This window comes from Streptomyces sp. SAI-127 (assembly GCF_029894425.1).
Taxonomy (GTDB): domain Bacteria; phylum Actinomycetota; class Actinomycetes; order Streptomycetales; family Streptomycetaceae; genus Streptomyces.
The window spans coordinates 9,538,221-9,595,891 of sequence record NZ_JARXYJ010000001.1 but is presented as its reverse complement, the minus strand read 5'-3'; the positions used below and the strand labels follow the sequence as shown (position 1 = coordinate 9,595,891).

Genomic DNA, 57,671 nt, shown 5'->3' with positions numbered 1-57,671 from the left:
GAGGCCGACGTCGTGGGACATCCAGCCCGCGAGGACGGCCAGGTTGGCGGCGACGCCCCACAGGCGCCGCTGGAGATGGTCGGGCTGCCGGTAGGCGAGCATGCCGCCCACCTCGTTGAGCTGGCCCACGACCGCCTTGCGTTGCAGCCCGCCGCCGCGGGCCGCGTCCCAGGCCCGGAACACCTCGACCGAGCGCTCCAGTTCCTCGATCTCCTGCGACCCGATGGGGGCGGCCTCGTAACGGTCGAACCCAGCGGGGTCGGCGTGCAGGGGGTCGTCGAACTGGGGGGCATCGGCGGTGAGGGCCGGATCGGTGTGCAGCCAGTCGTGCATGGCACTGCTGAGTACGGATCCCGCGGTGAGCGCGGCACCCGCGCCCACCAAGCCGCGTCGGTTGAGCATGAGGTCCATTCCCGTGAATTCGGTGAGGACCGCGGCGGTTCGGTCGGGCGCCCATGGCATGCCGTCGGGATGTTCCACGCTCCCGTCGCCCTGCCGTTTCCCCGTACGCCCGTGCCGGACCAGACCGAGGTCTTCAATGGTCACGACACGGCCGAGACGCTCGGTGAACAGAGCCGCCAGCACCCGCGGCACCGGATCGCGCGGGATCTCTCCCATGTCGATCCACCGCCGCACCCGCGAGGTGTCGGTCGAGAGCTGCGGATGGCCCATGGCCGCCGCCTGCCGGTTGACCAGCCTCGCGAGTTCACCCTTGGACCAGCCGGCGAGGCCGAACAGGTCCGAAAGCCGGGTGTTGGATTGTCCGCTCACATCAAGCCCCCAGGTACTCGGCTGAGTTGACAGTAGCCCCGTGTCAGTTGCTCCGGGACTATTCGCCAGGGTTCGCCAGGGTGCGCCAGATGGTGTGCCAGTGCGCATCTGCGGTGAGGTAGGAACGCGCCACCCCGACCCGGACCGCACAGGGACATTCCCCAGGGTGCACCCGGTGTTCCGGGTCGGGCAGCGCACTGCTTCTCCAGGCACAGCAGGCACACGAAGGGATCTGTCTCGCCCATGTACGCAGCATCGTCCTCCGTGTCCGCCCCGCCCCGGTCGCCGCAACTCCGCCCGGCGGGCGGTGGCCCCTACCTCGACCCCGCGCGGCCGACGGCCCCCGTACCGGGTACGGGCAGGACGCGGCGCGTTCCGGGGCTCGGCACCCAACCGCTCAGCGGGAGACTCGACTTGTCCGGCCCTCAGGGCGCCCAGCTGCGCACGGCGATCGCGTCGGTGCACCGGATCTGCCCGGAGTTCGCTCCGGTGCAGGTGCTGCGCCGCAGCGGACGCTCCGTGCTCCTGGTCGGTACGACGGGACGCAGCACGGCTGTCGCCAAGTGCTTACTCGACCACTCCCCGGTATGGGCCGAGCGGATCCGGCACGAAATAGCCGCGTACCGTTCGTTCGTCCGGCACCGGCCCCCGGTGCGCGTACCACGGCTGATCGCGGCGGACCCGGACAACTGCACCCTGGTCATCGAGCGGATGCCCGGCCGGGTGGCGGCTCTGCACCGGCATCCGGCGGAGGCCCCGCCGCGCGCGGACATCAGGGCGGCGCTCGGCGCGGTGTGCCGGCTCAACGCCTGGCGTCCGCCCGCGGGCACCTTCGACGCCCCGCTCGACTACGCGGCCCGTATCTCCCGCTACCACGAGCTGGGGCTGCTGACCGACCGGGACATGGGCGATCTGCAGAAACTCCTGCACGGCATCGCCCACTCGGCGGGCCGACAGGGCATGGGCCAGTTCTGTCACGGCGACGCCCTGCTCTCGAACATCCTGCTCTCACCGGCCGGTCCAGTGCTGGTGGACTGGGAGCACGCGGGCTGGTATCTGCCGGGCTACGACCTGGCGACACTGTGGTCGGTCCTCGGCGACGCCCCGGTGGCCCGCCGTCAGATCAGCCAGATCGCCCAGACGGCGGGCCCCGCCTCGCGGGACGCCTTCCTGGTGAACCTGATGCTCGTACTGACCCGTGAGATCCGTACCTACGAGACGGCCCTGCAGCGTTCGATGCACGACTCGACCCCGGCAGCACCGGCCGTGGCCCACCCCGGTGCCGCGCCGTCAGGCGAGGAACAGCGGCTGCTGCTGAGGCGGCTGCACGACGACTGCCAGCTGGCCCGTCGGGCCGTGCGCGCGGCGGTCGGCACTCGCTGACGGGGACGAGGGTCCGCGGTGCGCCCTGAAGTACGGGGCGCACCGCGGACCCTCGTATGTGCGGCTCCCCGCCAGGGGACATTGGTGTACACCACTGACGCCCCGCAGGCCTGGATGCATCCGCCACGAAACTCCCGACACCCCTCATTGACATGGGAAATCGTGTGCCCCTGGGCATGATTGACGGATCGTCGGCAAGCCGGTACCACTGACGCACGCCCGGCCCCGCACGGCTCATCGCGCCCGACCGTCCCAGGAGGCTGCATTGCGAGGATCCACGACCGACCCCAACAGAGCCACCCGGAGGGTGGTCGGCACGCTGGCCGGTACTGCCCTGCTGCTGCCCCTGCTCGGCGCGGCCCCGTCGCCGGCCGAAGACTCTTCGGCCGGCCTCCAGCAGGCCTTCGCCTCGGCGGCCGCCGAGTACCACGTCCCGCAGAGCGTCCTCCTCGGTGTCTCCTATCTCCAGTCCCGCTGGGACGACCACGCCGGAGCACCGAGTGTGACCGGTGGCTACGGCCCGATGCACCTCACCGACGCCCGTACCGCACTCGCCTCGGCACCGCACCACAGCGAGGGCACGGAGGACGCCCGCGGCGACAGCGCCCGCCCGGCGCTGCTCCCGGAGACGAAGGTGCCGACGCCCACCGAGCTCCCGGCCCGGCTGGAGACCCTGCCGAAGGCGGCCGAGCTGAGCGGCCTGAGCGCCGAGGGCCTGCGCACCGACCCCGCGGCGAACGTCGCCGGCGGCGCCGCGTTGCTGGCCGCCGCCCAGAAGGATCTGGGCGAGCCGCTGAGCCAGGACCCGGCGGACTGGTACGGCGCGGTGGCCCGCTTCTCCGGCGCCGACGACAGCGCGACGGCGGCGGCGTACGCGAACGACGTCTTCGACGTGCTGCGCACCGGCGAGGAGCGCACCACGGACGCCGGTCAGCGGATCGCCCTGACCGGCCGGCCGACGCTCGCCCCCGACACCGCGCAGCTCGCCCGGACGGGCCTGCGCACGCTCGGCAGCGGCACCACCGAGTGCCCGAAGACGGTGTCCTGCGAGTGGATCCCGGCACCCTACGAGGAGTTCGGGGACAACGACTACGGCAACCACGACCTGGGGGACCGTCCGGCCTCGCAGAGCATCAAGTACATCGTCATCCACGACACGGAGGGCGCCTGGGAGGGTGTCCTCAACCTGGTGCGGGACCCGACCTATGTGTCGTGGAACTACACCCTGCGCTCGACCGACGGTCACATCGCCCAGCATGTGAAGGCGAAGGACGTGGCCTGGCACGCGGGCAACTGGTACGTCAACGCCAAGTCGATCGGTCTGGAGCACGAGGGCTTCCTGGCGAATCCGGACGCCTGGTACACGGAGGCGATGTACCGGTCCTCGGCGCGGCTGGTGAAGTACCTCTCCGCGAAGTACGGCATCCCGCTGGACCGGCAGCACATCCTCGGCCACGACAACGTGCCGGGCCCGACCACCTCGACCGTCTCGGGCATGCACACGGACCCCGGCCCGTACTGGGACTGGCGGCACTACTTCGAGCTGCTGGGCCACCCGTTCAAGGCGACCTCCACCAAGCGGGGCGGGCTGGTGACGATCCGGCCCGACTACGCGACCAACCGGCCGCAGTACACGGGCTGCGCCGCCAAGGGCGAGCCCTGCACGTCCCACGGCTCCAGCGAGGTACGGCTCCACTCGGCCCCCGACGAGAACTCCGCTCTCGTCACGGACATCGGTATGGGTGGCAGGGCTCCGACGATCGACGTGAACGACCTCTCTTCACGGGTCTCCACCGGCCAGCAGTACGCGGTCGCGGACCGGGACGGCGACTGGACGGCGATCTGGTACCTGGGCCAGAAGGCCTGGTTCAAGAACCCCGGGAGCAACCCGACCGCGGTGAGCGCCTCCGGTCTCGTCGTGACCCCCAAGGAGGGCCTCGACAGCGTCCCGGTGTACGGCCGCGCCTACCCCGAGGCCTCCGCATATCCGACGGGGGTCCCCGCGCAGGCGGTGTCGCCGCTGCCGTACAAGGTGCTCAAGGGCCAGACGTATGTGATCGGTGACAAGGTGCCCGGCGAGTACTACTACGCGGTCACCTTCACGCCGGACTCGCACAAGGTCGTGGTCGGCCAGGACCTGTACTACGAGATCCAGTACGGCCACCGCGTGGAGTTCGTGCGGGCGGCGGACGTCGATGTGAAGCCCTCGGGCCGACGCCGGTAGGGAATGTCCGGCAGGTGGAAGCTCCACTCCTCTGGGGTGGGGCCGCCACCTGCCGGACGCTCACCAAACCTTCAGCCCTGCTGGAAGAGCTCCGCCGGCAGTGGCTTGAGAAGGGCGTACAGGTCGTCCGTGATCGGGCGGTCCCAGGCGGCGATGGTCACCAGGACGTTGTCGCTGCGGTCGAACTGAACGCAGGAGATCCGGCTTTCGGAGAGCTTGAGGCGGCGCACGATCAGGAGGTTGTCGCCCTGCATCACCGGCATTTCCTCGGTGTCGGTGACGGTCACCTCCTCGTCGTTCTCCAGCGCGATCAGCAGCTGCGCCACCTCGAAGGGGACCTGGCCGTCGGGGACCTCGCGGGCCGGGGAGCCCTCGGGGAGGTTGCCGATGATCATCGCGGGGCCGCGGCCGCCGAAGAGGTCGTAGCGCAGGAAAACGCCCTGGCAGGTGCCGTCGGGGGCGGGCAGGAGCCCCGCGCCGAGGTTGCCGGGCCAGTCGCCCGGGTCCATGGCCAGGACATCGAAGTCTGGACCGGCGGGGGTGGCGCTACGGCGGCGGAGAAACGACATGCGCCAATGGTAATGGGCAGTCACGTGGTCGTGCGGGTGCAGGTGCGTGGGGGCCGGGCGCGCGGCGCCCCGCACCCCTACGTGGGACCACTCACCGTCCGCAGGCCGGTACTGTCCGTTCCCAGCTTGCGACAGACGGCCGACAGCAACCGTGTCGTCGTCTGCTCGTCGGCGTTCAACTCCTTCGCGATCTCCTCCTCGGTGTGCCCCTGCGCCGCCAGGTTCGCCACCGTACGTTCGCGTGCCGTGAGCGTGTCCGTCTCCGTGCTGTGCAGGCGGCGGGGGCGGAGGCCCGCGGCGGTCAGTTCGTCGCGGGCGGTCTCGATCAGACCGTCGGCGCCGCAGTGGACGGCTGTGTCGAGGCCTCGGTAGAGGTGGTCCGCCGCCTCCCGGGTGCGACCCGTGCGACGGAGTTCCGTGCCCAGCGCCACCAGCGCGCAGGCGAGCTCGTACGCGGCCGGTGAACGTTCCAGGTGGGCGACCGACTCCTCCAGGAGCTTGACTCGGGCCGAGGCCGGTGAGACCTCGGCAGCCAGCCGGAGTGCCTGGCCCACCGCCGACGGGGTCCCGAACTGGCGGGCGCGCGCCACCGCTTCGAGGGCCGTCGTGACCGCCTGCTCCGGGGCGTCGTGGCTCTCGGCGCGGGCCAGGTGGAGCTGCCAGGGGCACCACGCGGGGTTGCGCATGCCCCGCGGTTCCAGTCGGCGTCCGGCGGCGGCCAGCTCGGCGGCCGCGTCCTTGGTGAGGCCGCGCGCCAGCAGCAGCTCGCCGTACACGGTCTGGGCGTCGGGGAAGACCACCACGGCCGGGAAGGGGGCGCAGAAGGAGTGGTCCTCGGCGGTCTGCGCGGCCTCGTGGACCCGGCCACGGGCGAGCAGGACCTCGATGAGGATGCCCACGGCGTACCACTGGGCCGGGGTGCCCGGCCCGACGCGCTCGGCGAGGCGCAGTCCCGCGCGGACGAAGTCCTCGGCCTCGGCCAGGCGGCCGCGGCGGAAACGGACGTAGGCGAGCAGGGTGTAGGCGAAGGAGAGGTGGGCGCCGCGCCAGCCCTGCCGTTCGAAGTCGGCGATCCCGGCGGCGAAGAGCTCCTCCGTGCGCCCTGGGCGGTCGGCGTAGGTGAAGGCGAGGGCGACCAGGACGGGCACCTCGAAGCCGCGGTCGGGATCGGCCCAGCCGAGGCCGCCGGCGAGGGCGCGCTCGGCGTGGTGGAGGGCGATGTGGGCGGGCTCGCCGCGCAGGACGGCGTCCCAGGTGCGCAGGCCGATGATGTACCGCTCGGTGAGGTCGCGGCCGGTGAGACGGTCCGCGAGCCTCGCCATGCGGCGGGAGCGGGAGGGGTGGTCGGGTTCGTCGGCGCCGAAGGCGTCCCACATGAACTGTTCGGCGACCATGCGCAGCTTGACGCGGGCGTCGCCGGTGACCTTGATCTCGCGGGCGAGGGTGTCGGAGGCCTCGGCGAGGCGGTCGCTGTGGGCGAGGACCTGGGAGAGCCGGTAGACGATGCGGTGCCGCAGAGCGGAGTCGGCGATGGGCTCTTCGAGGGCGGCGCGCAGGTGGTTGACCGTGGTGGCCGGTTCGGTGAGCAGGGAGGCGCTGCCCAGTTCGTACAGGACGGCGGCCCGGTCCTCGCAGGGCGGAGGTTCGCGCAGGGCGCGGGCGAGATAGCTGCGGGCCGCGTCGGGGGCACCGGAGCGCAGGGTCTCGGCCGCGGCGGCGCGCAGTTGCTGGACGACCCACGGGTCGCCGTCGGGATGCGTCTCCAGGAGGTGGCGGGCGGCGGCGGCCGGGCCCCGCCCGTCGTCGACCACGCACCAGGCGGCCTGGCCGTGCAGCGCGACGCGGAATCCGGCCGGGATGGCCCGGTAGACGGCGGTGGCGATGAGCGGGTGGACGAACTCCAGGGAGTCGCCACCGGTGAGGATGCGGGCGCCGCGCAGGGCGTCGGCCGCGTCGGCGGCCTCTTCGTGGCCGAGTCCGGCGACGGCGGCGGCGAGTTGGGGATGGATCTCGGTGCCGAGGACCGCGCAGGCCCAGGCGAAGCGGACGGTCGAGGTGCCGAGGCGTTCGAGGCGGGCGACCAGGCCGCTGCCCTTGACGGCGGCCGCGAGGTCACGCAGGAGATGCGCCGCGTCCTCGGTCGGGGTGACCCCGCGGTCGTGCACCTTGGCGGTCAACTCGACCGTCTCGAAGGGGTTGCCCGCGGTGACGGCCCAGCATTCCCGGCAGAACGCGTCGTCGGCGTGCGCGCCGAGCGTCTCCCGTACGAGACGGGCGACGGCGACGGCGCTCAGCGGTTCCAGGTCGAGCGGTCGTCCGCCGGCCCGGCCGGGCAGTGCCCTGAACGACTCGGCGTGATCGGGGAGTTCGTCGGCCCGGTAGGCGACGACGACCAGCAGCGGGAGTTCCTCCGCGCGGGGTGCGAACGCGGCCAGCCAGCGCAGCGATTCGGGGTCGGCCCAGTGGGCGTCGTCGAGCACCAGCACCATCGGGGCGCGCAGGACGGCGAGATGGGTGAGCACCCAGTCGAGTCCGTCCCGCAGGCCCTGCGGGTCGGGCGGCGCCCCGTCGGTCGGGGCGCACAGACCGAGTGCGGGGCCGACGATGTCGAACCAACTGCCCAGCTGGGCACGGAGATCGGCTTCGCCCGCGCCGGCGAACTGCGGCTGCAGCAGCTGCCGGGCGACATGGAAGGCGACCCGCTGCTCCTGGTCGCCGCCGCGGGCGGCCAGCACGGTGCAGCCCCGGGCGGCGGCACGGCGGCGGACCTCGGTGAGCAGGGTCGTCTTGCCGATGCCGGCCCGGCCGGCGACGGCGAGCACGGCTCCGCGGGGGCGACCGCGCGGTTCGGCACCGTCCGTACGCAGGCCGGTGAGCTCTCCCAACGCCTCGTCGACGGCGGCGAGTTCACTCTCCCGCTCCAGGAGAGTCCTTCTGCTGCGCACACTGCGCTGCACCATGGCGCACCCCCCGTCACGGAGGCACACCCGCGCGGGGAGCGAGCGCACACCGTGACCTACAGGCACCTCAGCGTACGCCTGCGGGGTGCCTGGCGGGCCCGTGTCGACATACCTGGGGCGTGGCTAGAAGACGTGTTCGTACAGCACGGCGAGGAAGTAGATCAGCCCCCCGGCGCCGACGGCCACGGCCAGCGTGGCGCCGTAGCGCGACCCGGCTGTCGCGGCGGCGTCCCAGCCGCACAGTGTGAGCGCCGGGACGATTCCGAAGGCGAGGACGAAGAGCCCCGTCACCGTCAGGGTCGCCCAGCCGACGATCGCCCTGAAGCCGAGCGTTTCGAGCCCGGTCAGTGGCTGGTCGCGTACCGCGATGGTGGAACCGATGCGGGCGTCGGCCTCGATGACCGCGTCGGTGTCGATCAACCGACCGCCGGCCGACAGCAGTTGGCCATGACATTCGGTGGTCGGCTTGTTGTTGTACGTCCGCACCACCGCGCACGAGTCGACGTGCAGTCTCTCCGCGGTTCCGGAGAGTCCGACGGCACCCGCGAGCATCAGTCCGCAGTAGCCGGTCAGCACCACGCCGAACACGAGGCCGACGAGAGCGGCCACGGCCGAACGGAACCGCTCACCCCGCTGTTCTCCCCGCTTCTTCCACTGCGTCTGCCGGAACGTCCGCAGGCGTTCGGCCTTCTTGAACCGCCGTCTGGCCGCCTTCGACGTCACGGCCCCTCCCCTGCTCCCGGTGACGCTCATGGTGCCGGGCCACCCGCGCCCGGTTGCCGCAGGAAGGCTTGCACCACTCCTGCCGCGGGTGATCCTTCAGGAAGTAGCGCACGCAACGCGGGGCGTGGCAAGCGCGCAGCCGCCGACGGTCGGCTCCGGCGAGAAAGGCGATCGCGGCCTGCGCGAGTACGGCCGTGAGGTCGGTCCCCGGCGGCACCGGCTGCGGGTGTACGACGGGTTCGGCGTCGTCGGTCCAGTGCAGCACGGGGACGGTCGGGGTGCGGGCGGCCGCCGTGTTGAGGCGGGCGACGGCCTCGGGCACGGGCAGCAGGCGTGCCGCGTCGGCGGGGCTGGGCTCGTCGGGACGCACGGCGCGGGCGAAGAGGGCCCGGACAGCGGCCCGCAGGTCACGGACCGCCACGAGGGTCCCCTCGTCGGCGACGAAGCCCGAGGCGTCCGGCAATGTCTCGGCGTGCTCCCGGACCCAGGCGGTGAGGCCCGCGAGGTCGGCCAGGTCGTCGGCGACGCCGCCGTGTCCGTCGTGCCGGACGGTGAGGGCCAGGTCCAGGGTGAGACGGGCGTCCCTGTTGATCGTGTCCTGCATGCGGCTAATGATAGGTTCCGCCGCATCCATTAACACGTCGGCCTGGGCCCTCTTGCGCTCACCCTCAGGTGAGGTCGAACTCTCCTTCCCGCGCCCCTGACACGAACGCGCCCCATTCCGCGGGGGTGAAGATCAGGGAAGGGCTCTCAGGGCGGCCGCTGTTGCGCATCGCGATGAACCCCTCGACGAAAGCGATCTGCACATCCCCCAGACCGCGGCTGCTCGAGTGCCAATCGGCGTTGCTCAGGTCCAGCTCCGGCTTCTCCCAGCCCATGAGCGGCTGCTGCTGGATGGTGGTCTCGGCCACGTCCGTGCTCCTCCCGATTGCGTCGTCCGCGGCCAGCCTAGCGATCGTCCCCGACCGCCGACAGGCCACGTGAGGGGGACCTTTCAGGAGTCAATTCACGCATCAGGCGGCTCAGACCCCACGAGCCACATCGAGAAGAACTGGGATCCGCCGCCATAGGCGTGCCCCAGCACCCTGCGGGCGCCCTCCACCTGGTGTTCTCCGGCCTGTCCGCGCGCCTGGAGAGCGGCCTCCGCGAAGCGGATCATGCCGGAGGCGCCGATCGGATTGGTGGACAGCACACCACCCGACATGTTCACGGGCAGATCCCCGTCCAGCTCGGTGACGCCGGCCTCGGTGAGCTTCCAGCCCTCGCCCTCGTCGGCGAAGCCGAGGTTCTCCAGCCACATGGGCTCGTACCACGAGAACGGCACGTACATCTCGACGGCGTCGATGTCCCGGCGCGGGTCGGCGATCCCGGCCTGCCGGTACACGTCGGCCGCGCAGTCCTTGCCCGCCTGGGGCGACACGGCGTCCTTACCCGCGAAGAGCGTCGGCTCGCTGCGCATGGCGCCGCCCAGCATCCAGGCCGGCGGCAGGGGCGCCCGCGCGGCGCCCGCCCGGTCGGTGAGCACCATCGCGCAGGCGCCGTCCGAGGACGGGCAGGTCTCGGAGTAGCGGATCGGGTCCCAGAGCATGGGCGAGGACTGGACCTTCTCCAGGGTGATGTCGTGCTCGTGCAGATGCGCGTACGGGTTCTTGAGCGCGTTACGACGGTCCTTGTACGCCACCAGCGAGCCGACCGTGTCGGGCGCGCCGGTGCGCCGCATGTACGCGCGCACGTGCGGTGCGAAGAAGCCGCCGGCTCCGGCGAGCAGGGGTTGCTGGAAGGGGATCGGCAGGGACAGGCCCCACATGGCGTTGGACTCGGACTGCTTCTCGAAGGCGAGGGTGAGGACGGTGGAGTGCACCCTGGCCGCCACCAGGTTCGCGGCGACCAGCGCCGTGGAGCCGCCGACGCTGCCCGCCGTGTGCACCCGCAGCATCGGCTTGCCCACCGCGCCGAGCGCGTCGGCCAGGTACAGCTCCGGCATCATGACGCCCTCGAAGAAGTCGGGCGCCTTGCCGATCACCACGGCGTCGATGTCGGCCCAGGTCAACTCGGCGTCGTCGAGCGCCCTTCGGGCGGCCTCGCGGACGAGCCCGGCGATCGACACGTCCCGGCGGGCCGCGACATGCTTGGTCTGGCCGATCCCTACGACGGCCACGGGCTCCTTGCTCATCGCGGATCCCCTTCGAGTACGGCGACCAGGTTCTGTTGCAGACAGGGCCCGGAGGTGGCGTGGGCGAGGGCCCGGTCGGACTCGCCCCGGTGGATCCGGGCGGCGGCTTCACCGATACGGGCGAGCCCGGCGGCCATCATCGGGTTGGCGGCGAGGGCCCCGCCGGACGGGTTGACCCGTGTGGAGTCGTCGAGCCGCAGCGCCTTGCGCAGGACGACCTCCTGCGAGGTGAACGGCGCGTGCAACTCGGCGGTGTCCACGGGCCGTTCGAAGGCACCGGCCCGCTCGGCCGCCAGGCGGGTGGAGGGCGAGTCGGTGAGGTCGCGGACGCCGAGCGAGTGCGCCTCGATGCGGTGGTCGATCCCACGGATCCAGGCGGGGCGCTCGCACAGCTCCCTGGCCCGCTCCCCCGCCGCGAGGACCACGGCGGCGGCCCCGTCGCCGATGGGCGGGCAGTCTCCGGTGCGGAGTGGTCGTACGAGGTAATCCCCTTGCGGTACAGGGCCCTTGAGCTGTGCGCGCGGGTTGTCGGTCGCGCGGCTCCGGGCGCCGATCGCCGCCAGCTCACGCTCGTCCGTGTCGCCCGCGTCGATCAGCGCCTGGGCCTGGAGGGCGGCGAGGGCGACGGAGTCGGGCCACAGGGGGGCGACGTAGTACGGGTCCAGCTGCCGGGTGAGCACGTCGCGCAGGGAGCCGGGCGAGGACTTGCCGTACGCGTACACCAGCGCGGTGTCGGCGTCCCCGGACAGCAGCTTGGTCCACGCCTCGTACAGGGCCCAGGCCCCGTCCATCTCGACGTGCGACTCGGAGATGGGCGGCCAGGCGCCCACGCCGTCCAGGGCCAGGGTGAAGGAGAAGGCCCGCCCTGCGAGGTAGTCACAGGAACCGGAGCAGGTGAAGCCGATGTCGGCGGTCTTCAGACCGGTCTGCGCGATGACGTCGTGCAGGACCGGCATGAGCATCTCCACCTCGGAGACTTCCGCGGTGAAGCGCAGGGTGTCGGACTGGGCGAAGGCCACGACGGCGATGTCGCGGGGCTCCGGGGCTGCGTCGCTGGTCAAAGGAGCTCCTTGTACGTCTCGTAGTCCGCGTCGGGTTCGCCGGTCGGCCGGTAGTGGTCCGGGTAACGGCCGCCCTCGCTCCACACCGGCTCGACCCTGAGGCCCATGCGCACCTGGTCGTACGGGATGCCGCCGATCCGGCCGTGCAGCGCGAGGTCGGCGCCGTCGAGGGCGATGTGGGCGTAGACGTACGGCACTTCGATGTCGAGGTTCTTCGCCTTGATGTTGACGATGCAGAAGGTGGTCACTGTGCCGGCGGGACCCACTTCCACCTGTTCCGATGTGGCCACGCCACATGTGGGGCAGGCGCCCCTGGGCGGGACGTACACCTTGCGGCAGGCCGGGCAGCGCTCGCCGACGGCCCGGTGTTCGGCGAGGGCGTTGATGTAGGCGGTCTGGGCGCGGCCCGGTGAGTAGGTGTAGTCGAGGCGGGCCTGGGCGACGATGCCGTGGACGGGGTCCTCGAACTCGCCCGCGTGGACGGTGACCGTGGAATCGTCTCCGTCGTACGGCTCGAAGCAGGCGATGTCGGTGATGGCGCCGCAGCGTTCCCCGGCCCAGCGGATCCGGACGCGCATGCCGGTGCGGACGGCGTCGGGCCCGGGGGCGTCGAGGGCGTGCAGCAGGGCGGTGTCGGCGCCGTCGAGCTTCACCAGGACCCAGGCGAAGGGCGTGTCCAGTGGCTGACCGCGACGGGGTTCGTGGTTCCAGGCCCAGGTGGTGACGGTTCCGGTGCTGCCCACGTGGACGAGGTCGCGGATCTCCTCGGCGGTGACGGGGTCGTATTCGACGGGCGGGACCAGGGTGCGGCCGTCGCGGGTCTTCACGCCGAGGACGACACGCTCGCGCAGGCCGGTCAGGAAGGCGCTCTGGACGGGGCCGAGGGAGCGGGTGAAGGGGAATTCGACGACCAGGGGGGCTTTGAGTACTTCGGGCATCGAGGGCGTGCCTCCTTCGAAATCGGCGTGCACGGGGGCGCCCCTCCAGGGGCGCGGGGCGCTGACAATTGCGGCTCCGCCGCGTGGGCGCGCTCGGTCACCGACGACCCGCAGCTGCCGTACCGGTCCGAGCCGGCGCGGCGCTACGCACGTTTGTACTCGGGCGGTCGCTTCTCCGCGAAGGCGCGGGCACCCTCCTTCGCGTCGGCGGTGTCGAAGATCGGCCAGCCGCGCTCGAGTTCGGCGGCCAGGCCCTCGGTCTCGGTCATGTCGGCGGTCTCGTAGACCGAGGCCTTCACCGCCTCCACCGCCAACGGGCCGCAGGCGTTGATCAGTTCGGCGATCTCCAGGGCCTTGGTGAGTGCCGTGCCGTCCGGGACGACGTGACCGATCAGGCCGATGCCGGCGGCCTCGCGTGCGGTGTACGGGCGGCCGGTGAGCAGCATCTCCAGCGCGTGGGTGCGCGGGATCTGGCGCTGCAGCCGGACCGTGGAGCCGCCGATCGGGAACAGGCCGCGCCTGACCTCGAAGAGGCCGAAGGTCGCGGACTCGCCGGCGACCCGGATGTCGGTGCCCTGGAGCATCTCCGTGCCGCCCGCGACGCAGTAGCCCTCGACCGCCGCGATCACCGGCTTGCGGGGGCGGTGGTGGCGCAGCATCGCCTTCCAGTGCAGGTCCGGGTCGGCGGTCAGCCGGTCCCGGTACTGCTCGCCGCCGGTGCCCCGGCCCGCGAGGGCCTTGAGGTCCATGCCGGCGCAGAACGAGTCGCCCGCGCCGGTGAAGACGACCGAGCGGATCGAGTCGTCCGCGTCCGCTTCCAGCCAGCCGTCGTAGAGGCCGACCAGCATCGGCAACGAGAGCGCGTTCTTCGCCTCCGGCCTGTTGAGCGTGAGCACCAGTGTGGCGCCCTCGCGCTGGATGTTGAGATGTTCCGTCCCACCCATCGCCCGTCTCCCCTCTGCCAGAACGAGAACAGGTTGCAGGAGGCGCCGACGCACTTCAAGAGTTTTCTGACAGTCAGTCAGATTTATTCGCGCGAACCCTTCACAGTCACGCCGCCCTTTGCTCTGATGACCGGCGAACCGTCGGAGAAGCAGGCCGTGTTGGGTCAGGAGGAGCGGTGGAGTACAACCTTGCCGACCTGTTCGAGTCCGTCGTCGACGTGGTGCCGGACCGTGAGGCGCTCGCGTACATCGACATTCCCGGTACGGGCGCGGAGCGCCGGCTGACGTACGCGGAACTGGACGCCGCGGCCAATCGCATCGGCCACCATCTGCTCTACAGCGGAGTACGGCCCGGTGAGCACGTCGGGCTGCACCTCTACAACGGGGTGGAGTACGTGCAGACGCTGCTGGGCTGCCTGAAGGCACGGATCGTGCCGGTCAACGTCAACTACCGCTATGTGGAGGAAGAGCTCGTCTATCTCTACCGGGACGCCGATCTGGTGGGGCTGGTCTTCGATGCCGAGTTCACGGACCGGGTGGCGGCCGCGCTGCCGCACGCGGAACGGCTGCGGCACCTGGTGCGGGTCGGGACTGCGGAGCCGGCCGAGCTGTCGGCGGCGGAGTTCACGGACGCCGAGGCTTCCGCGTCACCCGAGCGTGGATTCCCGGCGCGTTCGGCCGACGACCAGTTCATCATCTACACGGGCGGCACCACCGGGATGCCCAAGGGTGTGATGTGGCGTCAGGAGGACTTGTTCTTCTCGGGGCTGGGCGGTGGCGCGCCGACCGGTGAGCCGGTCAAGCGGCCCGAGGAACTCGCCGAGCGGGTCGCCGCGGGCGGGGCGGGGATCACCTTCTTCCCCACGCCGCCGCTGATGCACGGCACCTCCACGCTGACCACCCTCATCGGCTTCAACTTCGGCCAACGGGTCGTACTGCACCGCAAGTTCGTGCCCGAGGAAGTGCTGCGGACCGTGGAGCGGGAGAAGGTCAGCGCCATGTCACTGGTGGGCGACGCGATGCTGCGGCCGCTCATCGACGCGCTGGAGGGCCCGATGAAGGGCATCGACATGTCGTCGGTGTTCAGCGTGTCCTCGTCCGGCGCGATCATGTCGGACACGGTGAGCCGGCAGTTCCGGGCACTCGTCCCGAACGCGATGCTGCTCGACAACTTCGGCTCCTCCGAGTCCGGCTTCAACGGGACGGCGACCGAGGACTCCGGGCCTGAGCGCGGCTTCCGTGTCCGGGTCAACTCCCGCACCCAGGTGGTCGATCCCGCGACCCACGAACCCGTCGCCGTGGGCGAGGTGGGCCGGGTCGCCCAGTGCGGCCATGTGCCGCTCGGCTACTACAACGACCCGCGGAAAACCGCCGACACCTTCTTCGAGAAGGACGGCGAGCGCTGGGTGCTGCTCGGCGACATGGCCACCGTCGACGAGGAGGGGGTCGTCACCGTCCTCGGGCGGGGCTCGCAGTGCATCAACACGGGCGGCGAGAAGGTGTACCCGGAGGAGGTCGAGCAGGCGCTCAAGGCGCACCCCGACGTGTACGACGCGCTCGTGGCCGGAGTGCCGGACGTGAAGTGGGGGCACCATGTGGCGGCCGTCGTGCAGTTGCGCGAGGGTGCGGTGCGGATGTCCCTGGACGACCTCCAGAGCCACTGCCGGGCGCGGCTCGCGGGGTACAAGGTGCCGCGCCAGCTGGTGATCGCTCAGTCCATCCGCCGGTCCCCGAGCGGCAAGGCGGACTATCGGTGGGCACAGAAGGTGGCGGTGGCGGCTGACGGGTGACGGTCGAATCCCGGCCCCGTGCGATTGAACCGAACGTGACGTGCGAACGTACTGGTGGTGGCAGGCCCGTCCAGCGGGCCCTGTTCGTCATGCCGTCGCCGCAGGACCGCACGTCACAGCAAGACCGCACGGAAGGACCACCGGGTGTCGCTCTTCACTCGTTCTCGCCAACTGCCGGATACCACTGGGGGCGAGGCGGAAGCGGATGGTGGGGGTGCGACGGGGGAAGGCGTGACGGAGGAGGTCGCAGGGGAGGCTGGGGCGGCTGAGACCGCCCAAACCGCCGAGGCGACTCAAGCGGCCGATACCCCTGAGGCCGGTGGCTCCCCACGCCCCGGCTGGTTCGGCTGGCGCCGCCGCTACCCCCGTACGGCCCGTGGCGTGTCCGTGGGGACGAGTGTGCTGGCCGGGTTTCTGGTGCTGCTCGTGCTGCTCTTCCCCAACCGGCTCGACCACATGAACCTCCGGTCGTTCTTCCGTCTTCCCGTCGAGGCGATCGTCCTCGCGGCCGTCCTCCTGGTGCTGCCGCCGAAGGCGCGCCGGATCGCGGCTGTCCTGTCAGGAGTGCTCCTCGGGCTGTTCACCGTCCTGAAGTTCCTGGACATGGGCTTCTACCAGACCCTGGCCCGGCCGTTCGACCTGGTCTTCGACTGGATCATGCTGGGCAACGCGAGGGACTGGCTCAGGGAGTCGTTCGGCCGCACCGGCGAGGTGCTCGCGGTGGCAGGGGTGATCGTCCTGTTCATCGCCCTGCTCGCGCTGAGCACGTGGGCGGTGGTACGGCTGGCGAACGTGATGTCCCGGCACCGTCAGACGGCCGTCGGCACCACCCTCGTCCTCGGCACGGTCTGGGTCACCTGCTTCACGGTGGGTGTGCAGTTCGGCGGTGTCTCGTTCGCCACCAAGGGCAACACCGAGTTCCTCGCGAACCGCGTGCAGCACGTGCGCAACGGACTCGGGGACGCGAAGGTCTTCGCGAAGCAGTCCGCCGTCGACGCCTTCGCCGCCACGCCTCCCGACCAGCTCCTGACGGGACTGCGCGGCAAGGACGTCCTGTTCACCTTCGTCGAGAGCTACGGCCGGGTGGCGATCGACGACCCGGCGATGGCACCGGAGATCGACGCGACCCTCAAAAAGGGCGACGCGACGCTCAAGGCGGCCGGGTTCGCGTCGCGCAGCGGCTGGCTGAAGTCCCCCGTGACGGGCGCCGGCAGCTGGATGGCCCACTCCACGTTCCTGTCCGGCCTGTGGGTCAAGAACCAGCAGCGGTACCTGAACCTCACCACCAGTGACCGCGCGACCCTCACCAGCTACTTCCGGAAGACCGGTGACTGGCGCACGGTCGGCATCGTGCCGGGGGTGCGCAAGTCCTGGCCCGAGGGCAAGTACTTCGGCCTCGACCACATCTACGACTCCACACACCTCGGCTACAAGGGCCCCTACTTCAGCTGGACGCCCGTGCCGGACCAGTTCAGCCTGGAGGCCTTCCAGAAGCTGGAGCACGGCAAGAAGAACCGTGACCCGATCATGGCGGAGATCATCCTGGCGTCCAGCCACAACCCCTGGTCGCCGATCGCCCACACGATCGACTGGAACGACCTCGGTGACGGCTCCGTCTTCGAGCAGATCAAGAAGGAGGGCACGAACCCGACAGAGGTCTGGAAGAGCCAGGACCGGGTGCGCACCGAGTACCGCAAGGCCATCCAGTACTCCGTGGACAGCCTGACCCAGTGGATGCAGCGCTACGGCGACGAGAACACCGTCCTGGTCTTCCTCGGTGACCACCAGCCCGTCCCCACCGTCACCAAGGGTGCCGCAAGCAAGGACGTGCCGATCACGATCGTCGCCAAGGACCCGAAGGTGCTGGACCGGGTCGACGACTGGAACTGGACGGACGGCCTCAAGCCCGCCGACAACGCGCCCGAGTGGGGCATGGACAAGTTCCGCGACCGCTTCATGACGGCGTTCGCCAAGTGAGGTCCGGCGGCGCGCAGGCGCGTGGACCTCTTGCCTCCGCACCGATCGCCTGGATTACTGATCCCCAGCACCACGACCGAATGATCGGTCGCCCGTGAGGACGCGGTTGGCGAAAGGGACGTTCCGATGGCGGATGCGGCGGAGCTGCTGGACTCGGGGGAACGACTGGATGCCGGGGCGTTGCGGGCGGTGCAGCTGGAGCGCATGCGGGCGTCTCTGCGGCACGCGTACGAGCACGTGCCGTTCTATCGGGAGTCCTTCGACAAGGCGGGGGTTCGGCCGGACGACTGCCGCTCCCTGAGCGACCTGGCCCGGTTCCCGTTCACCACCAAGGCGGACCTGCGCGAGAACTATCCGTACGGGATGTTCGCCGTGCCCCGGGACCATGTGCGGCGCATCCATGCATCCAGCGGCACCACCGGGCGCCCCACGGTCGTCGGCTACACCGAAAACGACCTGGACCTATGGGCCGACATGGTGGCGCGTTCCATCCGGGCGGCCGGCGGCAGGCCCGGGGACGTGGTGCATGTGGCGTACGGCTATGGGCTGTTCACCGGTGGACTCGGCGCACACTATGGCGCCGAACGGCTCGGCTGTACGGTCGTCCCCGCGTCCGGCGGCATGACGGCACGCCAGGTCCAGCTCATCCAGGACCTGGAACCCGGCATCATCATGGTGACCCCGTCGTACATGCTCACGCTTCTCGACGAGTTCGAGCGGCAGGGTGTCGATCCGCGCGGCACCTCGCTGCGCGTGGGCGTCTTCGGCGCCGAGCCCTGGACCGAGGAGATGCGCCGGGAGATCGAGGAGCGGTTCGCGATCGACGCCGTCGACATATACGGGCTGTCGGAGGTGATCGGCCCGGGCGTCGCGCAGGAGTGCGTGGAGACCAAGGACGGGCTCCATGTGTGGGAGGACCACTTCTTCCCCGAGATCGTCGACCCGATCACCGGGGATGTGCTGCCGGACGGCGAGAGGGGTGAGCTGGTGTTCACCTCGCTCACCAAGGAGGCGATGCCCGTCATCCGCTACCGGACCCGGGATCTGACCCGGCTGCTGCCGGGCACGGCCCGGGTGTTCCGGCGGATGGAGAAGGTCACCGGCCGCAGCGACGACATGGTGATCCTGCGCGGGGTGAACCTCTTCCCCACGCAGATCGAGGAGATCGTCCTGCGCACCCCGGGCGTCGCACCCCACTTCCAGCTCCGCCTCACCCGCGAGGGCCGCCTCGACGCCCTCACCGTGCGCGCGGAGGCCCGGCCGGGCGCCACACCCGAGACCCGGGACGCGGCCGCACTGACCATCGCGACGGCCGTCAAGGACGGCATCGGGGTGTCGATCGCCGTCGAGATCGTCGAACCGGAGTCCCTGGAGCGTTCCGTCGGGAAGATCCGCCGGATCGTCGACCTGCGCCCCCGCTAGCCCGCGAACCGGTCCCGCAGCTCCCGCTTCAGGATCTTCCCGCTCGCGTTCCTCGGGAGCTCGTCCACGAACACCACCCGTTTGGGTGCCTTGAAGTGGGCGAGCTTCTCCCTGGCGTGGTCGAGGAGTTCGGCCTCGGTGACCTCGCCGCGCGGGACGACGACCGCCGTGACGGCCTCGATCCACCGCTCGTCGGGCAGGCCGATCACGGCGACCTCGGCGACGGCGTCGTGCGTGTACAGCGCGTCCTCGACCTGGCGTGAGGCGACCAGCACACCCCCGGAGTTGATGACGTCCTTCACCCGGTCGACGATCGTGAAGTAGCCGTGCGCGTCCCGGACCGCGAGGTCGCCGGAGTGGAACCAGCCGTCCCGGAAGGCCGCCTCGGTCTCCTCGGGCTTGCCCCAGTAGCCCTCGCACAACTGCGGTGACTTGTAGACGATCTCGCCGGGCGTACCGTCCGGGACGTCCTTGCCGTTCGCGTCCACGACCCGTGCGTCGACGAACAGGACGGTACGGCCGCAGGAGTCCATCCGCCCCTTGTGTTCGTCGGGCGCGAGGACGGTCGCGAGGGGGCCGATCTCGCTCTGGCCGAAACAGTTGTAGAAGGCCAGCTTCGGCAGGCGCTCGCGGAGTCGTTCCAGGACGGGCACCGGCATGATCGAGGCGCCGTAGTACGCCTTGCGCAGCCCGCCGAGGTCACGCGTGGCGAAGTCGGGGCGGTTGGACAGTCCGATCCACACCGTGGGCGGCGCGAACAGGCTGTCCGCACGGCCTTGTTCGATCAGGTCGAAGAGGCGGTCGCCGTCGGGCGCGTCGAGGATGATGTTCGTCGCGCCGACCGCGAGATACGGCAGCAGGAAGACGTGCATCTGGGCCGAGTGGTAGAGCGGCAGCGAGTGCACGGGCCGGTCACCCGCACTCAGATCGCAGGCGGTGATCGCGCTCAGGTACTCGTGGACCAGGGCGCGGTGGGTCATCATCGCGCCCTTGGGCAGGGCCGTCGTCCCCGAGGTGTACAGCAGCTGGACCAGGTCCTCGCTGCGCGGTTCCGGGCCGTCGTACGGGGATGCCGTGGCCAGGCGGGCCAGCAGCGACTCGTCGGCGTCCCGCAGGGGCAGAGTGCGCACGCCCTCGGGCAGCCGCCCCGCGAGGTCGGGATCGGCGAGGACGAGGGTGCTGCCCGACTGGCCGACGATGTACGCGAGATCGTCGCCGGTGAGGTTCTGGTTGACCGGCACGTGCACCAGTCCCGCTCGGGCGCAGGCGAGGAAGCCGATCAGATACGCGTCCGAGTTGTGGCCGTAGGCACCGACCCGGTCACCGTGGTCGAGGCCCTGGTCGAGGAGGACGCGCGCCGCTCGTGAGACGGCGTCGTCGAGTTCCTCGTAGGTCCATGAGCGCTCGCCGTACTCCACCGCGACGCGCGCCGGGGTGCGCCGGGCGCTGCGCCGCAGCACCCCGTCAACCGTACTGCCGTGTCCAGGCGTCATACGGGACAACCTACCGGTTGGTACGCTCAACCGCTCCTTCCCTCAATGACGTTGGGAGGCACGATGCGCACCCGTCTCAGACACGCCGTCGTCGCGGCCGTGGCCCTGTTCACCGCCGTCGGCGCGCTGCCCGCCGCAGCCGCGCAGAACCAGCAGAAACAGGAACATCCGTCCCACGGCGGTCTGTCCGCCACCATCCGCTACACCGAGTACGGCATCCCGCACATCCTCGCGAAGAACTACGCGGACCTCGGCTTCGGCACCGGGTGGGCGCAGGCCACCGACCAGGTGTGCACGCTCGCCGACGGGTTCGTGACCGTGCGCGGCGAGCGTTCGCGCTTCTTCGGGGCCGACGCGGCCTCCGACACCGCGCTCTCCTCGGCCACCAGGAACCTCTCCAGCGACCTGTACTTCCGCGGGGTGCGGGAGGCGGGGACGGTGGAGAAGCTGATGGCCACGCCTGCGCCGCGCGGTCCGAGCCCTGCGGTGAAGGAACTGATGCGGGGCTTCGCAGCGGGGTACAACGCCTGGCTGCGGAAGAACCCGATCACCGACCCGGCGTGCAGGGGTGCCGGCTGGGTGCGCCCGGTGACGGTCCAGGACGTGGCCGCGCGCAACTTCGCGCTGGCCGTGCTCGGCGGTCAGGGCCGGGCCGTGGACGGCATCACGGCCGCGCAGCCGCCCGCGACCACCACCCCGACGACCGGCGCACCGGACGCCCGGGACACCGCCCGCGCGGCCCGGGAACTCTTCGCCGCCGACTCCGCCGACATGGGCTCCAACGCCGTGGCCTTCGGCGGGGCCACGACGGCGAACGGCCGCGGGCTGCTCCTCGGCAACCCGCACTACCCGTGGCAGGGCGGCCGCCGCTTCTGGCAGTCGCAGCAGACCATCCCCGGCGAACTGAACATCGCGGGCGGCTCACTGCTCGGCTCGGCGACGATCTCCATAGGTCACAACGCGCAGGTGGCCTGGAGCCACACCGTGGCCACGGGTGTCACCCTCAACCTGCACCAGCTGACCCTGGACCCGGCCGACCCGACCACGTATCTCGTCGACGGCAAACCGGAGCGGATGAGCAAGCGCCGGGTGACCGTCGCCGTCCAGGGCGGCGAACCGGTGACGAGGACCCAGTGGTGGACGCGGTACGGCCCGGTCGTCACCTCGCTCGGGGCCGCGCTGCCGCTGCCCTGGACGACCACGACGGCGTACGCCCTCAATGACCCGAACGCCACCAACCTGCGCGCCTCCGACACGGCCCTCGGCTTCAGCAAGGCCCGCAGCACGAGTGATGTCCTGGGAGCGTTGCAGCGCACCCAGGGTCTGCCGTGGGTCAACACGATCGCCGCCGACTCGCGGGGGCACACGCTGTTCACGCAGTCCCAGGTGCTCCCCCGGATCACCGACGAGCTGGCCCAGCGCTGCTCCAGCCCCCTGGGCAGGGTCACCTACCCCGCCTCGGGCGTGGCGGTCCTCGACGGCTCGCGCGGCGACTGTGCCCTCGGCAGTGATCCGGACGCCGTACAGCCGGGCGTCTTCGGGCCCGCCAAGATGCCGGTCCTCAAGGACGCGCCGTACGCGGAGAACTCCAACGACAGCGCCTGGCTGGCCAACGCCGAGCGGCCGATCACCGGGTACGAGCGGGTCTTCGGCACCGTGGGCACGCAGCGCTCGATGCGCACCCGCGGTGCTCTCCAGGACGTGTCCGCGATGGCCTCGCGCGGGCGGTTGACCGTACGGGACCTTCAAGCGCAGCAGTTCGCCAACCGGGTGACCGCGGGTGACCTCGCGGCGGCGGACGCGGCGAAGGCATGTGCGACGCTCCCTGGTGGCGCTGCAACAGGCAGTGACGGCACGGCGGTTGACGTCCGCGAGGCGTGCGGGGTGCTCGCGGCCTGGGACCGCACCGCGAACACCGACAGCCGGGGTGCGCTGCTCTTCGACCGGCTCTGGCGGAAACTGCCCAATTCCTCGCTGTGGAAGGTGCCGTTCTCGGCGGCCGACCCGGTGGGCACCCCGAACACGCTGAACACCGACGCGCCGGCCTTCGTCACGGCCCTCGCGGACACGGTGACCGAGCTCAGGGCGGCCGGTGTCCCGCTGGACTCACGGCTCGGGGAGCACCAGTTCGTCGTACGGAACGGCAAGCGCATCGCCGTTCCGGGCGGCACCGAGTCGCTGGGGGTGTGGAACAAGGTCGAGCCGGTGTGGAACCCGGCCGGCGGCGGATACACGGAGGTGACGACCGGGTCCAGCTACATCCAGGCGGTGGGCTGGGACGGCGGTCACTGCCCGGTGGCCCGGACCCTGCTGACGTACTCCCAGTCCTCGAACCCGAACTCGCCGCACTTCGGTGACCAGACGCGGCTGTTCTCGGCGGAGAAGTGGGTGACGTCCCGGTTCTGCGAGAAGGACATCCTGTCCTCACCGGCGCTGCGGGTCGTCCGGGTCCGTTCCTGAGGCTCACACGGCTCGGGAGCGCCCCTGCCAGTACGGATCCCTCAGGCGCCGCTTGTACAGCTTGCCGTTGGGATCGCGGGGCATCTCGGTGATGAAGTCGACGCTCTTCGGGCGCTTGTAGCCGGCGAGTTGTGCGGCACAGTGGGCGAGGAGGTCTTCGGCCAGGTCCGGCCCGGGCGCGTGGCCCGGGGCCGGTTCCACCACGGCCTTGACCTCCTCGCCCCAGTCGTCGTGCGGGATGCCGAAGGCGGCGGCGTCGGCGACGGCGGGGTGCTGGAGCAGGACGGACTCGATCTCGGCGGGGTAGATGTTCACCCCGCCGGAGATGATCATGTCGATCTTGCGGTCGCGGAGGAAGAGGTAGCCGTCCTCGTCCAGGAGACCCAGGTCGCCCACGGTGAAGAAGTCGCCGATGCGGTTCTTCTTCGTCTTGGCCTCGTCCTTGTGGTAGGCGAAGCCGCCCGTGTTCATCTTCAGGTACACGGTGCCGAGTTCGCCGGGCGGCAGCCGGTTGCCGTCGTCGTCGAAGATCGCGAGTTCGCTGATGGGCCAGGCCTTGCCGACCGTGCCGGGCTTCTTCAGCCAGTCCTCGGCGGTCGCAAAGGCTCCGCCGCCCTCGCTGGCCGCGTAGTACTCCTCCACACAGGGCCCCCACCAGTCGAGCATCGCCCGTTTGACGTGGTCCGGGCAGGGGGCGGCGCCGTGGATGGCGTGCCGCATGGACGAGACGTCGTAGCTTGCCCGCACGTCCTCGGGGAGAGCGAGCAGGCGGTGGAACTGGGTCGGGACCATGTGGGTGTGGGTGCACTTGTGCGCGTCGATCAGGCGCAGCATCTCCTCGGGTGTCCACTTGTCCATCAGGACCAGCCGGTGCCCGATGTGCAGGGACGCGGCGGCGAACTGGAGGACGGCCGTGTGGTAGAGCGGCGAGCAGACGAGGTGGACGTTGTCGCCGAAGGGCTGGATGCCGAAGATGCCGAGGAAGCCGCCGAGATACGCCTCCTCCGGCCGCTTGCCGGGCAGGGGCCGGCGGATACCGCGCGGGCGGCCCGTCGTGCCCGAGGTGTAGTTCATGACCCAGCCGAGCTCCCGGTCCGCGGGCGCCGACTCCGGTTGTCCGTCGAGTAGTTCGGCGTACGGCCGGAAGCCCTCGATCTCACCGACGGCGTACCGGTGGCTCGCCGGGAGACCCGCCTCATCGGCCGCCTGCCGTGCCGCCGCGGCGAAGCGCTCGTCGGCGATGAGCACCTTGGCGCCCGAGTCGGCGACGATCCAGGCGATCTCGGGGGCGACGAAGTGGTGGTTGATCGGGACCAGATAGAAGCCCGCCTGGCTGGCGGCGAGGTGCGCGGTGAAGAACTCGGCACTGTTCGGCAGGACGACGGCGAAGGCGTCACCGCGTTCGAGTCCGGCGGCACGCAGACCGTGCACGAGCTGGTTGGCGGCCGCGTGGAGGCGGCCGGCGGTCCAGGGCGAGCCGTCCGGGGCGATCAGCACCGTACGCGAAGGGTCTTGGGTGGCCTGGGCCCAGAAGCCCGCGGGAGGTGTGCTCGTCACTGGCCGCTCCTTCCGGCGATGCGGTTGATGCGATCGACGGCTTTCTCGAAGCCGCGGGTGAGGTCGTCGAAGACGGCCTGAACGCTGCGTTCGCTGGTCATCCGTCCGACGATCTGGCCGACGGGCGTGCCCAGCAGTGGCTCCACCTCGTACTTCTGGATGCGCGAGACGGCCTCGGCGACCAGCAGGCCCTGCAGGGGCATCGGCAGGGTGCCGGGTCCGTCGGCGGAGTCCCAGGCGTCGGTCCATTCCGTACGGAGCTGGCGCGCGGGTTTCCCGGTCAGCGCACGGGAGCGGACGGTGTCGCCGGAGCCGGCCGCCAGCAGCTTCTCGATGAGCCTGGGCGAGGGCAGTTCGGCCTCTGTGGTGGTCAGCCATATGGAGCCCAGCCACACACCCTGGGCCCCGAGTGCCAGCGCGGCCGCCACCTGCTGTCCGCTGCCGATGCCGCCCGCCGCCAGCACGGGCAGCGGGTCCACGGCGTCGACGACCTCGGGTGTCAGGACCATGGAGGCGATGTCACCGGTGTGGCCGCCGGCCTCGTAGCCCTGGGCGACCACGATGTCGATGCCGCCCTCCTTGTGCTTGACGGCGTGCCGGGCGCTGCCCGCGAGGGCCGCGACGAGGACGTCCTGGTCGTGCGCGCGGGCCACCACGTCGGCGGGCGGGGAGCCGAGGGCGTTGGCGAGCAGCCGGATCGGATAGTCGAAGGCGACGTCCAGCTGGTTGCGGGCGACCTGCTCCATCCAGCCCGTGATGCGCCACCCCGACGCCTCGCCCTCCGCGAGTTCGGGCACGCCGTACTTGGCGAGGGTGTCCTCGACGAACTGCCGGTGCCCCTCGGGGATCATGGCCTCGACGTCCGCCTCGGTCACCCCCTCGACCTTCTTGGCGGGCATCACGACGTCCAGGCCGTACGGCTTGCCGTCGACGTGCGCCTCGATCCAGTCGAGGTCGCGTTTGAGTTCGTCGGGGGCCGTGTAACGGACCGCGCCGAGCACTCCGAAACCGCCGGCCCGGCTGATGGCCGCGGCGACGGCGGGGAACGGCGTGAAGCCGAAGACGGCGTGCTCGACTCCCAGTTTCTTGCTCAGCTCCGTCTGCATGGCCGCAGGATGCCGCAGACCACCGGACGACGGAAGAGGTTTTCTGATGCTCCGTCAGATTCAGGTCGCCGGATAGAGTTCCACGATGACCGATGAGGTGACCACCGGAGTGACCCGCCGTCAGCTGGTCCGAAGAACCCTCGCGTTGGGCGGCGCCCTCGCCATCGCCCCCTTCCCTGCGGGCCCCGCCGAAGCGGCGGCCCCCAAGAACCACCCGACTCTCCGCCACGGCACCCCCGAACGGGCCGGGCTCCTCCCCGCCCACCTGCGCCAACTCGTCACCGACGCCGAGACGTTCCTCGGCCCCTCGCCGAAACACCCCTGGTACGCGGGCGCCGTCCTGCTCGCCGGGCGCGGCGGCACGGTGGCCCTGCACCGGCCCATCGGCATGGCGGTGCGCTATCAGTCGTACGACGAGAAGACGGACAGCGGCGTCGAGTTCCCGGCCGATCAGCAGATCCCCATGGCCGAGGACACCGTCTTCGACCTCGCCTCGGTGTCGAAGCTGTTCACCTCGCTTCTCGCCGTGCAGCAGATCGAGCGGGGCGCGCTGGAGCTGGAGGCCAAGGTCGCCGCGTACCTCCCGGAGTTCGGCGCGGCGGGCAAGCAGGACATCACGATCCGTCAACTGCTCACCCACACCTCGGGTTTCAGGGCCTGGATCCCGCTGTACAACGCTCCGACGTACGAGGAGAAGCTCCAACTCATCTGGAACCAGGCACCCCTGAACCCGCCGGGCTCGACCTATCTCTACTCCGACCTCAACCTCATCTCGCTGCAACTGGTGCTGGAGCGGATCACGGGCCGCGCGCTGGATGTCCTGTTGCGCGAGGAGATCACCGCACCGCTCGGCCTCACCAGCACCCGCTACAACCCGCCGGCGTCCTGGAGACCGAGGATCGCCGCCACGGAGGACGCCCGTAAGCCCTGGTCAGGTCTGGACCGAGGGCTGGTGTGGGGCGAGGTGCACGACGAGAACGCCTTCAGCCTCGGCGGGGTCGCCGGTCATGCGGGGGTGTTCTCCGACGCGTGGGACCTGGCGGTCCTGGGCCGCACCCTGCTCAACGGCGGAACGTACGGCAAGGCCCGCATCCTGCGCCCGGAGTCCGTGGCGCTGATGTTCACCGACTTCAACACCGCCTTCCCCGGTGACGAGCACGGACTCGGCTTCGAGCTCTACCAGCACTGGTACATGGGCGGGATGGCCACCCCGCGCACGGCGGGTCACACCGGCTTCACCGGCACCTCGCTGGTCCTCGACCCGACGACCGACTCCTTCCTGATCGTGCTCGGCAACTCGGTGCATCCGGTGCGCACGTGGCGCTCCGGCTCGGCTCCGCGGGTGGCCGCCGGGAACAACATGGCCCGCGCGGTGGCGGTCCGCCCGGCTCATGGCCGTACGGCATGGTTCTCCGGGATGACGAGCGCCACGGACGCCACCCTCACGCTGCCCGCGCTGGACACCTCGTCAGGCGCCGCGCGGCTGCGGTGCGCCCTGTGGTGGGACATCGAGCCCGCGGACGCCCTGACCTTGGAGGCCACGACGGACGGCGGGGCGAGTTGGCAGCCGGTGCCGTTCACCACGGAGCACGACGGCGCTCAGGATCACCCCGCCGGTTCGGTCACGGGCTGGTCGGGGCGGACCTGGTACCGGCTCACGGCCCGCCTTCCGGCAGCCGGCCGGCTCGCCCTGCGCTGGAGATACTCCGCCGACCGGCTGTACGTCGGCCGGGGTGCTTACGTCGACGGGCTGCGCGTCGGCACGGGTGACCGCGTCCTGTTCGACGAGTCACGTCCGGCGGACGCGGCCCGGATCGAGGCCGTCGGCTGGACGGCGTCCGGGGACTGACGGCTCAGCCGGGGACGTCCAGCCGCTGTGTGCCGACGACCGACAGCAGTCGTAGCGCCTCTTCGGACGGGGAACCGGGGGTGGCCGTGTAGATCACGACGTGCTGGTCGCGGTCGGCGATGTCCAGGACGTCGCAGTTGACGGCGACCGGCCCGACGACCGGGTGGTCGAAGGTCTTGCACAGGGTGGGGCGGGACTCGACGTCGTGGGCGGCCCACAGCCGGGCGAACTCCTCGCTTCCGTCGAGGAGTTCCGCCACCAGGCCGGTCAGCTCGCGATCGTCGGGATAGCGGGCGGAGGCGGCGCGCAGCCGCTGCACCGAGGAGAGCGCGAACTCCTCGCCATCCGACACTCCGTACAGTCGCCGGCCCTCCGGGTGCGGGCCGAGGAAGGCGCGCCGGACGAGGTTGCGGTCGCGGCGGGAAAGGGCGGAGAAGTCCTCCATGAGAGCCGCGGCCAGGTCGTTCCAGGCGATGACCTCGTAGGTGGCCGAGATGACGATCGCGGCGGCCTGCGGCAGCCGGTGCAGCAGGTCGACGATGCTCTGGCGCACCTCGCGGGAGGGGCCCTGCGGCGGGCCCTGCGGGGTGCCGGCGAGATGGTGGAGGTGGTCGCGTTCGGCGTCCGACAGGCGCAGGGCGCGGGCGACCTGGGCGAGGACCTCCAGGGAGGGACGGGGTGCGCGCGCCTGCTCCAGGCGGGTGTAGTACTCGGTGGAGATGTACGCCAGCTGCGCCACCTCCTCGCGGCGCAGCCCCGGGGTGCGGCGACGCGGTCCGGCGGGCAGGCCCACGTCGGCGGGGGTGATGCGCTCGCGTCGGCTGCGCAGGAAGTCGGCCAGTTCTCGTCGGTCCACGGTCCCAGTGTGCGCGGGTTCCGGGCCGCCCAGCCAGGTACCACCTGTGCCTGGATGAGGATCGGGGCCGGGGGGAGGCTCGTCGGCATGACCAACACCACGATCACCCCCCTGCTCGCCGACAAGGTCGCTTTCGTCACCGGTGCCGGACGTGGCATCGGCGCGGCGGCCGCACGGCTGTTCGCCCGGGAGGGCGCCCGCGTTCTGCTCGCCGCCCGCACCGAAACCCAGCTCAAGGCCGTGACCGAGGAGATCCGGGCGGCCGGCGGCACCGCCGACTACGTCCTGTGCGACCTGGCCGACCCGATGAGCGTCCAGGCCGCCGTGGACCGGGCCGTCGAGCTGTACGGCAGGCTGGACATCGCCTTCAACAACGGTGCGACCATCCAGCAGCCCGGCCCGATGGACCAGCTGTCGGAGGCCGACTTCGACCACGTCATCTCCGTCAACCTCAAGGGCCCCTGGCTGGCGATGAACGCCGAGATCGCCGCGATCCGGGCCACCGCGGGCACCGGGGCGATCGTCAACAACTCCAGTGTCGGCAGCCTGATGGCCAACCCCTGGCTGCCCGCGTACGGCGCCGCGAAGCGGGCGGTCAACAGCCTGACCGCGTCGGCCGCCGCCACCTACGGCCCGGAGGGCATCCGTGTCAACGCCATCGCCCCGGGCACCACGCTGACCGAGATGATCGACGAATGGGAGACGAACTCCCCGGGCATCGTCGAGCAGCTCGTCGCGCAGACCCCGCTGGGCCGCGGCGCCGACCCGGCCGAGATCGCCGAGGCCGCCGCCTGGCTCCTGAGCGACCGAGCCTCGTACGTCACCGGAGTGGTGCTCCAGGTCGACGGCGGAAGCCGGGCGTGAGGGGTGGGCGCCGCGAGGGGGGCACGGCGGCCGGGTTGAGGGGTGGGCGCCACGAGCGAGACACAGCCGCCGGGCCTTAGCCGCGGGCACCGCGAACGGGACACAGCCACCGGGCCTTAGCGGCGGGCACCCCGACTGGGACACAGCCGCCGGGCCTGAGGGGCGAACGCCACGAACGGCACGCCCACCAGGCCTTAGCCGCGGGCACCAAGAACGAGACACAGCCACCGGGCCTTAGCGGCGGGCACCCCGACTGGGACACAGCCGCCGGGCCTGAGGGGCGAACGCCACGAACGGCACGCCCACCAGGCCTTAGCCGCGGGCACCAAGAACGAGACACAGCCGCCGGGGCTGACGGCAGGCGCACACGAACGGCACGCCCACCAAGCCTTAGCCGCGGGCACCACGAACGGGACACGGCAGCCGGGCCTGACGGCAGGCGCACGCGAGCGGCGCGCCACGCAGCCCGGCCCTGAGGACAGGCCACGCGGGCAGTGTGTGTCAGCCGCCGAGTTCCTCCAGCACGGCCATCGCCGCGTTGTGCCCCGGCACGCCGCTCACCCCGCCGCCGCGCACGGCGCCCGCCCCGCACAGCAGGACGTTCGCGTGCCGGGTCTCCACGCCCCAGCGGCCGGTACTCTCCTGGGCGTACGGCCAGGACAGTTCCCGGTGGAAGATGTTGCCGCCGGGCAGCCGCAGGTCCCGCTCCAGGTCGAGCGGGGTCTTGGCCTCGATGCAGGGTCGGCCGTCCGCGTCCGTGGCCAGGCAGTCGGCCAGCGGCTCGGCGAGGTGGGCGTCGAGCTGGGCGAGGGTCGACTTGAGGAGTTCCTCGCGTACGGCGTCGTTGTCCCGGTCGAAGAGCCGGGCCGGGGTGTGCAGGCCGAACAGGGTGAGAGTCTGGTAGCCCTGCTCGACGAGGTCCGGGCCGAGGATCGTCGGGTCGGTGAGGGAGTGGCAGTAGATCTCGGAGGGCGGCGCGGTGGGGAGCCGGCCGGCGGCGGCCTCGGCATGGGCGGTGGCCAGCTGCTGATAGCCCTCGGCGACGTGGAAGGTGCCGGAGAACGCCTCGCGCGGGTCGACCTCGCTGTCGCGCAGCCGCGGCAGGCGCCTGAGCAGCATGTTGACCTTGAGCTGGGCGCCCTCGGCGGGGGTGGGCGGCTGATCGCCGGTGAGCACGGCGAGTTGCTGCGGTGAGGCGTTCACCAACACGTGCCGGGCCGCGACGGCGCCCTCGCCGTCGGCCGTGCGATAGGTGATCTCCGCCGCGCTGCCGTCCGTGTCGATCCGTACGGCCTCGTGCCCGGTGGCGAGAACCGCGCCCGCGTCCCGTGCCGCCGTGGCCAGGGCGTCGGTGAGGGCGCCCATTCCGCCGACGGGGACGTCCCAGGCGCCGGTCCCTCCGCCGATCACGTGGTAGAGGAAGCAGCGGTTCTGCTTGAGGGAGGGGTCGTGGGCGTCGGCGAAGGTACCGATGAGCGCGTCCGTCAGGACGACACCCCGGACCAGGTCATCGGCGAAACGGTCCTCCACGGCTGCGCCGATCGGTTCCTCGAACAGGACCCGCCACGCCTCCTCGTCGTCGACCCGCACGCGCAGTTCGTCCCGGGTGGGCAGCGGCTCGGTGAGGGTGGGGAAGATCCGCTGCGCGACCCGGCCCGTCATGTCGTAGAACCGCTGCCAGGCCTGGTACTCGCGTTCGCCGCCGGTGAGCCGGGCGAAGGCCTCCCTGGTGCGGCGCTCACCGCCGCCGACGAGCAGACCGGTCGGGCTGCCGCCGCGTTCCGCGGGGGTGTACGACGAGACATTGCGCGTGCGGACGCGGAAGTCCAGGCCGAGGTCGCGGACGATCTTCTTGGGCAGCAGGCTGACCAGATACGAGTAGCGCGACAGCCGGGCGTCCACCCCCGCGAACGGCCGTGTGGAAACCGCCGCTCCCCCGGTGTTCCCGAGCCGCTCGAGCACCAGTACGGACCGCCCGGCCCGGGCCAGATAGGCGGCGGCGACCAGTCCGTTGTGGCCCCCGCCGACGATGACGGCGTCGTAACTGCGGTGGTGTCCCTCGTGTGCAGGCATGGTTCTTCGTAACACGTGGTGATCTAGGTCGGCCAGAGGTGGACCGCAGCCGGCCCACAACCCTGCCCTCGGGTCACTGCGCTCCCGACGCCCGCTGCTGCCGCAGGACCGCCACCCGGCGGTACAGCTCCACCGCCTCCGCGCCCCGCCCCAGTTGCTCCAGGCAGTGGGCCTCGTCGTTGCGGCTGGCGAGCGTGTCCGGGTGGTCGGCGCCGAGGACGCGTTCGCGGGCGGTGGCCACCCTGCGGTACTCGGTGAGGGCGTCCGCCCAGCGGCCCAGCCAGCCCAGGCCCACGGCGACCTCGCGGCGGCTGACCAGGGTGTCCGGGTGGTCGGATCCGAGGACACGTTCGCGGATCGCGCACACGTCACGGGACTCGGCGAGGGCTTCTTCCCAGCGGCCGAGGCGGCCGAGGTTGACGCCGAGCCCGTGCCGGGCGCGCAGGGTCTCGGGGTGGGCGGGGCCGTGGACGCGGGTGCGGTCCTCGATCAGGTCGCGGTAGAGCTGGAGTGCGTCCGCGCTGCGGCCGAGGCGCCCGAGGCTGATGCCGACCTCGTAGCGGGCGGCGAGGGTGTCGGGATGGTCGGGGCCGAGGGCCTGGGCGCGGGCTTCGGCGACCTCGTGGTAGGTCTGCAGGGCCTCCGCCCAGCGCCCCAACTGGCCGAGCGCGTAGGCGACCTCGTAGCGGGTGACCAGCGTGTCGGGGTGATGGGGGCCCAGCACCCGGGCGCGGTCGGCGGCCACCTCGCAGGCCATGCGGTACGAGTCCTCCAGACGGCCGAGCCTGCTGAGGTTGAAGGCGAGGTTGTGGCGGCAGCGGAGGGTGTCGGGGTGGTCGGGGCCCATGCCTCGTTCCCGTGCGGTGAGCACCGAGTTGTAGACCTGGTGGGCGTCGAAGTGGCGGCCCAACTGACCGAGGACATACGCCATTTCCTGGCGGGCGGCGAGGGTGTCGGGGTGATCGGCACCCAGGGCGCGGGTCCTGGTCGCGGCCACGTGCTTGTACTCGCGCAGGGCGTCGGCGGCGCGGCCGGTGCGGCTGAGGGTGAAGGCGACCTCGTAGCGGCTGGCGAGGGTGTCGGGGTGGTCGGGGCCGAGCAGGTGCTCGCGCTCGGCGGCGACCGCGCGGTGCACCTCGCCGGCCTCGGCCCAGCGGCCCAGACGCCCGAGGCTGAGTCCCGCGTTGTGCCGTCCGGCGAGTGCCGCGAGGGCCTGAGCGGAGGGCACGGGCGGCTCGTCCGGCACGGGTTCCTCGGTGCGGCCGGTGGCGGGGCGGGCGATCCACTCGCCGGTGAGACCGGCCCCGGCGTCCGGGGGTGTGGCGAGGCCGGCGCCGGTGGCCTTGTGGCCGGTGGTCATGCCACGGGTCCAGGACGGCAGCCGGGTCTCACGGGGGCGGGCGGGCTCGGCGGACTCCTGCGGCCGGAAGTCGGGCCTCGGGGTCACCACGGTGGGCACGTACGCCGGTGTGGTGCGGCCCAGGGTGATCCGGCGGCCCAGCTCACGTGCGTCGTGCGGGCGTTGTTCGGGCTGTTTGGCCAGCAGGTCGAGGATGACCCTCTCGAGGTACTCCGGGAGTTCGGCGCGGTGGCTGCGCGGCGGCCGGGGTGGGGTGTCACGGTGGCCGACGAGGATCGCCCACGCGTCCTCCAGGTCGAACGGCGGTGCCCCGGTGGCGATCTCGTACAGCACGCATCCCAGGGAGTACAGGTCGCTGCGCTGGTCGACCTCGGAGCCCCCTATCTGCTCCGGCGACATGTAGTGCGGGGTGCCCATCGCGATGCCGGTGCCGGTCAGCCGGGAGGTGAAGTCGACGTCGTGGCCGAGGCGGGCGATGCCGAAGTCGCAGATCTTCACCGTGCCGTCGGTGAGCCGGACGATGTTCGCGGGCTTCAGGTCACGGTGCACGATGCCCTGCTGGTGGGTGTAGGCGAGGGCGGCGGCGACCTGGTCGGCGATCTCGACGACATCGGCGACGGGCAGCGGGTGCTGTTTGTTGTCCTCCAGGAGCTGGCTGAGGTTGCGGCCGTCCAGGAGCTCCATCACCAGGTATAGGACGCCGTCGGACTCGCCGAAGTCGTGGACGACCGTTATGCCGCGGTGGCTGAGGGCGGCGGCCACGCGCGCCTCGCGTCGGAACCGCTCCCTCAGGACCCGGGTGAAGGTCTGGTCGTGCTGCCCGCCCAGCGGCTTGAGGCACTTCACGGCGACATGGCGGCCCAGCGACTCGTCGCGCGCCCGCCACACCTCGCCCATGCCCCCGCGCCCGATCAGATCGAGCAGCCGGTACCGCCCCTGGATGAGCCTGCTGTCCCCCATCTCCTGCGACCGCCCCCGTAATGTTTGTTCGCCCCGCCCTCCCATGGCTCGTCCAGTATGGCGACCTATCGTCCGAGTTTGTACGGGGCAGGTCGGGAGCCCGGGCCGAGGCGGGCCATGGCGCGGAGGATGTGTTTGGGCGGGAGTTGCCAGCGCAGACGTGCGGGAACGCAGCGCAGCAGGGTGCCGGTGGCGCGCAACTGACGGGTGACGGTGGTGGGTTTGGGCGCTTTCCTGCCGTACAGCTCGTGGGCGTACGGCGGCAGGGCGGCGTACGCGAGCTGCGCCACGCGCCGCCACAGCACCTCACGCGCCGGGACGAGGAGGGGGTGCGTCGGCGGCCGGAGGAGGAAGTCGTCCACTTCGCGGGCCTCGGACGTAGCGGCGAGTTCGGGGAGCATCTTCTCGAAGTAGGCGGCCATCTCCGACTGGCTCGCCGGTACGGCGTCGGGGTCCAGGCCCACCAGGCGGGCGCTGACCCGGTGTTCGGATATGTAGCGGTCCGCCTGTTCGTCGGTGAGGCGGAAGCCGGAGCGGCGGGCGACCTGGAGGTAGGAGTCGATCTCGGCGCAGTGCACCCACAGCAGGAGTCCGGGTTCGTCGACGCCGTAGCGTTCACCGGTGTCGGGGTCGGTCGCGCCGAGCATGCTGTGGATCTTCCGGACCCGGGCGCCGGCCCTCTCGGCGGCCTCCGTGGTGCCGTACGTCGTCGTGCCGACGAAGTTGGCGGTGCGCATCAGCCGGCCCCAGGCCTCGCGCCGGAAGTCGGAGTTCTGCGTGACCCCGCGGAGCGCGCGCGGATGCAGGGCCTGGAGGTAGAGCGCGCGGATGCCGGCGACCCACATCATCGGGTCGCCGTGCATCTGCCAGGTCACCGAGTTCGGGGTGAACAGCCCGGGATCACCGGCCTCGAAGCCGGCTGCGCCTGCCGCACGCCCAGGTGTGACCACAGCCTCCGCCTGTCTCCAGAGCATCACGCCGATCCCCGCACCCGAGGTCACTCCGGATCGTTCCCTCAACACTGCTGGGTCATTCCCCCGAGCTACATGTTGATCATGTGGCCGGCGAGGCCGTGGACGGCTTCCTTGACCGCCTCGCCCAGCGTCGGGTGGGCGTGGACGTTGCGGGCGACCTCGTGGACGGTGAGGTCCCACTGCTGGGCCAGGGTCAGCTCGGGGAGAAGTTCGGTGACGTCCGGGCCGATCAGGTGACCGCCGAGGAGCTCACCGTACTTGGCGTCGCTGATCAGCTTCACGAAGCCGGTCGCGTCGCCCAGACCGTGGGCCTTGGCGTTCGCGGTGAACGGGAACTTCGCCACCTGGACGTCGAACCCCTTCTCCCTCGCCTGCGCCTCGGTGTAGCCGAAGCTGGCGATCTGCGGCTGGCAGAACGTGGACCGCGGGATCATCACGTAGTCCAGCTCCATGGTCTCCGCGTCCGCGATCGTCTCGGCGGCGACCACACCCATCGCCTCGGCGGCGTGCGCGAGCATCAGCTTCGCGGTGACGTCGCCGATGGCGTAGATGTGCGGCACGGAGGTGCGGCAACGGCCGTCGACGTCGATCGCGCCGCGCTCGGTGACGCGCACGCCCGTGTTCTCCAGCCCGTAGCCGGTGACGTTCGGGGCGAAGCCGATCGCCTGCAGGACCTTGTCGGCTTCCAGTACCGTCTGAGCGCCGTCCTTGCCGGTGACCGTGACACGGACCTGCGGGCCGGACTCGTCGATCGACTCGACGCGGGTCGAGGTGAGGACGTCGATGCCCAACTTCCGGTACTGCTTGGCCAGTTCGGCGGAGACCTCGGCGTCCTCCAGCGGTGCGACCCGGTCCAGGAACTCGACGATCGTCACCTTCACGCCGTAGTTGTGCAGCACGTACGCGAACTCGACACCGATCGCGCCGGCGCCCGCGATCACGATGGACTGCGGCAGGTCCTCGGCCAGGATCTGCTCCTCGAACGTCACCACGCGCGACGTACGGCGCGTGCCGGGCAGCAGCTTGGGGCTCGCCCCGGCGGCGATGATGCAGTGATCGAAGCCGATGGTCCGGGTGTTGCCGTCGTAGTCGGCCACCTGGAGCGTGTGCGGGTCGGTGAACGTACCGCGACCGCTGATCTCCGTGATCTTGTTCTTCTTCATCAGGTAGTGGACGCCCTTGACCCGGCCGTCCGCGACCTTCCGGCTGCGGCGGAAGGCCTCCCCGTAGTCGAAGGAGACCTCACCGTCCACCTTGATGCCGAAGGTCTTCGCCTCGCGCGTGAAGAGGTGCGCGAGCTCGGCGTTGCGCAGCAGGGCCTTGGTGGGGATACAGCCCACGTTCAGACAGACGCCGCCCCAGTACTTCTCCTCGACGACCGCGACGCTCTTGCCCAGTTGGGCGGCCCGGATGGCGGCTACGTATCCGCCGGGGCCCGCGCCGAGTACGACGACGTCGAAGCGCTCACCTTGCTCGTCCATGGACGGCTTCCTTCCGATCGAACAACTTGGTCATCAACTCGACAGCGGCGGCAACCGCCACCGCCCGCCGCCGGGGAGCCGTGGACGACGAGTGAGGCGACCAAACTGGTGCACGACCTCGGCGGCAGTTCCCCGGACGTCCACCTCAGCGCCCCGGCGCCGTGATCTATGCCCGCTCCGCCATCATCGACGGCGGACCGTCGCCCCGTCGACTTCGTGTACTCCTGCCTCGGCGGCACCGAGCCTGAGCGCGTCGAGGCCGCTGGCGGCGACCCACGCCAGGAGGGATGCCGTCATCTCGTACGGATCGGATCCGACGAGGGCCGTTGTGGCCGGGTGCCGGCCTTGGCCGTCGCGGGTGACCGCGATCCTCGGGGAACAGCCGTCGGGGTCCGGCTCGCGCTGCGATCCCGGGAGCCGCGCGGACAGCGAGGGTGCCTGGATCGTGGCGACTACCGGCCCGCCCCGGTCGCCATGGCCTCTCGCTACCGACCCGCCTCGTCCTCGATGTCCCGGACCAGGTCGATGGCCCGGCCCAGGGTGACGAGGCGGGCGTCAAGGGTCTCGCCGGCGGGATAGAAACGAACCGTGTCGACACCGGCCTCGCGCCACACGCGCAGCCGCTCGCGCACCATGTCCTCGGTTCCGATCAGCGTGGTCGCCAGCACCATCTCGTCGGTGACCAGGCCCACCGCGCCGTCCCGGTCTCCGGCCTGCCAGCGGGTCCGGACCTCGGCCGCCACCTCGGCCCATCCCTGGCGGCTGTAGGCGTTGTTGTAGAAGTTCGTGGTCGCGGAGCCCATGCCGCCGAGGCTGAAGGCCAGCTCCTTCTTGCGCCCGGCCACCATCGCGCGCAGCATGTCCTCGTCGTCCGCGAAGGCGACCTCGGCACCCTGGCAGATGTCGAGGTCGGAGCGGGTGCGGCCGGCGGCGGCCAAGCCCTGGTCCAGGTGGTCGAAGTACGCCTCCTTGGCGCCTTCGGGCACGAAACTGGTGCCCAGCCAGCCGTCGGCGATCTCGCCGGTGAGGTGCAGCATCTTCGGCGAGAGGGTGGCCAGGTAGACGGGTATGTCGTACTCGGCGCGCATGGACAGGCGCATGGGCTTGCCGTCCCCGCCCGGCAGCGGGATCTGGAACTCCCGCCCCTCGTACGAGACTTTTTCTCCGGCGGCGGCCTGTCGGACGATCTCGACGGTCTCCCGCATGCGCGACAGGGGCCGGGCGAAGGGCACGCCGTGCAGCCCCTCGATCACCTGCGGTCCGGAGGGGCCGAGCCCGAGGAGGAAACGTCCCTGGGAAAGCTGCGACAACGTGATCGCGGCGCGCGCGATGGCCATCGGAGTGCGGGTACCGAGCTGGATGATCCCCGATCCGAGAAGCATGCGCTCGGTCTTCGCTGCGAGGTAACCCAACGGCGAGGGCGCCTCAGAACCCCATGCCTCCGCGACCCAGCAGATGTCCAGACCGAGTTTCTCCGCCTCGGTGACGTAGTCGACGATCTCCCGCCAGTCGCCGCCGGAGGCCTCGATCGTGGTGGAGGTACGCATCAGAGACCCGCCTCGCCCGAGGTCCCGGTTCCCTCGGTGCCCCCGCTGCTCTCGGCCAGCTTCTTGATCTTTTCGAGGGTGACGGCCATGTTGGCCTCGAACTCCCGCATCCGTACGAAGACGATCTTCTGCTCCTTCTCCGGCATCCGATCAATGGCGAAGGAGAGGCCCGAGCGGCCCGGCCCCATCTGCATCCACTCCGTGAGGAGAGTGCCGCCGTCCTGCGGCGTCAACGTGAACCGCCAGACCGCCGAGGGATGCTGCGGATCCTCGACCGCCCAGGCGAGCGTCGTCGACGGCTCGTACTCGACGATGTGGGACGTGGTGGCCCATTCCCCGAACGCCTCATGCTTGCTCCGGCCGATGAACCGGGCTCCCGGCGCAGGGCCGCTCCGGCCGTCCAGCCACTCGACCGACTGGAGCTCGGAGCTCAGGCGCGGCATGAGCTCGATGTCGGCGACCAGCGCCCACACCCGCGCAGACGGGGCGGCGATCCAGGTGTGGACCTCAACCGTCGGCTTGTCCGCGTAGCGCGCGCCTGTCCACTCCATGGTCCTGCGGCCTCCTGCCTCTACCGGGAATCCCCATTCGCGTATCTGACCAGTAAAGTTGCGTAAACGGACTTACTTGTCAAGGGTGAATACGGGCGCCACGGAGCCGACGACTCAGCCCGCGAACCGCTCCCGCACGTCGGGCCGTTCGGCCAAATGCGGCGGATAGCCGGGGCCCATGCGCGCGCGGGTGTCGTCCGCGGTCATGGGCTCGCCGCAGGCGGCGCACACCACCTCGGCATGGGTTTCCCGCCCGCACACATCGTGCAGCATCGTCACCGGCGGGCCCGCCTCCCCGGCCAGCCAGCGGTCTCCCCACCGGTTCATCACCAGCAGCACGCCGTAGAAGTCGCGCCCCTTCTCGGTGAGCACGTAGTCGTACCGAACCGGCTCCGTCTGGTACGGCCGCTTCTCCAGCAGCCCCTCCTCCACCAACCGGCGCAGCCGGTCCGTCAGCGTGTTGCGGGCGATCCCGAGCGACTCCTGGAACGCGTCGAACCGCCGGATCCCGTAGAACGCCTCACGCAGCACCAACGGCGTCCACCAGTCGCCGAGCAGGTCCATGGTCCGCGCGATCGAACAGGGCCACTGCGCAAAGGATGTCCGTCTCATGACAGCCAGCATAGGTTCGTCCGCTCGTGAGACCCAGCAGGTGAACCGAGCAGTGGCCGGTGCGCAGCCTCTTGTGTTCCATCAATAACGAAGTTATGTTGCCGCCATGAAACGTGACTTGCTGGGCAGAAGGCTGGTTGTCACCGGAGCGGCACGCGGCATCGGCGAGAAGGTGGCACGCCTCGCCGCCGCCCGAGGTGCTCGTGTGACCGTGATCGGGCTGGAGCCCGATCGCTTGCGCGACCTCGCCGGCGACCTGGGCCCCGCCGCTTCGTGGCGTGAGGCCGATGTGCGCGACGGCGCCGCTCTACGGTCGGCGATCGACGAGGCCGCCGAGGTCATGGGCGGCATCGATCTCGTCGTCGCCAATGCCGGCGTGGTGGCGTACGGGACGGTGCGGCAGACGGACGAGGCGTCGTTCGAGCGGGTGATGGACATCAACCTGAACGGCGCGTTCCGCACCCTCAAGTACGCGACGCCCCATCTGGAGCGCAGCCGCGGGCACGTGCTGGTCGTGGCGTCCGCGCTGTCGTTCATGCCGCTGGCCGCGATGGCATCGTACGGCGCGAGCAAGGCGGCGGCCGAGCTGCTCGCCCTGACCTACCGCCAGGAGGTGGCCCACCTCGGGGTCACGGTCGGCCTGGTACACCCCTCCTGGATCGACACGGACCTCGTCCGGGGCGCCGAAGCGGATCTCCCGTCCTTCCAGGGACTGCGCAACAGGCTGCCCTATCCGGGCAGCGTCACCACGAGCGCCGACCGGGCGGCCGCCGCGATCGTCGACGGGCTCGTGCGCCGACGCAGCCGCGTGTATGTGCCTCGCGCGGTCCTGGTGGCCAACTGGGCGAAGGGAGCGCTGAATTCGCCGCTGGCCTGGCCCTGGGCCAGGCGCTTCGCGGCCCGGGCGGTGCCTTCCCTCGAACGGGAGGTCGCGGCCTTGGGAAGGCATGACCAAGTCACGCCGGGCACCGATGCCCCCGCCGCGTAGTCCAGTTCGCCCCAGCCGCGCACCGACGCACCGGGCTGCGCGCAATACCCGGGCTTCTCAGCGGCCTTGGACGATCGAGTCGTACAGGCGCGCGCCGGCCTCGTGCGAGGCCTCGGCACGTTCCCGCTCGTCACCCAGCCCGACCGAGAAGTTCACGCCCATGGGCAGGAGCACCTGCGCCACGGCGTCGTCGAACTCGACGAAGTGCTCAGCCAGTTCAAGGGTGATGTAACCGTGCACGAAACTCCACAACTGGGCGGCGACGGCTTCGGGTTCCTGCCGCTCGACCCTGCCGGAGTGCACCAGCCGTTCGCACGCCGCGATCACATGAGCGTGGGCTTCCCGAAAGGCCTGGGAACGCCCGCTCAGGCGAAGGTCCGCATCCGACAGGGGCCGGTACGTCGCCCGAGTCGACAGCCCGAACATCAGGTCGTAGAGGTGAGGGTTCTCGCGGGCCAGCCGGCGGCAGGTCAAGGCCATGGCGAAGAGATCCGCGATCGGGTCCTCCGTCACCGGTACTTGGGCGAACGCTCTGCCGAGTTCCCTGAACCCATGGTCGGCAACAGCGCTCATCAGCTCCGGGATGCCACCGAAGTGGCTGTAGACCACCATCGTCGACAGTCCGCTCGCGGAAGCCACCGTGCGCGCCTTCACAGCCGATGGCCCCTGCTCGGCCAGCAGGCCGATGGCCGCCCGCACGAGCCGCTCCGGTGCGTCGTCAAGCCTCGCCCGCCCTGCCATGTCCCGCACGCCTCCACCGTTGACACGCATGAAATAACTTGGTTATGTAATTCGTCACGGCAATAGTACACATCGCACATGCCGTGCCCTCCCGGACACAGCGTCCGTCCTTGGACACCTCATCACGCGCGGGTCCAGTCTCCTGCCCCGCCGGTGCGGACCCGGCTCGTCGGGGCGAACCCGACCCCCTCGCTGCGACACGCGTCCACTCCGCGCCCGTCCCCGCACACCTTCCCTCTGAACTCAGCACGGGAGCAGAATTCATGCCGTACAAAGACAAGGGCCATCTGGAGATCGAAGATCGCGGGGCCGTCCTGGTCGTCCGGGTCGACGGCGGCCGGCACCAGGAGTTCGGCCTCGACATCGCCAAGCAGCTGGACAAGCTGGTAGCCCGGGCCGACCGCGATCCGGGCATCCGGGCCGTCGTCTTCACCGGGGCGCACCCCGAGCGGTTCGTCAGCCACGCCGCGGTTCGGTGGCTGCAGGAGGAGGGCGCCGCGAGCCCCACGGTCGGCCGACGTGGTGCCGCCGCCGTCGTACGCGCGGCGAAGCACGTGGACCGGTCCCGTCTCCTCGGGCCCGTGATGCACAGGACGCCGATGCGCGGAGCACTCCAACTGGAGCGTCTGCACAGGACCTTCCTGCGGATGAACGCCAGCGGTGTCCTCTTCGTCGCCGCCCTCAACGGTTCGGCTCTCGGGCTGGGCGCCGAGTTCGCCTGGGCGTGCGATCTGCGGGTCATGGCCGACGGGGACCACTTCATCGGCCAGCCTGAGATCCTCCTCGGCATCATCCCGGGCGGTGGCGGCACCCAGCGGCTGACCCGTCTGATCGGCACCCACCGGTCCTTGGCCGCGATCCTCGAAGGCAAGCCGTTCACGCCCGCGGAGGCTCTCGCCAACGGGGCGGTCGACCAGGTCGTCGCGCAGCACAAGGTGCTCGCGCAGGCGGTCGAACTCGCGGAACGCCTCGGCAAGCGGCCGAAGGGGTCGGTGGCGGCCGCCAAGAGGTCGGTGTACTTCGGCGGCTCGATGCCGCTGGAGGCCGGCCTGCACGTCGAACGCGCCGAGTTCTTCACCAGAGTCATGTCGAAGGAGGGGCAGGAACTGATGCTCGACTACATGGAGACGACGGACGCCACCGGCGAGCTCCCCCTCTACCGGCCGGACACCTACGCGCAGGCGCTCGCCTCGGGCAGTGTGCCCGGGCGCCGCTCGGCGAAGACGACGCGGCGGTGAGTCGACGATGACCACCGCGCACTCCTTCACCCGTCACGACATCACGTTCCCCTCCGGCGACAGCATCTGTGCCGGATGGCTCTACCTCCCGACGGGCGTCACCTCCCCGCCCGTCGTCGTCCTCGGCCACGGCCTGGGCGCGACCCGCGAGATGCGCCTGGACGCCTTCGCCGAGCGTTTCGCACAGGCCGGCATCGCCGCCGTGGCCTTCACCTACCGGCACTTCGGCGACAGCGGCGGCCACCCGCGCCAGCTCCTGTCGATCAAGCGTCAGCTCGCCGACTGGGATGCCGCCCTCGCCCACGTCAAGACCCGCCCCGACGTCGACCGCTCCCGTGTCGCGGTCTGGGGCAGCTCCTTCGGCGGCGGCCACGCCATCACCGTCGCCTCTCGCCATCCCGAACTGCGTGCGGCCGTGGCCCAGTGCCCGTTCACCGACGGGCTCGCCTCCGCGCTCGCGCTCGGCCCGCTCGCCTCGCTCAGGATGGCCCCCGTGCTCGTCCGGGATCTGGCTGCCAGGGTCCGCGGCAAGGCGCCCGCGATGGTTCCCATCGCCGCCGCCCCCGGTTCGCCGGCCCTCATGAACGCCCCGGACGCCCTGCCCGGATACCAGGCGCTGCAGCCGCCCGGGACGACGTTCCACAACGAGGTGGCGGCACGGGTGATCCCGACCATCGCCGCCTACCGGCCCGGACGCGCGGCGAAGAAGGTCACCATCCCGATCCTCTTCTGCGTCAGCAACACCGACTCGGTCACGCCTCCCGCCCAGACCCTCCGGTACGCGGGTACCGCGCCCCGGGGAGAGATCAAGAGGTACGACGCCGGCCACTTCGACTTCTACACCGGCGAGACCTTCGAGCAACTGGTCCGCGACCAGGCCGAGTTCCTCGTCCGCCGGCTGCACCCGGCGCCCGCCGTGCAGACTCCCTGACCGGATCGCATCACCCCGAGACAGGTACGCCCGTTATGAATTTCGCTTCTCTGCCCGACCGTCGCGCCGAGCTCGACCCCCATGGAGCCGCGGTCTCCGACGGGCACCACGCCCTCACCAACACGCAACTGCTGAACCGGGTCCGCATGGCGGCCCGTCAGCTCCAGGACCTCGGAATCGGTCCCGGTGACGTCGTCGCCCTCCAGCTGACGAACCGCGTCGAGTTCGTCGTGCTGCTGTTCGCCGCCTGGCGGCTCGGCGCCACCGTCACACCGGTCAACCCGAGCATGACCGACGTCGAGGTCGTGCGGCAGCTCCAGGACTCCGGTGCGCGCCTGCTGGTGGTCGAGGACGGTACGGCCGTCATGGCGCACGAGGTCGCCGTACTACCGGTCGGCGAACTGTACGAAGGAAGAACAGAGCCGGATCAAGCACCTCTTCTGGACCCGGCCACGCTGGCCCTGCTCATCTACACCAGTGGCACGACCGGGGTGCCCAAGGGCGTGATGCTCGACCACGCCAACATCGACGCCATGGTGGAGATGGGACGCCTTGCACTGGAGGTCGGGCCGGCCGACCGGTGCCTGCTGATCCTGCCGCTCTTCCATGTCAACGGCATCGTGGTCAGCGTCCTTCTGCCGCTGCTCGTGGGCGCGAGCGTCGTCATCGCGGGCCGCTTCGACCCCCACACCTTCTTCGACCTCGTCGAGACGGAACGCCCCACCTTCTTCAGCGCGGTGCCGACGATCTACGGCATGCTCGCGGCACTCCCGGACGACGTCCGGCCCGACACCTCGTCGCTGCGGTTCGGAGTCTGCGGCGCCGCACCCGCCTCCGCCGAGCTGCTGACCCGGTTCGAGGCCCGGTACGGGTTCCCGCTCGTGGAGGGCTACGGCCTGTCCGAAGGGACCTGCGGCTCCACCATCAACCCCGTCGCCGGCCCTCGACGCGCCGGGACCGTGGGGCTTCCCTTCCCCGGCCAGGAGATCCGGATCATCGACGCCGATGGCAGCGAGGCCGCGCCGGGCACGGACGGTGAAGTCGTCGTGAGAGGCCCCAACGTCATGCGTGGGTATCTCGGCCGGCCGGACGAAACGGCCCGCGTGATCGTCGACGGCTGGCTGCACACGGGGGACGTGGGCCATCTGGACGCCGACGGCTATCTGACTCTGGTCGGGCGCTCGAAGGACATGATCATCCGGGGCGGGGAGAACATCTACCCCAAGGAGATCGAGGACGTGCTCGCAGGCGACCCGGCCGTGCTCGAGGCCGCCGTGATCGGCGTGCCCGACGAGAAGTGGGGCGAGGTGGTTGTCGCCTACCTCCAGCCGCGACCGGGGGCGATCGTCGATCCGTCGGCCCTGAAAGCCCTCTGTGCGCGCAGCCTTACCGGCTACAAGCGCCCGACCGCGTTCTTCGTGGTGGAAGCCATCGCGAAAAACGCGGTCGGCAAGATCGACAAGGCCTCGTTGCGTGCCGGTCACGCCGCGCTCTCTGCTCGGCTCTGATCAACGTGGTTCCAGAGCGGCCCACAGCTTCCCGAGCTTCACCGGCCAGGAGCGCATAGGCCGCTGCCGCTCTCGTCGAAGTCATGGCGGCCACGGCACGGATGGGGAACGGCGCCGTGATCGGAGACTTCGTCTCAGAGGAGGGGGTGCCGCCCGTGTCCGAGACACCTCAGTGATCCGCGGGGAGTCACCTCGGCGCGTGGGAGGGAGGCCCGGCCGGTCGAGTTCGTCGACGCCGCCCCCGAGTCGGCGTCGAGCAGGATCCTCCGCAAGGATCTCCGCTCCCCCACCGCGAGACACACGCCGCGCGGCTTCTGCGGCAGGCCGGCGGTCACAGGCGCCACGAACCGTCCTGGACGCGGCACCGCGCACGAACCGCGAATCAGGAGTGGTCACCCCGGGGGGGCGATCCTGATCACCGCAGGCGACATGATCGGCTCCGGCGTCGGCGCGGGGGCACGGGGGGCACGGGGGCGCAACGCCGTCCTCGCCATGATGCGGGGCGAGAACGTCGGAAAGATGATCATCAAGCTCTGAGCCGCCTTTGACGGACCGCGAAGGGGCCCGCCCGCGTAGGGCGGGCCCCTTTCGCGTCAGTGCGGGCCGGTCGCACGCCAGGGGCAAGGCGTGTCCTCTCCGCGCAGAGCGCTTGCGATCGCCGACTCTTCCCGCTTAGGATTACGACCGTACTTTAATAACCCCCTTCACCAGGAACCTCCATGGATCTCTCCACCAGCACCGTTCTTGTCACCGGAGCCAACCGGGGATTCGGCAGGGCCCTCGCCGCCGAACTGCTCAGCCGCGGCGCCACCGTCTACGCCGGCGCCCGCAACCCCGACCAGGTCGACCTGCCCGGCGCCAAGCCGATCGCGCTCGACATCACCGACCCCGCCTCCGTCGCGGCCGCCGCCGAGGCCACCGGCGACGTCACCGTCCTGGTCAACAACGCGGGGTCGTCCACCGGCGCCGACCTGCTGACCGCCGACCTGGACGCCGTCCGCCTGGAGATGGACACCCACTACTTCGGCACCCTCTCGGTGACCCGCGCCTTCGCACCCCAGATCGCGGCCAACGGCGGCGGGGCGATCCTCAACGTCCTGTCCGGCCTGTCCTGGGTCAGCTTCCCGGACTTCGGCGCCTACTGTGCCGCCAAGTCCGCCGAGTGGTCGCTCACCAACGCCCTGCGCCTCCAGCTCGCCGACCAGGGCATCCGCGTGGCAGGCCTGCACGTCGGCTACATGGACACCGACATGGTCCGGGCCGTCGACGCGCCCAAGTCCGACCCCACCGACATCGCCCGGATCGCCGTCGACGGCATCGCCGCCGGCGCCTACGAGATCGTCGCGGACGACGCCTCCCGCCAGGCGCAGACCGCACTCGCCGGGGGCGTCTCCGCGCTCTACCCGCAGCTCCCCTGAGAGCAGCCGCCCGGCGATCCGCCCCGAGTCCGGCGGAGGCCGGTGCTCGCTGCCGCTTCCCCCGTGCCGTCGCCCGCCGGCATCCACGTCATTGATCCATCGTCCAGTACGTCATGCCCAGGGAACGCCATGAAACAGCACAGCAAGCAACCGGTTCGGGGCGGCAGCGCCGTCTGGGCCGTGGTCATCACCAGCGCGGCCGGGTTCATCACCGCGCTGGACAACCTGATCGTCACGACCGCTCTCCCCTCGATCCGTGAGGACCTCGGTGGCGGACTCGAGGACCTCGAGTGGACGGTGAGCGCCTACACCCTCACCTTCGCGGTCCTGCTGATGTTCGGTGCGTCGCTGGGTGACCGATTCGGCCGCCGCAGACTGTTCGCCATAGGGCTCGGGATCTTCACCGCGGCCTCGGCCGCGGCCGCTCTGGCACCGGGAATGGGTGAACTGATCGCCGCGCGTGCGGCGCAGGGCGTCGGGTCCGCGATCGTGACGCCGCTGACGCTCACCCTGCTCTCGGCCGCCGTCCCTGCCGAACGGCGCGGCGCGGCCCTGGGTGTCTGGGGCGCGGCCAGCGGCATCGCCGTCGCCACCGGACCACTCATCGGCGGGGCACTGACCGAGAACCTCTCCTGGCAGTGGATCTTCTGGGTCAACGTACCTCTCGGTCTGGCGCTGATCCCCTTCGCCCTGCTGCGGCTGGAGGAGAGCCGCGGCCCGAACCCGACCCTGGACCTGGTCGGCACCGTGTTGGCCAGCGGCGGTCTGTTCGGCATCGTCTACGCCCTGGTGCGCGGCAACGCCGAGGGCTGGAGCAGCCCGACCGTGCTGGGCGGCTTCTTCGCCGGTACGGCCCTGCTGGTCGGCTTCGTCCTGTACGAACTGCGCGCCAAGCACCCGATGCTGCCGATGCGCCTGTTCCACACACGCGCCTTCAGCGCCATCAACGCGGCCAGCCTGCTGATGCTGCTGGGCATGTTCGGGTCGATCTTCCTGCTCAGCCAGTACCTGCAGACCGTCGGCGGCTACTCCCCGATGCAAGCCGGCGTACGGATGCTGCCCTGGACCGCCATGCCCATGATCGCCGGACCACTGGCCGGGGCACTGTCCGACCGCATCGGCGGCGCACCCGTCGTCACGGCGGGCATGGCCCTGAACGCCGTCGGCCTCGGCCTCTGGGCCATCACCGTCGAGCCCCACGTCGCCTACACCCACCTGCTGCCCGCACTGATCGTCTGCGGCATCGGCCTGGGCATGTTCTTCGCTCCCAGCGCCAACCTCGTCATGAGCACGGTCCGCCCGGAGGAACAGGGCATCGCCTCCGGCGCCAACAACGCCATCCGTGAGGTCGGAGGCGCCATCGGCGTCGCAACCCTGGCCGCGGTCTTCTCCGCCCAGGGCGGCTACGGATCCGCATCACTGTTCGTGGACGGACTCATCCCGGCGCTCTGGGTCGGAGCCGGTGCGGTCGCCCTGGCCGCAGCCCTGGCCCTGCTGATGCCCCGCCCGCGCAAGGCCGACGGCCCGACGCCCAGCCTTGCCCTGGGAGATGCTCCGCCCGGCGTCACGGTCGTGACCTGAAGCTGAGCCCGAGGGGCGGCTCTGCCGGTTACGGCGGGGCCGCCCCTCAGCCTTTCGTCGGCCCAGGCACGCCTGGATGCTCGTCCCGGGGGTGCTCACCGGCTCCTCTCGCCGGCGAGGAAAGGCCGCAGATGCGCCATCAGCGCCTGCGGCTGCTCCTCCGGGATGAAGTGACCGCACTCCGGGATCTCGGCACCGGTGACGTCGTCCGCGTAGTCACGCCAGATCTCCAGTGCCGGCAGGCGGGCAGGCAGCCCCGCGGAACCCCACAGCGCCAGCAGCGGCATGGTGAGGCGGCGGCCTTCGGCGGCGTCGATGTCGTCGAGCGCCGTGTCCTCTTCCATGGCGCGGTAGTCGTCGAGGCTCGCGCGCAGGGCGCCCGGGCGGGAGAACGCACGGACGTAGCCGTCGACCGCGTCGGCCGTGATGCCGTGGCGGTTGTAGGTCCACCGCTCGAAGAAGTACTCGAGATACCCGCGGATGTCGTGCCCCACCAGGCGCTCGGGCAGATCGGGCTGCATATGGAACAGCCAGTGCCAGTACCCGGAGGCGAGTGAGGCGTCCAGGCGGCGGAACATCTCCCGGGTGGGAACGATGTCGAGCACGGCCAGCCGCTCCACCTGGTCCGGGCGGTCCAGCGCCCAGCGGTGCCCCACGCGAGCACCGCGGTCGTGGCCCACGACCATGGCCCGCTCGAAGCCGAGCGCCTCGACGAGGCCTGCCATGTCGGCGGCCATCCGCCGCTTGTCGTATCCCGTGGTGGGCTTGTCGCTCAGGCCGTATCCACGCAGGTCCGGCGCCACAACGGTGTAGTCGGCGGCGAGATCGGCCAGTACCGGCCGCCAGCACTCGGAGGTCTGCGGCCAGCCGTGGAGCAGGACGAGCAGAGGTCCTGACCCGGCTCGGACGTAGTGCAGGCGGACCCCGTCCACCTGCGTCACTCCGGTGGTGACTGTCGGCTGTCCCATGGGTGCGCCTTCCTGACGTGAGCTACGAGTCAACACGAGCTAACCGTCTTAGCCGGTTAGCTCCACCGGCGGTTAGCTCCACCGGCTTCGGAGGGTGTTGGCGAAGTCCAGGCAGACCCGTCCGCGAACCACTCCGGTGGAGACCCTCCGGGAACCGGACGACCTGACGGGCTGGCTCCTGGAGGCCCTTCTGCTCGCACCGGGGACCATCGAGCCCTCCACGGCAGCCGCACTCATGTCCGCCCGACGGCTGCGCGAGAGCGTCGACCGGGCCGTACTGGCGGTCGCCGACGGCCGACTGCCCACCTCCGGCGACGTGACGCTGCTCAACCGGTCGGCGGCAGCGGCCCCCAGACCCGCCCTGCACCTCGTCATCACCGGCGACCGTCTGGAGCCCGCCGGGCCCACGCCCCTCGCCGCCGACCCCGCACTCGCCCTGGCGCTCATCGCCCAGGACGCCGTCGACCTGCTTCTGTCCGCCGAGATCCGGCGCGTACGCGTCTGCGGAGCGGACCGCTGCGCTCTGCGTTTCCTGGACCGCTCCCCGGCCCGCAACCGCCGCTGGTGCTCCATGGCCCGCTGCGGCAACCGCACCAAGGTCCGCCTCCATCAGGCGCGTGCACGCCAGAACGGCCCGATGGCGGAAAACTGACCGAGGTGCCGTCAGCTCACTCGGGCGACCGCACCCGAAAGGCCGGGCCGGGGACGCTCTCGATGTCCTTCGCCTGCACCGGATGCCCCTGTTCGCAGCGGATCTGGACGTCGACGCGCGCACCGCACTCGCGATGCCGTGCCAGGACCGCCGGCCCCTCCGGGTCGGCACGGTAGCGGTCGCCCCACTGCAGCAGCCCCATCACGGCCGGCACGAGGTCCATCCCCTTGGACGTGATCACGTACTTCGGCCGGCTCCGCGAGCCCGGCTCCTTGTACGTCTCGGTGGCCAGGATCCCTTCCTCCACCAGCATCCGAAGCCGTGCCGCGAGCAGGTTACGAGGACAGCCGAGGACCCGTTCGAACTCACTGAAGCGGGAGGAGCCGTACCAGACCTCCCGCAAAATCAGGATCGTCCACTTCTCACCCACGACCTCAAGGGTCCGCGCGATCGAGCAGTTCGACGTGTCCCGGTCGAGCCGGGGGTCCATGCCGGTGTCCTGGAGAACTTCGGTCCACGCATCCATAAGAGCGATTCTAACCGTTTGGGTTTACTTTCAACGACTCAGCAGCCCCAGGCAGGCGGGCGCCGGGCTCATCAATGGTGCGTTCTACACGCCCAGTACGACCCGCTCCCCTCCCTGCCAAACGTGCTGCCCGCCCCAGACACCGGCTACCGCTCAAGGAAGTCGAGGGCCTCCGCCACGAACTGCTCGTGGAACTGGAAGATGCCTCCGTGGCCGGCGTCGGGGTAGACGACCCGATCGGCGTTCGGCAGTCGCCGGGCCAGTTCGGACGAGTTCTTCGTCGGCACCATCCTGTCGTTGTCGCCGTTGGCGACGAGCACGGGCTGATGGATGACGGAGAGGTCCTGGGGCTGTGCGAGCCCCCAGCGGTGGATCGCCTTGAGCGGGGCGAAGTACGACGCGAGAGAGATCGCCTTGTCGCGGCCGTGGGTGCGCTCCTTGAGCCGGGCCAGGAACTGCTTTCCGGCTCGGCGTCCCCCCGCGGCGCGGGTGAAGAAGAGGAACTGCTTCGGGTCCTGGAGGGTGAACAGGGCTCGGACGGTGTCGAGATGGGACAGCCGGCTCACATCCACCGGGACACCGGTCTTCGGTCCGGAGGTCGCGGTAGGCGAAGGTCACTCCCCCCGCGGTGAAAGTGCGGGTGGGCGCCTTCCTGTACGAAGTCACCACGTCGCCTCGTACCCCTTGTGCGTCGTTCGCGGCCGTGCCCTTCTGCGTGGGGTTCTGGACCGCGACCGCGGTTCAGACTCGGACGACGACAGAAGGCCCGCAGGGGTCAAAACCCTGTCCGGTTGAGCCCCTCAGCATCACGCCGACCATTGAATTATGACCCTACTTCAACACCCTCGGCAAGGGATGCGCCGCACGCGGCGAAGAGGAAGGCACAGCCGGCGCCGTGACACCCGCGAGGAAACAGCCAGGCTTGCGACCCGCCGAACAGCCGCTTAGAATGATGAGCGTAATACAATCGGCGGGAGCCCGGCATCGATAACACCGGCATCCATAACGCGAAGCAAGGCCGCCCGAAGGACTCTGCCACCGAGGCAGGCATCGGGCATCGCTGTCGCCGGCCATACCGAATCAGAGCACTTTCCGGCGCGGGGGAAGCCCGGGCGAACAGCACCCTCGTCCACGTTCTCCACCTACATGAAAGACCTGGCCATGAGCGCACCGCGAAATTCCCCGTCCCCCTCACGCTCGTCGTACAAGAGCGCACCGACCCGCTCGGTGTCCGTCGACGGGGTGGACTTCGCCTACCGCGAACTCGGCCCCGAGGACGGCGTGCCGCTGGTCCTTCTGATCCACCTGGCCGGAAACCTGGACAACTGGGACCCGAGCGTCGTCGACGGACTCGCCGCACGGCATCGGGTGATCACCTTCGGGAACCGCGGGGTGGGCGGGTCGGGCGGCTCCACGCCGGACACGATCGAAGGGATGGCCCACGACGCGGTGCGGTTCATCCGCGCCCTCGGCTTCGGCCAGGTCGATCTGTTCGGTCTGTCGATGGGCGGCTTCGTCGCCCAGGTCATCGCGGCGGAAGAACCGCACCTGGTCCGCAAGGTCATCCTCGCGGGCACCGGCCCCGCCGGCGGCCACGGCATCGACAAGGTCCCGACCCTGGCCGTTCAGGCCACGATCAAGGGCGCCCTGACCCGCCAGGATCCGAAGCTCTCCCTCTTCTTCACCGACACCGCGAGCGGCCGGAGGGCAGGACGCGCCTTCCTGCGGCGGCTGGAGGAGCGCACGGACAACCGCGACAAGGACATCTCGCTGACGTCGGTCCGCGCCCAGATGAAGGCCATCAAACGATGGGGCCGCCAGGCACCGTCAGACCTGTCGGCAGTTCGCCAACCGGTACTCGTGGCGAACGGCGAGAACGACCGGATGGTGCCCAGCCGGAACACCATCGACCTGGCCGCTCGCCTGCCCAGGAGCGAGCTCGTGCCCCTCTACCCCGATTCCGCCCACGGGGGGATCTTCCAGAACCACGAGGACTTCGTCGCAAGGGCACTCGCGTTCCTCGAGTCCTGAGCTTGATGCCGCCCCCTCTCACTCGCCTCCGGGCCCGCCGAATCAGCGCATACATGGCCGCCGAATGCGACGTGGTCGGCATCGGCCGACCTACGATCACCACACCGGACGCGGCCCGGCTCGTCCTCGAAGGGCGGGCCGAGACACTGACGGCACACCAGGTGCGCTACGGCATGAGAACCCTGCTGGGCAGAGTCGCCGACCTCAAGGTTCTGGACGGGGTACTGGACATCAGCTGGCACACCGACCAAATACATCGCCTGGGCAACGGCCTGCACCCCGACCCGAATCGCGGCAGTCTCGCCACCACCATCGCCATGGTGCGGCGAGACGGCCGCACTTCGTTCCGCGCCAAGCGAGGCGGGTCATGACCGCCTGAGGGGCGCACTCCGTTGTGGACGTGTGGACGACACGGGCGACGGCGTGATCACCATGGCCGTGCGTGACACGGACCGATGCGGGCGCCCCTCCCGGGGTCGTAGCGCGACCGCTACGACCCGGTGGCCGTCAGAACATCGTGTTGTCGTTGGCGGAGGTCTCCGGCACGTCCTGCACGGCGTCCCAGTGCTCGACGATCTTTCCGTCGCGGACCCGGAAGAGGTCGAGGACCGCCCGGCCGCGCTCGCCCGGGGTGTCGACGTGGTGGCTGTGGACGGCCACCAGGTCGCCCTCGGCGATGACCCTTTTCGGCTCCACGCTCAGCTGCGGGAACTGCTCCAAGTACGCGCCCAGTCCGGCTTTCGCGCCTGCCACGCCGTCAGGGATGTTCGGGTTGTGCTGGTGGTATTCGGGGGCCACGTAGGTGTCGAAGGCGGCCAGGTCCTTGCGGACGAAGAGCTGGTCGACGAAGGCGGTGACGAGCTTCTTGTTGTACGCGGTGAACCACCGCTGCTCCGGCGCCTCGGTCTGCGGCCGGCTGAGGGTGGCGAACATGTCGTTGCCGTTGGCCGTGGTCGCCGGCACCTCCTGGAGGATGTCCCAGTGCTCGGCGATCTTCCCGTCCTGGAAGCGGAAGATGTCGAAGGCGGCGATCCCGCGCGTACCAGGAGCCGGGACGACGTTGGAGTGCAGGAGCACCAGGTCACCCTCGGAGATGACCCGCTTGATGTCGTACGTGGTCTCCGGGTACTGCCGGCGCCAGGCGGCACCGAACGCCTTGAGGGCCTCGGGGCCGTCGGGGGCGAGGGGGTTGTGCTGGATGTAGTCGGGCCGTACGTGGCGGTCGATGGCGGTCGTGTCGCCTCCGTCGAAGGCGGTCCTGAGGGTTTGGACGGCGATCTGCGTCTTCACCGTCCCTTCCACGGTCAGCACGATCTTGCCGGTGGTGCGGCCGGTCTCGCCCAGGGCGTGCGCTTTGGCGGCCTCGGCGAGCGGGAAGGTCGCCTCGATGTGGACGCGCAGGGCGCCGGTTTCGACCAGGTCGGCGATGGCTTGCATACCGGCGCGGTCGGCCTCGACGAGGAGGGCCTCGTAGCGGATGCCACGCTCGGCGATGTCGGCCAGCTCGGCGGGGTCGACGGGTACCGGAAGGATCGAGACGAGGGTGCCGCCCGGGCGCAGCACGGCGAGGGAGCGGGCGCGGGCCGCGGTGTCCAGCGAGATCGGGTCGAGGACCACGTCGATGTCCTTCACGGCCTCGGTGAAGTCGACCGCGTGGTAGTCGATGGCCTCGTCCAAGCCCAGAGAACGCAGGAAGTCGTGCTTGCCGGCACTCGCGGTGCCGATGACGTAAGCGCCACGGGACTTGGCGATCTGGACGGCGAGATGGCCGACGCCGCCGGCCGCCGCGTGGATGAGGACGCGCTGCCCGGGCTGGATGTCGGCGGTGTCGACGAGTGCCTGGTAGGCGGTCAGGGCGGCGAGCGGCAGCGCACCGGCCTGGACGTGGTCGATACCGGCGGGCTTGTGGACGAAGGCGCGGGCGGGAGCCGTCACGTACTCGGCGTGGGCGCCGACGCCGTGGGGGTAGGGCAGCATGCCGAAGACCTCGTCGCCCGGCTTGAACAGGGTGACGCCGGTGCCGACGGCCACGACGACTCCGGACACGTCCCAGCCCAGGATGAGGGGCAGGCCGGCGGTGGTCATGGGCTGGGCACGGTTCCACCAGTCGGTCGGGTTGACGCCGGCCGCGCGGACAGCGATCAGGATCTCACTCAACCCTGGCTCAGGCCTGGGCAGTTCGACTTCCTTGAGCACCTCGGGGGAACCGTAGGTGTCCTGGCGGATGGCGCGCATGGTGGCGGTATCGGAGTTCGTCATCCATCCAGCGTCGCGGCCTGTCATCCAAGGCACCATGGCATGAATGCCAACTTTCAACGGGATCATGCCATGGCCCACGTTCGTCGATTCATCACCTCGGCCGTGATCGCGGCGGCAAGGGTCACGTCCGATACCCTGACATGAATTCCACCTTTCGACGGGATCACGCCATGGCCTCCCTTCACCGAGTCGTCGTTCTGGCCGTAGACGGTGTCTACCCCTTCGAACTGGGCATTCCCAGCCGGGTCTTCGAGGCGGCGGACGGTCGCTACGAGGTCGTCACCTGCAGCATCGACGGCCGCCCCGTCCGCACCAACTCCGACTTCTCGATCACCGTCCAGCACGGCCCGGAGGCCCTGAGCACCGCCGACACCGTCGTCATCCCGCCCTTCACCCCCACCGCCGTCACGACGGAAGTACCGCAAGCCGTGGTGGAGGCGCTCGACTCCGTCACCGCGGGCACCCGCCTCGTATCGATCTGCACCGGCGCCTTCGTCCTCGCTGCGGCCGGTCTCCTCGACGGACGGCCGGCCACCACGCACTGGATGGTCGCGGACCTCTTCCGCGCATGCTTCCCACACGTCGCACTCGATCCGGACGTCCTGTTCATCGACGACGGAGACGTTCTGACCTCGGCTGGTGCGGCTTCCGGGCTGGACGTCTGCCTGCACATCATCCGCAAGGACCACGGCAGTGAAGTCGCCAACCAGGTGGCCCGCAGGTGCGTCGTCCCTCCGTGGCGGGACGGAGGACAGGCGCAGTACATCCAGCACCCGGTGCCCGAGGCCACGGCCAGCGGAACGGCCGGCGCCCGCCAGTGGGCGCTGGAGAACCTCCACGAGCCCATGACGCTGACGGATCTCGCCGAGCACTCCCACATGAGCCTGCGCACGTTCGCCCGCCGCTTCACCGAAGAGGTGGGCATGAGCCCGGGACGCTGGCTGATCCAGCAGCGCGTCGACCGGGCACGGCACCTTCTGGAAACCACCGACCAGCCGGTGGACGAGATCGCCGGCCAAGTCGGCTTCGCCGGCGGCACATCACTGCGAGAACACCTGCATGCCGCCATCGGCATCTCACCGATCGCCTACCGGCGCACCTTCCGCGGCGCCCTGTCCCCCGCGCACTGAGAACGACCGCGCGCCTTCCGCTCCGCCAACGCGGCGATGAGCCGACAGGGTCCCGTATCGGCTCAGGGCGCGGGGACGGGAAAGAGCATGCAGCTGCTGGTGGCGTGGGCGAGGAGGCGGTCCTTCGCGTCGACCAACTGGGCCTGGGCGAGAGCAGTTTGGCGTCCTCTGTTGACGACCGTACCGATGGCGCGGACCTTGCCGGTGTCCACGGTGATCCGCCGGAGGAACTTCACCGTCAGATCAAGCGAGGTGTACGCCGTGCCCTGCGGGAGGGTCGACTGGACCGCCCCGCCGGCCGCCGAGTCGAGCAGGGTGGCGTAGACCCCTCCGTGCACACTGCCGAGGGAGTTGTAGTGCTCCTCGCCCGGTATCAGCGAGAAGACCACGCGACCCTCCTCCACTTCCTCGAGGGCGAAGTCCAGAGCGGCTACGAGGGGCGGCGGGGGCAGGCGGCCCTCGAGCAGGCCGCGCAGCACCTCCACGCCCGAGACGCGTCCTGCGGTTGCTCCCACGATCGCGGGATCCTGCCACTCATACGTACGCGTGCGTCCCACGCCCCCGCCTCTCCACCTGGGTATGAGAAATGAACCTAGCCATGGCACACCTGACTGTCAATGATGAAGTCAGGGAGCGGCCGACCTCGCGCGGAAGGCGTCAGGCGCGCTGCCAGGCGTCAAGCAGGGCGAGGGCGTTGTCCACCCCCTGATCGAGGAGCTCGTTGGCGAGTCGGCTGTCGGTCAAGGCGCGGGCAAGCTGCAGTGTCCCGGCCATCTGGCCGAGGAGGCTGAGCGCCATCACACGTGCGGAGGACGGGTTCTCGGGCGCCATGCGCTCGGCAATGCCCTCGACGAGGATCAGCACACCGTCGGTGTACGCCTGCCTGGTCGTCTCGGTGCAGCGCCCGATCTCGTCGAGCAGAGCGGCGTTGGGGCAGCCGTCGCCAAGCATTTCACGGTGCTGAGGTGAAAGGTACCCCCGCACAATCTGCTCAAGTCCGGCTCGTCCAGGCTCGGCCAGCGCGACAACGTTCTCGGCCTGCACCTTCAACTGGTCGGCGATCGCCGTGGTGACGAGGTCGTCTTTGGATGCGAAGTGAGCATAGAAGGCGCCATTGGTCAGCCCCGCGTCCTTCATGAGCGTCGAGACACCGGAACCGTCGATACCGTCCTGCTTGAACCGGCGGCCCGCCGTCTCGATGATCCGCCGCCTCGTCTCCGACTTGTGCTCTTTTCCGTACCGCACCACGCCACACGCTCCTTCGCCGGCCGGAAGGACCGGTTGCCCTTCACCGACTCAGCCAGTCTATGGTATTGCAAACGTAATCCAAAGAGTCGGCGGCGGCTACGGCGACGGGCGAGCGTGGGGCTTTCATCACGGAGACCAGGCGCGGTCCCCCACTCGACGGCGGATCGTCGTATCAGTTGTGCTGTTCGGCATCTATCAGTGCGAGGGCGTTGCGAATGCCCTGTTCGAGGAGCTGGTCGGCGAGCTGCCGGTCGGTGAGAGCACGGGAGAGCTGCAGCGTGCCGGCCATCATGCCGAGGAGGCTGAGTGCCTTCAGGCGTGCCGAGGGCGGGTCTTGGGGTGCCAGGCGGGCAGCGAAACCGTCGATGAGGACCAGTGCGCCGTTGGTGTATGCCTGCCTGGTGGTGTCCGTGGAGCGTGCGATCTCCTCGAGGAGGGCGGCGTTGGGGCAGCCGTCCTCGATGTCGTCGCGCTGCTCGGTGGAGAAGTACCAGCGGATGATCTGTTCGAGTCCGGCGCGGCCGGGTGCCGCCTGCGCGACGATGTTCTCGTGCTGTGCGCGCATCTGGTCGGCGACCGCGGTGGCGACGAGGTCGTCCTTGGACGTGAAGTAGGCGTAGAGGGTGCCGTTGGTCAGCCCCGCGTCCTTCATGAGCGTCGAGACCCCGGAGCCGTCGATGCCGTCCTGCTTGAGCCGGCGACCGGCCGTCGTGATGATCCGCTGCCGTGTCTCGTGTTTGTGTTCTTTCGGGTACCGCACGATGCGTTCCTCCATCGCGGCGGCAGCCGGGGCGGGTGCCCGGCTGCCGTCCTGGTCGGTCAGTGGGCCGCACCCGCGAGGAGTGCGGGGAAGTTGATCCTGGCGGTCTGCAGTTTCGGGTCGTGGGGCTCGGGGACGCCGCCGTCGGTGATGTACAGCCGGTCGCCGCGCACCGCAGTCGCGGAGGGCGAGGCGAGGCCGTCCGCGCTGGTCAGGACGGGCTTGTAGGTACCATTGGGGTAGATGACCACGACCCTGTCCGGGCCGTTGTTCGAGGAGGAGCCGTTCTGCGCGGCGAACACCACATCGGAGAAGGGCGTCAGGAAGCTGAGGTCGTCGATGTTGGGAAGGCCGCCCGCGACCTGGCGGATCGGTCCGGGCGCGCCGGCGGGGGTGATCGGTACGCGCAGCAGGGTGCCCTTGTTGAAGTTGCTGATCCACAGGGCGCCGTTGTGGAACCTGAGCCCGTTGGCGCCGATCGGCAGGGCCTCGGTCGGTACCGGCGCGAGAGCGGCGTCGGTGAGCCACGGCGTCGCCGATCCGCCCGAGACCGGAACGGACCAGACGATGCCCTTGAGGCTGTCCGCGATGTAGAGGGTGCCCGTGGCCGGGTCGACGGCCAGCCCGTTGGGACCCGAGTCGGCGGGCAGAGCGGCGACGCGCTGCGGCGTGCCGTCGCCGAGCAGCCTGTACACGCCGTTCCTGGCCGCGTTGCCCGGGGCCCACAACGCGTAGAAGACGGTGCCGTCACCGCCGCGGGCGTTGCCGCTTATCGCCTCACCCACCTGTCCGGTGACGAGCACCGAGCGCTCACCGGACGGGGAGATACGCATCAGCTCCGGCCCATGGGTGCGCTCGCACACCGCACAGCTGCCGAGCATGGACAGGGTCACCGAGCCGTCGGGGTTGGCGGTGATGTTCTCGGGGATCTCGCCGGCGGCGAAGTCGAACGTCGCCGCGGTCCGTACGTCGGTGACCACGGACCCGCCGTACGAGCCTCCCGTCCATGCGGAC

Annotated in this window: 46 protein-coding genes and 3 pseudogenes (2 of these 49 cut by a window edge); 18 read left to right on the top strand and 31 right to left on the bottom strand. The window is 70.5% G+C overall.

Translation table 11 applies throughout. From position 1 onward, the window contains the following. A protein-coding gene (locus M2157_RS43890) for a hypothetical protein (protein ID WP_280855562.1) crosses the window boundary here: on the bottom strand, positions 1–771 show its 5' portion. It extends 723 nt beyond the left edge of the window; 771 of the gene's 1,494 nt are visible here — the first part of the coding sequence; it begins with the start codon at positions 769–771; its stop codon lies off the left edge, out of view. A gap of 243 nt (positions 772–1,014) precedes the next feature. Here M2157_RS43890 and M2157_RS43885 point away from each other — a divergent pair, with 243 nt between their 5' ends. Together M2157_RS43885 and M2157_RS43880 are read left to right on the top strand one after the other, a co-directional pair. Beyond that, positions 1,015–2,154: an aminoglycoside phosphotransferase family protein gene (locus M2157_RS43885; RefSeq protein ID WP_280855563.1), complete on the top strand. Its 1,140-nt coding sequence runs from the start codon at positions 1,015–1,017 to the stop codon at positions 2,152–2,154. 265 nt (positions 2,155–2,419) lie between these two features. Beyond that, complete coding sequence (locus tag M2157_RS43880; protein WP_280867988.1) at positions 2,420–4,378, top strand: N-acetylmuramoyl-L-alanine amidase; 1,959 nt, start codon at positions 2,420–2,422, stop codon at positions 4,376–4,378. Between the two features lie 71 nt (positions 4,379–4,449). Here the strand turns inward: M2157_RS43880 and M2157_RS43875 are convergent, their stop codons facing one another. The 9 genes and pseudogenes from M2157_RS43875 to M2157_RS43835 form a co-directional block, all read right to left on the bottom strand. Further along, entirely contained in the window at positions 4,450–4,947 is a 498-nt protein-coding gene (locus tag M2157_RS43875; RefSeq protein ID WP_266553424.1) for a hypothetical protein, read from the bottom strand. A gap of 77 nt (positions 4,948–5,024) precedes the next feature. After that, on the bottom strand, positions 5,025–7,907 hold the full coding sequence (locus M2157_RS43870) for an AAA family ATPase (protein WP_280867987.1): 2,883 nt from the start codon (positions 7,905–7,907) through the stop codon (positions 5,025–5,027). A gap of 123 nt (positions 7,908–8,030) precedes the next feature. Next, the gene (locus M2157_RS43865; protein WP_280867986.1) at positions 8,031–8,516 is read right to left on the bottom strand and encodes a hypothetical protein; all 486 of its coding nucleotides are present in this window, start codon (positions 8,514–8,516) and stop codon (positions 8,031–8,033) included. Between the two features lie 124 nt (positions 8,517–8,640). Continuing rightward, positions 8,641–9,234, bottom strand: a pseudogene (locus M2157_RS43860) (CGNR zinc finger domain-containing protein); the annotation flags it as partial. A 64-nt stretch (positions 9,235–9,298) separates the two neighbouring features. After that, positions 9,299–9,541 (bottom strand): DUF397 domain-containing protein, encoded by a 243-nt coding sequence (locus M2157_RS43855; RefSeq protein ID WP_007379863.1) that lies wholly within the window; start codon positions 9,539–9,541, stop codon positions 9,299–9,301. Positions 9,542–9,636: 95 nt separating this feature from the next. Next, positions 9,637–10,803, bottom strand: coding sequence for a thiolase domain-containing protein (locus M2157_RS43850; RefSeq protein WP_280867985.1), 1,167 nt, complete (start codon positions 10,801–10,803; stop codon positions 9,637–9,639). Further along, positions 10,800–11,864 carry a thiolase domain-containing protein gene (locus M2157_RS43845; RefSeq protein WP_280867984.1) on the bottom strand — a complete coding sequence of 355 codons (1,065 nt, stop codon included), beginning with the start codon at positions 11,862–11,864 and terminating at the stop codon, positions 10,800–10,802. The genes M2157_RS43850 and M2157_RS43845 overlap by 4 nt, the downstream gene beginning before the upstream one ends. Beyond that, entirely contained in the window at positions 11,861–12,802 is a 942-nt protein-coding gene (locus M2157_RS43840; protein ID WP_280855568.1) for an OB-fold nucleic acid binding domain-containing protein, read from the bottom strand. The genes M2157_RS43845 and M2157_RS43840 overlap by 4 nt, the downstream gene beginning before the upstream one ends. 143 nt (positions 12,803–12,945) lie before the next feature. Beyond that, positions 12,946–13,746, bottom strand: a complete 801-nt coding sequence (locus tag M2157_RS43835) for a crotonase/enoyl-CoA hydratase family protein (RefSeq protein WP_280867983.1) — start codon at positions 13,744–13,746, stop codon at positions 12,946–12,948. A gap of 176 nt (positions 13,747–13,922) precedes the next feature. On the opposite strand from M2157_RS43835, the gene M2157_RS43830 reads away from it, so the two are divergent. The 3 genes from M2157_RS43830 to paaK all read left to right on the top strand — a co-directional run bounded on the left by M2157_RS43830 (position 13,923) and on the right by paaK (position 18,935). Beyond that, on the top strand, positions 13,923–15,536 hold the full coding sequence (locus tag M2157_RS43830; RefSeq protein WP_280867982.1) for an acyl-CoA synthetase: 1,614 nt from the start codon (positions 13,923–13,925) through the stop codon (positions 15,534–15,536). Positions 15,537–15,917: 381 nt separating this feature from the next. Further along, positions 15,918–17,513 carry a sulfatase gene (locus tag M2157_RS43825; protein WP_280867981.1) on the top strand — a complete coding sequence of 532 codons (1,596 nt, stop codon included), beginning with the start codon at positions 15,918–15,920 and terminating at the stop codon, positions 17,511–17,513. A gap of 126 nt (positions 17,514–17,639) precedes the next feature. After that, positions 17,640–18,935 (top strand): phenylacetate--CoA ligase PaaK, encoded by a 1,296-nt coding sequence (gene paaK / locus M2157_RS43820; RefSeq protein ID WP_280867980.1) that lies wholly within the window; start codon positions 17,640–17,642, stop codon positions 18,933–18,935. On the opposite strand, the gene M2157_RS43815 is transcribed toward paaK, so the two are convergent. After that, the gene (locus tag M2157_RS43815; protein WP_280867979.1) at positions 18,932–20,428 is read right to left on the bottom strand and encodes an acyl-CoA synthetase; all 1,497 of its coding nucleotides are present in this window, start codon (positions 20,426–20,428) and stop codon (positions 18,932–18,934) included. The two genes, paaK and M2157_RS43815, sit on opposite strands and share 4 nt — an antisense overlap. A 63-nt stretch (positions 20,429–20,491) precedes the next feature. On the opposite strand from M2157_RS43815, the gene M2157_RS43810 reads away from it, so the two are divergent. Next, complete coding sequence (locus M2157_RS43810; protein WP_280867978.1) at positions 20,492–22,888, top strand: penicillin acylase family protein; 2,397 nt, start codon at positions 20,492–20,494, stop codon at positions 22,886–22,888. 3 nt (positions 22,889–22,891) lie between these two features. Here M2157_RS43810 and M2157_RS43805 read toward each other — a convergent pair whose 3' ends face one another. Continuing rightward, positions 22,892–24,445, bottom strand: a complete 1,554-nt coding sequence (locus tag M2157_RS43805; RefSeq protein WP_280867977.1) for an acyl-CoA synthetase — start codon at positions 24,443–24,445, stop codon at positions 22,892–22,894. Further along, positions 24,442–25,551, bottom strand: coding sequence for a nitronate monooxygenase (locus M2157_RS43800; protein ID WP_280867976.1), 1,110 nt, complete (start codon positions 25,549–25,551; stop codon positions 24,442–24,444). The genes M2157_RS43805 and M2157_RS43800 overlap by 4 nt, the downstream gene beginning before the upstream one ends. Before the next feature lie 85 nt (positions 25,552–25,636). Between M2157_RS43800 and M2157_RS43795 the strand changes: the two genes are divergently transcribed. Then, a complete protein-coding gene (locus tag M2157_RS43795) occupies positions 25,637–27,400 on the top strand; it encodes a serine hydrolase (RefSeq protein ID WP_280867975.1) in 1,764 nt (587 codons plus the stop codon). A gap of 4 nt (positions 27,401–27,404) precedes the next feature. On the opposite strand, the gene M2157_RS43790 is transcribed toward M2157_RS43795, so the two are convergent. Further along, positions 27,405–28,256: a helix-turn-helix transcriptional regulator gene (locus M2157_RS43790; RefSeq protein WP_280855579.1), complete on the bottom strand. Its 852-nt coding sequence runs from the start codon at positions 28,254–28,256 to the stop codon at positions 27,405–27,407. A 54-nt stretch (positions 28,257–28,310) separates the two neighbouring features. Here M2157_RS43790 and M2157_RS43785 point away from each other — a divergent pair, with 54 nt between their 5' ends. Beyond that, positions 28,311–29,120 (top strand): glucose 1-dehydrogenase, encoded by an 810-nt coding sequence (locus tag M2157_RS43785; RefSeq protein ID WP_280855580.1) that lies wholly within the window; start codon positions 28,311–28,313, stop codon positions 29,118–29,120. 501 nt (positions 29,121–29,621) lie between these two features. On the opposite strand, the gene M2157_RS43780 is transcribed toward M2157_RS43785, so the two are convergent. The 7 genes from M2157_RS43780 to M2157_RS43750 form a co-directional block, all read right to left on the bottom strand. Continuing rightward, positions 29,622–31,193, bottom strand: coding sequence for an NAD(P)/FAD-dependent oxidoreductase (locus tag M2157_RS43780; protein ID WP_280867974.1), 1,572 nt, complete (start codon positions 31,191–31,193; stop codon positions 29,622–29,624). 73 nt (positions 31,194–31,266) lie between these two features. Further along, positions 31,267–33,513, bottom strand: coding sequence for a serine/threonine-protein kinase (locus tag M2157_RS43775; protein ID WP_280867973.1), 2,247 nt, complete (start codon positions 33,511–33,513; stop codon positions 31,267–31,269). A 65-nt stretch (positions 33,514–33,578) separates the two neighbouring features. Then, complete coding sequence (locus tag M2157_RS43770; RefSeq protein WP_280868357.1) at positions 33,579–34,376, bottom strand: oxygenase MpaB family protein; 798 nt, start codon at positions 34,374–34,376, stop codon at positions 33,579–33,581. Positions 34,377–34,555: 179 nt separating this feature from the next. Further along, on the bottom strand, positions 34,556–35,968 hold the full coding sequence (gene lpdA / locus M2157_RS43765; RefSeq protein ID WP_280855585.1) for a dihydrolipoyl dehydrogenase: 1,413 nt from the start codon (positions 35,966–35,968) through the stop codon (positions 34,556–34,558). A 485-nt stretch (positions 35,969–36,453) separates the two neighbouring features. Then, positions 36,454–37,515 carry an LLM class flavin-dependent oxidoreductase gene (locus M2157_RS43760; protein WP_280867971.1) on the bottom strand — a complete coding sequence of 354 codons (1,062 nt, stop codon included), beginning with the start codon at positions 37,513–37,515 and terminating at the stop codon, positions 36,454–36,456. Continuing rightward, positions 37,515–38,066, bottom strand: coding sequence for an SRPBCC family protein (locus M2157_RS43755; RefSeq protein WP_280867970.1), 552 nt, complete (start codon positions 38,064–38,066; stop codon positions 37,515–37,517). Before M2157_RS43755 ends, M2157_RS43760 begins: the two co-directional genes overlap by 1 nt. Positions 38,067–38,180: 114 nt before the next feature. Beyond that, positions 38,181–38,678, bottom strand: a complete 498-nt coding sequence (locus M2157_RS43750) for a helix-turn-helix domain-containing protein (protein WP_280855589.1) — start codon at positions 38,676–38,678, stop codon at positions 38,181–38,183. A 106-nt stretch (positions 38,679–38,784) separates the two neighbouring features. Between M2157_RS43750 and M2157_RS43745 the strand changes: the two genes are divergently transcribed. Next, positions 38,785–39,666, top strand: a complete 882-nt coding sequence (locus M2157_RS43745) for a short-chain dehydrogenase/reductase (RefSeq protein WP_280867969.1) — start codon at positions 38,785–38,787, stop codon at positions 39,664–39,666. A 57-nt stretch (positions 39,667–39,723) separates the two neighbouring features. Here M2157_RS43745 and M2157_RS43740 read toward each other — a convergent pair whose 3' ends face one another. After that, positions 39,724–40,437, bottom strand: coding sequence for a TetR/AcrR family transcriptional regulator (locus M2157_RS43740; RefSeq protein WP_280867968.1), 714 nt, complete (start codon positions 40,435–40,437; stop codon positions 39,724–39,726). Between the two features lie 233 nt (positions 40,438–40,670). Here M2157_RS43740 and M2157_RS43735 point away from each other — a divergent pair, with 233 nt between their 5' ends. The 5 genes from M2157_RS43735 to M2157_RS43715 all read left to right on the top strand — a co-directional run bounded on the left by M2157_RS43735 (position 40,671) and on the right by M2157_RS43715 (position 47,083). Then, entirely contained in the window at positions 40,671–41,645 is a 975-nt protein-coding gene (locus M2157_RS43735) for an enoyl-CoA hydratase/isomerase family protein (RefSeq protein WP_280867967.1), read from the top strand. 7 nt (positions 41,646–41,652) lie between these two features. After that, positions 41,653–42,576, top strand: a complete 924-nt coding sequence (locus M2157_RS43730; RefSeq protein ID WP_280867966.1) for an alpha/beta fold hydrolase — start codon at positions 41,653–41,655, stop codon at positions 42,574–42,576. Positions 42,577–42,611: 35 nt separating this feature from the next. Beyond that, positions 42,612–44,084, top strand: coding sequence for an AMP-binding protein (locus M2157_RS43725; protein ID WP_280867965.1), 1,473 nt, complete (start codon positions 42,612–42,614; stop codon positions 44,082–44,084). Between the two features lie 719 nt (positions 44,085–44,803). Further along, a complete protein-coding gene (locus M2157_RS43720) occupies positions 44,804–45,502 on the top strand; it encodes an SDR family oxidoreductase (RefSeq protein ID WP_280867964.1) in 699 nt (232 codons plus the stop codon). 129 nt (positions 45,503–45,631) lie between these two features. Next, entirely contained in the window at positions 45,632–47,083 is a 1,452-nt protein-coding gene (locus M2157_RS43715; RefSeq protein WP_280867963.1) for a DHA2 family efflux MFS transporter permease subunit, read from the top strand. A gap of 95 nt (positions 47,084–47,178) precedes the next feature. On the opposite strand, the gene M2157_RS43710 is transcribed toward M2157_RS43715, so the two are convergent. Then, complete coding sequence (locus tag M2157_RS43710; RefSeq protein WP_280867962.1) at positions 47,179–48,051, bottom strand: alpha/beta hydrolase; 873 nt, start codon at positions 48,049–48,051, stop codon at positions 47,179–47,181. Between the two features lie 94 nt (positions 48,052–48,145). On the opposite strand from M2157_RS43710, the gene M2157_RS43705 reads away from it, so the two are divergent. Then, positions 48,146–48,703, top strand: a complete 558-nt coding sequence (locus M2157_RS43705; protein ID WP_280867961.1) for an ABATE domain-containing protein — start codon at positions 48,146–48,148, stop codon at positions 48,701–48,703. Positions 48,704–48,719: 16 nt separating this feature from the next. Here the strand turns inward: M2157_RS43705 and M2157_RS43700 are convergent, their stop codons facing one another. Both M2157_RS43700 and M2157_RS43695 read right to left on the bottom strand, forming a co-directional pair. Further along, positions 48,720–49,193 carry a helix-turn-helix domain-containing protein gene (locus tag M2157_RS43700; protein ID WP_280868356.1) on the bottom strand — a complete coding sequence of 158 codons (474 nt, stop codon included), beginning with the start codon at positions 49,191–49,193 and terminating at the stop codon, positions 48,720–48,722. A 182-nt stretch (positions 49,194–49,375) separates the two neighbouring features. Further along, a complete protein-coding gene (locus M2157_RS43695; RefSeq protein WP_280867960.1) occupies positions 49,376–49,795 on the bottom strand; it encodes an alpha/beta hydrolase in 420 nt (139 codons plus the stop codon). Between the two features lie 595 nt (positions 49,796–50,390). Here M2157_RS43695 and M2157_RS43690 point away from each other — a divergent pair. Together M2157_RS43690 and M2157_RS43685 are read left to right on the top strand one after the other, a co-directional pair. After that, a complete protein-coding gene (locus tag M2157_RS43690) occupies positions 50,391–51,260 on the top strand; it encodes an alpha/beta hydrolase (protein ID WP_280867959.1) in 870 nt (289 codons plus the stop codon). Between the two features lie 53 nt (positions 51,261–51,313). Then, the gene (locus M2157_RS43685; protein WP_280855604.1) at positions 51,314–51,631 is read left to right on the top strand and encodes a hypothetical protein; all 318 of its coding nucleotides are present in this window, start codon (positions 51,314–51,316) and stop codon (positions 51,629–51,631) included. Between the two features lie 136 nt (positions 51,632–51,767). On the opposite strand, the pseudogene M2157_RS43680 reads toward M2157_RS43685, so the two are convergent. Both M2157_RS43680 and M2157_RS43675 read right to left on the bottom strand, forming a co-directional pair. Then, positions 51,768–52,523: pseudogene (locus M2157_RS43680) on the bottom strand (nuclear transport factor 2 family protein); the annotation flags it as partial. Positions 52,524–52,556: 33 nt separating this feature from the next. After that, positions 52,557–53,495 (bottom strand): annotated as a pseudogene (locus M2157_RS43675) (NADP-dependent oxidoreductase); the annotation flags it as partial. Between the two features lie 194 nt (positions 53,496–53,689). Here M2157_RS43675 and M2157_RS43670 point away from each other — a divergent pair. Continuing rightward, the gene (locus M2157_RS43670; protein WP_280855605.1) at positions 53,690–54,649 is read left to right on the top strand and encodes a helix-turn-helix domain-containing protein; all 960 of its coding nucleotides are present in this window, start codon (positions 53,690–53,692) and stop codon (positions 54,647–54,649) included. A gap of 62 nt (positions 54,650–54,711) precedes the next feature. Here the strand turns inward: M2157_RS43670 and M2157_RS43665 are convergent, their stop codons facing one another. From M2157_RS43665 to M2157_RS43650, 4 genes are all read right to left on the bottom strand, one after another. Next, complete coding sequence (locus M2157_RS43665; RefSeq protein WP_280855606.1) at positions 54,712–55,206, bottom strand: PaaI family thioesterase; 495 nt, start codon at positions 55,204–55,206, stop codon at positions 54,712–54,714. 100 nt (positions 55,207–55,306) lie between these two features. Beyond that, positions 55,307–55,897: a TetR/AcrR family transcriptional regulator gene (locus tag M2157_RS43660; RefSeq protein WP_280855607.1), complete on the bottom strand. Its 591-nt coding sequence runs from the start codon at positions 55,895–55,897 to the stop codon at positions 55,307–55,309. Positions 55,898–56,069: 172 nt separating this feature from the next. Further along, positions 56,070–56,660: a TetR/AcrR family transcriptional regulator gene (locus tag M2157_RS43655; RefSeq protein WP_280858911.1), complete on the bottom strand. Its 591-nt coding sequence runs from the start codon at positions 56,658–56,660 to the stop codon at positions 56,070–56,072. Positions 56,661–56,716: 56 nt separating this feature from the next. Beyond that, positions 56,717–57,671 carry the 3' portion of a hypothetical protein gene (locus M2157_RS43650; protein ID WP_280855608.1) on the bottom strand. The gene runs 128 nt beyond the window's last position, so the window shows 955 of its 1,083 coding nt (coding positions 129–1,083); its start codon lies beyond the right edge, outside the window; the stop codon is at positions 56,717–56,719.

What these genes read in the sequence shown, in the direction of transcription:
- M2157_RS43795 (WP_280867975.1), top strand. Translation starts at nt 25,637, where the DNA reads ATGACCGATGAGGTGACCACCGGAGTGACCCGCCGTCAGCTGGTCCGA.
- M2157_RS43685 (WP_280855604.1), top strand. Translation starts at nt 51,314, where the DNA reads ATGGCCGCCGAATGCGACGTGGTCGGCATCGGCCGACCTACGATCACC.
- M2157_RS43670 (WP_280855605.1), top strand. Translation starts at nt 53,690, where the DNA reads ATGGCCTCCCTTCACCGAGTCGTCGTTCTGGCCGTAGACGGTGTCTAC.
- M2157_RS43780 (WP_280867974.1), bottom strand. Translation starts at nt 31,193, where the DNA reads ATGCCTGCACACGAGGGACACCACCGCAGTTACGACGCCGTCATCGTC.
- M2157_RS43735 (WP_280867967.1), top strand. Translation starts at nt 40,671, where the DNA reads ATGCCGTACAAAGACAAGGGCCATCTGGAGATCGAAGATCGCGGGGCC.
- M2157_RS43730 (WP_280867966.1), top strand. Translation starts at nt 41,653, where the DNA reads ATGACCACCGCGCACTCCTTCACCCGTCACGACATCACGTTCCCCTCC.
- M2157_RS43745 (WP_280867969.1), top strand. Translation starts at nt 38,785, where the DNA reads ATGAAACGTGACTTGCTGGGCAGAAGGCTGGTTGTCACCGGAGCGGCA.
- M2157_RS43760 (WP_280867971.1), bottom strand. Translation starts at nt 37,515, where the DNA reads ATGCGTACCTCCACCACGATCGAGGCCTCCGGCGGCGACTGGCGGGAG.
- M2157_RS43775 (WP_280867973.1), bottom strand. Translation starts at nt 33,513, where the DNA reads ATGGGGGACAGCAGGCTCATCCAGGGGCGGTACCGGCTGCTCGATCTG.
- M2157_RS43750 (WP_280855589.1), bottom strand. Translation starts at nt 38,678, where the DNA reads ATGAGACGGACATCCTTTGCGCAGTGGCCCTGTTCGATCGCGCGGACC.
- M2157_RS43800 (WP_280867976.1), bottom strand. Translation starts at nt 25,551, where the DNA reads ATGCAGACGGAGCTGAGCAAGAAACTGGGAGTCGAGCACGCCGTCTTC.
- M2157_RS43720 (WP_280867964.1), top strand. Translation starts at nt 44,804, where the DNA reads ATGGATCTCTCCACCAGCACCGTTCTTGTCACCGGAGCCAACCGGGGA.
- paaK (WP_280867980.1), top strand. Translation starts at nt 17,640, where the DNA reads ATGGCGGATGCGGCGGAGCTGCTGGACTCGGGGGAACGACTGGATGCC.
- M2157_RS43770 (WP_280868357.1), bottom strand. Translation starts at nt 34,376, where the DNA reads ATGCACGGCGACCCGATGATGTGGGTCGCCGGCATCCGCGCGCTCTAC.
- M2157_RS43725 (WP_280867965.1), top strand. Translation starts at nt 42,612, where the DNA reads ATGAATTTCGCTTCTCTGCCCGACCGTCGCGCCGAGCTCGACCCCCAT.
- M2157_RS43885 (WP_280855563.1), top strand. Translation starts at nt 1,015, where the DNA reads ATGTACGCAGCATCGTCCTCCGTGTCCGCCCCGCCCCGGTCGCCGCAA.
- M2157_RS43710 (WP_280867962.1), bottom strand. Translation starts at nt 48,051, where the DNA reads ATGGGACAGCCGACAGTCACCACCGGAGTGACGCAGGTGGACGGGGTC.
- M2157_RS43840 (WP_280855568.1), bottom strand. Translation starts at nt 12,802, where the DNA reads ATGCCCGAAGTACTCAAAGCCCCCCTGGTCGTCGAATTCCCCTTCACC.
- M2157_RS43715 (WP_280867963.1), top strand. Translation starts at nt 45,632, where the DNA reads ATGAAACAGCACAGCAAGCAACCGGTTCGGGGCGGCAGCGCCGTCTGG.
- M2157_RS43755 (WP_280867970.1), bottom strand. Translation starts at nt 38,066, where the DNA reads ATGGAGTGGACAGGCGCGCGCTACGCGGACAAGCCGACGGTTGAGGTC.
- M2157_RS43870 (WP_280867987.1), bottom strand. Translation starts at nt 7,907, where the DNA reads ATGGTGCAGCGCAGTGTGCGCAGCAGAAGGACTCTCCTGGAGCGGGAG.
- M2157_RS43810 (WP_280867978.1), top strand. Translation starts at nt 20,492, where the DNA reads ATGCGCACCCGTCTCAGACACGCCGTCGTCGCGGCCGTGGCCCTGTTC.
- M2157_RS43690 (WP_280867959.1), top strand. Translation starts at nt 50,391, where the DNA reads ATGAGCGCACCGCGAAATTCCCCGTCCCCCTCACGCTCGTCGTACAAG.
- M2157_RS43700 (WP_280868356.1), bottom strand. Translation starts at nt 49,193, where the DNA reads ATGGACCCCCGGCTCGACCGGGACACGTCGAACTGCTCGATCGCGCGG.
- M2157_RS43815 (WP_280867979.1), bottom strand. Translation starts at nt 20,428, where the DNA reads ATGACGCCTGGACACGGCAGTACGGTTGACGGGGTGCTGCGGCGCAGC.
- M2157_RS43835 (WP_280867983.1), bottom strand. Translation starts at nt 13,746, where the DNA reads ATGGGTGGGACGGAACATCTCAACATCCAGCGCGAGGGCGCCACACTG.
- M2157_RS43740 (WP_280867968.1), bottom strand. Translation starts at nt 40,437, where the DNA reads ATGCGTGTCAACGGTGGAGGCGTGCGGGACATGGCAGGGCGGGCGAGG.
- M2157_RS43785 (WP_280855580.1), top strand. Translation starts at nt 28,311, where the DNA reads ATGAGGATCGGGGCCGGGGGGAGGCTCGTCGGCATGACCAACACCACG.
- M2157_RS43875 (WP_266553424.1), bottom strand. Translation starts at nt 4,947, where the DNA reads ATGTCGTTTCTCCGCCGCCGTAGCGCCACCCCCGCCGGTCCAGACTTC.
- lpdA (WP_280855585.1), bottom strand. Translation starts at nt 35,968, where the DNA reads ATGGACGAGCAAGGTGAGCGCTTCGACGTCGTCGTACTCGGCGCGGGC.
- M2157_RS43850 (WP_280867985.1), bottom strand. Translation starts at nt 10,803, where the DNA reads ATGAGCAAGGAGCCCGTGGCCGTCGTAGGGATCGGCCAGACCAAGCAT.